This window comes from Methylomonas subterranea (genome assembly GCF_024505185.1).
GTDB classification, from domain to species: Bacteria; Pseudomonadota; Gammaproteobacteria; order Methylococcales; family Methylomonadaceae; genus Methylomonas; species Methylomonas subterranea.
The window spans coordinates 1-57,671 of the sequence record NZ_JANIBJ010000003.1; the positions used below are offsets into that span (position 1 = coordinate 1).

General features: G+C 54.8%; 45 protein-coding genes and 1 riboswitch (1 of these 46 running past the window's edge). Of the genes, 15 read left to right on the top strand and 30 right to left on the bottom strand.

Going from position 1 to position 57,671, the window contains the following annotated elements; all coding sequences use genetic code 11:
- Nucleotides 1-213: 213 nt before the first annotated feature.
- The 4 genes from NP590_RS02115 to NP590_RS02130 all read right to left on the bottom strand — a co-directional run bounded on the left by NP590_RS02115 (nucleotide 214) and on the right by NP590_RS02130 (nucleotide 3,651).
- Entirely contained in the window at nucleotides 214-897 is a 684-nt protein-coding gene (locus NP590_RS02115; protein ID WP_256600515.1) for a TSCPD domain-containing protein, read from the bottom strand.
- Nucleotides 898-958: 61 nt separating this feature from the next.
- Nucleotides 959-1,207 carry a DUF2442 domain-containing protein gene (locus NP590_RS02120; protein ID WP_256600516.1) on the bottom strand — a complete coding sequence of 83 codons (249 nt, stop codon included), beginning with the start codon at nucleotides 1,205-1,207 and terminating at the stop codon, nucleotides 959-961.
- A 3-nt stretch (nucleotides 1,208-1,210) separates the two neighbouring features.
- Nucleotides 1,211-1,480 (bottom strand): DUF4160 domain-containing protein, encoded by a 270-nt coding sequence (locus NP590_RS02125; RefSeq protein WP_256600517.1) that lies wholly within the window; start codon nucleotides 1,478-1,480, stop codon nucleotides 1,211-1,213.
- 20 nt (nucleotides 1,481-1,500) lie between these two features.
- Nucleotides 1,501-3,651, bottom strand: coding sequence for an adenosylcobalamin-dependent ribonucleoside-diphosphate reductase (locus NP590_RS02130; RefSeq protein ID WP_256600518.1), 2,151 nt, complete (start codon nucleotides 3,649-3,651; stop codon nucleotides 1,501-1,503).
- Between the two features lie 420 nt (nucleotides 3,652-4,071).
- On the opposite strand from NP590_RS02130, the gene NP590_RS02135 reads away from it, so the two are divergent.
- Nucleotides 4,072-4,401, top strand: a complete 330-nt coding sequence (locus NP590_RS02135) for a hypothetical protein (protein ID WP_256600519.1) — start codon at nucleotides 4,072-4,074, stop codon at nucleotides 4,399-4,401.
- Between the two features lie 251 nt (nucleotides 4,402-4,652).
- On the opposite strand, the gene NP590_RS02140 is transcribed toward NP590_RS02135, so the two are convergent.
- From NP590_RS02140 to NP590_RS02155, 4 genes are all read right to left on the bottom strand, one after another.
- Nucleotides 4,653-8,873: a DEAD/DEAH box helicase gene (locus NP590_RS02140; RefSeq protein WP_256600520.1), complete on the bottom strand. Its 4,221-nt coding sequence runs from the start codon at nucleotides 8,871-8,873 to the stop codon at nucleotides 4,653-4,655.
- Between the two features lie 137 nt (nucleotides 8,874-9,010).
- On the bottom strand, nucleotides 9,011-9,898 hold the full coding sequence (gene sucD, locus NP590_RS02145) for a succinate--CoA ligase subunit alpha (protein WP_256600521.1): 888 nt from the start codon (nucleotides 9,896-9,898) through the stop codon (nucleotides 9,011-9,013).
- Between the two features lie 9 nt (nucleotides 9,899-9,907).
- Entirely contained in the window at nucleotides 9,908-11,092 is a 1,185-nt protein-coding gene (locus NP590_RS02150; RefSeq protein WP_256600522.1) for a malate--CoA ligase subunit beta, read from the bottom strand.
- Nucleotides 11,093-11,217: 125 nt separating this feature from the next.
- Nucleotides 11,218-12,171, bottom strand: a complete 954-nt coding sequence (locus NP590_RS02155) for an HpcH/HpaI aldolase/citrate lyase family protein (protein ID WP_256600523.1) — start codon at nucleotides 12,169-12,171, stop codon at nucleotides 11,218-11,220.
- 224 nt (nucleotides 12,172-12,395) lie between these two features.
- Here NP590_RS02155 and NP590_RS02160 point away from each other — a divergent pair, with 224 nt between their 5' ends.
- A complete protein-coding gene (locus NP590_RS02160) occupies nucleotides 12,396-13,562 on the top strand; it encodes an aminotransferase class V-fold PLP-dependent enzyme (RefSeq protein ID WP_256600525.1) in 1,167 nt (388 codons plus the stop codon).
- A 58-nt stretch (nucleotides 13,563-13,620) separates the two neighbouring features.
- Here the strand turns inward: NP590_RS02160 and NP590_RS20665 are convergent, their stop codons facing one another.
- Together NP590_RS20665 and NP590_RS02165 are read right to left on the bottom strand one after the other, a co-directional pair.
- On the bottom strand, nucleotides 13,621-13,740 hold the full coding sequence (locus tag NP590_RS20665; RefSeq protein WP_443192663.1) for an MFS transporter small subunit: 120 nt from the start codon (nucleotides 13,738-13,740) through the stop codon (nucleotides 13,621-13,623).
- Nucleotides 13,741-13,750: 10 nt separating this feature from the next.
- Nucleotides 13,751-15,139, bottom strand: coding sequence for an L-lactate MFS transporter (locus NP590_RS02165; protein WP_256600526.1), 1,389 nt, complete (start codon nucleotides 15,137-15,139; stop codon nucleotides 13,751-13,753).
- A gap of 411 nt (nucleotides 15,140-15,550) precedes the next feature.
- A riboswitch (cyclic di-GMP riboswitch) is annotated at nucleotides 15,551-15,625 on the top strand.
- Between the two features lie 147 nt (nucleotides 15,626-15,772).
- Between NP590_RS02165 and NP590_RS02170 the strand changes: the two genes are divergently transcribed.
- The 3 genes from NP590_RS02170 to NP590_RS02180 all read left to right on the top strand — a co-directional run bounded on the left by NP590_RS02170 (nucleotide 15,773) and on the right by NP590_RS02180 (nucleotide 20,078).
- Nucleotides 15,773-16,582 carry a hypothetical protein gene (locus tag NP590_RS02170; RefSeq protein ID WP_256600527.1) on the top strand — a complete coding sequence of 270 codons (810 nt, stop codon included), beginning with the start codon at nucleotides 15,773-15,775 and terminating at the stop codon, nucleotides 16,580-16,582.
- 185 nt (nucleotides 16,583-16,767) lie between these two features.
- Complete coding sequence (locus tag NP590_RS02175; protein WP_256600528.1) at nucleotides 16,768-18,960, top strand: cytochrome-c peroxidase; 2,193 nt, start codon at nucleotides 16,768-16,770, stop codon at nucleotides 18,958-18,960.
- Nucleotides 18,961-19,109: 149 nt separating this feature from the next.
- The gene (locus tag NP590_RS02180) at nucleotides 19,110-20,078 is read left to right on the top strand and encodes a 2-hydroxyacid dehydrogenase (RefSeq protein ID WP_256600529.1); all 969 of its coding nucleotides are present in this window, start codon (nucleotides 19,110-19,112) and stop codon (nucleotides 20,076-20,078) included.
- A gap of 329 nt (nucleotides 20,079-20,407) precedes the next feature.
- On the opposite strand, the gene NP590_RS02185 is transcribed toward NP590_RS02180, so the two are convergent.
- The 5 genes from NP590_RS02185 to gcvH form a co-directional block, all read right to left on the bottom strand.
- Nucleotides 20,408-20,812 (bottom strand): hypothetical protein, encoded by a 405-nt coding sequence (locus tag NP590_RS02185; RefSeq protein ID WP_256600530.1) that lies wholly within the window; start codon nucleotides 20,810-20,812, stop codon nucleotides 20,408-20,410.
- The gene (gene mazG / locus NP590_RS02190; protein WP_256600531.1) at nucleotides 20,809-21,627 is read right to left on the bottom strand and encodes a nucleoside triphosphate pyrophosphohydrolase; all 819 of its coding nucleotides are present in this window, start codon (nucleotides 21,625-21,627) and stop codon (nucleotides 20,809-20,811) included. The genes NP590_RS02185 and mazG overlap by 4 nt, the downstream gene beginning before the upstream one ends.
- Nucleotides 21,624-22,556: a carbohydrate kinase family protein gene (locus tag NP590_RS02195; RefSeq protein ID WP_256600532.1), complete on the bottom strand. Its 933-nt coding sequence runs from the start codon at nucleotides 22,554-22,556 to the stop codon at nucleotides 21,624-21,626. Before NP590_RS02195 ends, mazG begins: the two co-directional genes overlap by 4 nt.
- 101 nt (nucleotides 22,557-22,657) lie before the next feature.
- Complete coding sequence (locus NP590_RS02200) at nucleotides 22,658-23,017, bottom strand: diacylglycerol kinase (protein ID WP_256600533.1); 360 nt, start codon at nucleotides 23,015-23,017, stop codon at nucleotides 22,658-22,660.
- A 9-nt stretch (nucleotides 23,018-23,026) separates the two neighbouring features.
- Nucleotides 23,027-23,410 (bottom strand): glycine cleavage system protein GcvH, encoded by a 384-nt coding sequence (gene gcvH / locus NP590_RS02205; RefSeq protein WP_256600534.1) that lies wholly within the window; start codon nucleotides 23,408-23,410, stop codon nucleotides 23,027-23,029.
- Between the two features lie 135 nt (nucleotides 23,411-23,545).
- Here gcvH and NP590_RS02210 point away from each other — a divergent pair, with 135 nt between their 5' ends.
- Nucleotides 23,546-24,526 carry an efflux RND transporter periplasmic adaptor subunit gene (locus NP590_RS02210; RefSeq protein ID WP_256600535.1) on the top strand — a complete coding sequence of 327 codons (981 nt, stop codon included), beginning with the start codon at nucleotides 23,546-23,548 and terminating at the stop codon, nucleotides 24,524-24,526.
- Between the two features lie 230 nt (nucleotides 24,527-24,756).
- Here NP590_RS02210 and NP590_RS02215 read toward each other — a convergent pair whose 3' ends face one another.
- Together NP590_RS02215 and NP590_RS02220 are read right to left on the bottom strand one after the other, a co-directional pair.
- A complete protein-coding gene (locus NP590_RS02215; RefSeq protein WP_256600537.1) occupies nucleotides 24,757-25,836 on the bottom strand; it encodes an MJ1255/VC2487 family glycosyltransferase in 1,080 nt (359 codons plus the stop codon).
- The gene (locus NP590_RS02220; protein ID WP_256600538.1) at nucleotides 25,837-26,358 is read right to left on the bottom strand and encodes a phosphatase PAP2 family protein; all 522 of its coding nucleotides are present in this window, start codon (nucleotides 26,356-26,358) and stop codon (nucleotides 25,837-25,839) included.
- A 237-nt stretch (nucleotides 26,359-26,595) separates the two neighbouring features.
- On the opposite strand from NP590_RS02220, the gene NP590_RS02225 reads away from it, so the two are divergent.
- The 5 genes from NP590_RS02225 to NP590_RS02245 all read left to right on the top strand — a co-directional run bounded on the left by NP590_RS02225 (nucleotide 26,596) and on the right by NP590_RS02245 (nucleotide 35,529).
- Nucleotides 26,596-28,053 carry a TrkH family potassium uptake protein gene (locus tag NP590_RS02225; RefSeq protein WP_256600539.1) on the top strand — a complete coding sequence of 486 codons (1,458 nt, stop codon included), beginning with the start codon at nucleotides 26,596-26,598 and terminating at the stop codon, nucleotides 28,051-28,053.
- 84 nt (nucleotides 28,054-28,137) lie between these two features.
- Nucleotides 28,138-29,067 (top strand): protein translocase subunit SecF, encoded by a 930-nt coding sequence (secF, locus tag NP590_RS02230; RefSeq protein ID WP_256600540.1) that lies wholly within the window; start codon nucleotides 28,138-28,140, stop codon nucleotides 29,065-29,067.
- 48 nt (nucleotides 29,068-29,115) lie between these two features.
- Nucleotides 29,116-32,790 carry a pyridine nucleotide-disulfide oxidoreductase gene (locus NP590_RS02235; RefSeq protein ID WP_256600541.1) on the top strand — a complete coding sequence of 1,225 codons (3,675 nt, stop codon included), beginning with the start codon at nucleotides 29,116-29,118 and terminating at the stop codon, nucleotides 32,788-32,790.
- A 146-nt stretch (nucleotides 32,791-32,936) separates the two neighbouring features.
- Nucleotides 32,937-35,024: a cation:proton antiporter gene (locus tag NP590_RS02240; RefSeq protein ID WP_256600542.1), complete on the top strand. Its 2,088-nt coding sequence runs from the start codon at nucleotides 32,937-32,939 to the stop codon at nucleotides 35,022-35,024.
- Nucleotides 35,025-35,319: 295 nt separating this feature from the next.
- Complete coding sequence (locus NP590_RS02245; RefSeq protein ID WP_013818493.1) at nucleotides 35,320-35,529, top strand: cold-shock protein; 210 nt, start codon at nucleotides 35,320-35,322, stop codon at nucleotides 35,527-35,529.
- A gap of 79 nt (nucleotides 35,530-35,608) precedes the next feature.
- Here the strand turns inward: NP590_RS02245 and rimO are convergent, their stop codons facing one another.
- From rimO to NP590_RS02265, 4 genes are read right to left on the bottom strand one after another with little or no spacing between them, the layout of a single operon-like run.
- A complete protein-coding gene (gene rimO / locus NP590_RS02250) occupies nucleotides 35,609-36,919 on the bottom strand; it encodes a 30S ribosomal protein S12 methylthiotransferase RimO (RefSeq protein WP_256600545.1) in 1,311 nt (436 codons plus the stop codon).
- Between the two features lie 28 nt (nucleotides 36,920-36,947).
- Nucleotides 36,948-37,280, bottom strand: a complete 333-nt coding sequence (locus tag NP590_RS02255) for a TusE/DsrC/DsvC family sulfur relay protein (protein WP_256600547.1) — start codon at nucleotides 37,278-37,280, stop codon at nucleotides 36,948-36,950.
- On the bottom strand, nucleotides 37,271-37,564 hold the full coding sequence (locus NP590_RS02260) for a DsrH/TusB family sulfur metabolism protein (protein ID WP_256600548.1): 294 nt from the start codon (nucleotides 37,562-37,564) through the stop codon (nucleotides 37,271-37,273). Before NP590_RS02260 ends, NP590_RS02255 begins: the two co-directional genes overlap by 10 nt.
- Nucleotides 37,564-37,884 carry a DMT family transporter gene (locus tag NP590_RS02265; RefSeq protein WP_256600550.1) on the bottom strand — a complete coding sequence of 107 codons (321 nt, stop codon included), beginning with the start codon at nucleotides 37,882-37,884 and terminating at the stop codon, nucleotides 37,564-37,566. The genes NP590_RS02260 and NP590_RS02265 overlap by 1 nt, the downstream gene beginning before the upstream one ends.
- Before the next feature lie 82 nt (nucleotides 37,885-37,966).
- On the opposite strand from NP590_RS02265, the gene NP590_RS02270 reads away from it, so the two are divergent.
- Nucleotides 37,967-38,704, top strand: coding sequence for a flagellar brake protein (locus NP590_RS02270; protein ID WP_256600551.1), 738 nt, complete (start codon nucleotides 37,967-37,969; stop codon nucleotides 38,702-38,704).
- Nucleotides 38,705-38,805: 101 nt separating this feature from the next.
- A complete protein-coding gene (gene mfd, locus NP590_RS02275) occupies nucleotides 38,806-42,261 on the top strand; it encodes a transcription-repair coupling factor (protein WP_256600552.1) in 3,456 nt (1,151 codons plus the stop codon).
- Nucleotides 42,262-42,481: 220 nt separating this feature from the next.
- On the opposite strand, the gene NP590_RS02280 is transcribed toward mfd, so the two are convergent.
- The 3 genes from NP590_RS02280 to NP590_RS02290 all read right to left on the bottom strand — a co-directional run bounded on the left by NP590_RS02280 (nucleotide 42,482) and on the right by NP590_RS02290 (nucleotide 45,760).
- Nucleotides 42,482-43,174, bottom strand: a complete 693-nt coding sequence (locus NP590_RS02280; protein ID WP_256600553.1) for a hypothetical protein — start codon at nucleotides 43,172-43,174, stop codon at nucleotides 42,482-42,484.
- A gap of 8 nt (nucleotides 43,175-43,182) precedes the next feature.
- Nucleotides 43,183-44,358: a murein transglycosylase A gene (mltA, locus tag NP590_RS02285; RefSeq protein WP_256600555.1), complete on the bottom strand. Its 1,176-nt coding sequence runs from the start codon at nucleotides 44,356-44,358 to the stop codon at nucleotides 43,183-43,185.
- A 196-nt stretch (nucleotides 44,359-44,554) separates the two neighbouring features.
- A complete protein-coding gene (locus NP590_RS02290; protein WP_256600556.1) occupies nucleotides 44,555-45,760 on the bottom strand; it encodes a cyclic di-GMP phosphodiesterase in 1,206 nt (401 codons plus the stop codon).
- A gap of 399 nt (nucleotides 45,761-46,159) precedes the next feature.
- Here NP590_RS02290 and lexA point away from each other — a divergent pair, with 399 nt between their 5' ends.
- Nucleotides 46,160-46,789 (top strand): transcriptional repressor LexA, encoded by a 630-nt coding sequence (gene lexA / locus NP590_RS02295; RefSeq protein WP_256600557.1) that lies wholly within the window; start codon nucleotides 46,160-46,162, stop codon nucleotides 46,787-46,789.
- Nucleotides 46,790-47,502: 713 nt separating this feature from the next.
- Complete coding sequence (locus NP590_RS02300; protein ID WP_256600558.1) at nucleotides 47,503-47,913, top strand: very short patch repair endonuclease; 411 nt, start codon at nucleotides 47,503-47,505, stop codon at nucleotides 47,911-47,913.
- A gap of 9 nt (nucleotides 47,914-47,922) precedes the next feature.
- On the opposite strand, the gene NP590_RS02305 is transcribed toward NP590_RS02300, so the two are convergent.
- From NP590_RS02305 to NP590_RS02330, 6 genes are all read right to left on the bottom strand, one after another.
- A complete protein-coding gene (locus tag NP590_RS02305) occupies nucleotides 47,923-49,596 on the bottom strand; it encodes a response regulator receiver domain (RefSeq protein WP_256600560.1) in 1,674 nt (557 codons plus the stop codon).
- Nucleotides 49,597-49,619: 23 nt separating this feature from the next.
- Nucleotides 49,620-52,568 (bottom strand): ATP-binding protein, encoded by a 2,949-nt coding sequence (locus tag NP590_RS02310; protein ID WP_256600562.1) that lies wholly within the window; start codon nucleotides 52,566-52,568, stop codon nucleotides 49,620-49,622.
- Nucleotides 52,569-52,571: 3 nt separating this feature from the next.
- Nucleotides 52,572-53,624, bottom strand: coding sequence for a DNA cytosine methyltransferase (locus tag NP590_RS02315; RefSeq protein WP_256600564.1), 1,053 nt, complete (start codon nucleotides 53,622-53,624; stop codon nucleotides 52,572-52,574).
- 432 nt (nucleotides 53,625-54,056) lie between these two features.
- Nucleotides 54,057-54,872 carry a hypothetical protein gene (locus NP590_RS02320; protein ID WP_256600566.1) on the bottom strand — a complete coding sequence of 272 codons (816 nt, stop codon included), beginning with the start codon at nucleotides 54,870-54,872 and terminating at the stop codon, nucleotides 54,057-54,059.
- Between the two features lie 379 nt (nucleotides 54,873-55,251).
- The gene (locus NP590_RS02325; RefSeq protein WP_256600567.1) at nucleotides 55,252-56,439 is read right to left on the bottom strand and encodes a BaiN/RdsA family NAD(P)/FAD-dependent oxidoreductase; all 1,188 of its coding nucleotides are present in this window, start codon (nucleotides 56,437-56,439) and stop codon (nucleotides 55,252-55,254) included.
- 32 nt (nucleotides 56,440-56,471) lie between these two features.
- A protein-coding gene (locus NP590_RS02330; RefSeq protein ID WP_256600569.1) for an ATP-binding protein crosses the window boundary here: on the bottom strand, nucleotides 56,472-57,671 show its 3' portion. It continues 393 nt past the right edge of the window; 1,200 of the gene's 1,593 nt are visible here — the last part of the coding sequence; the start codon falls outside the window, past its right edge; the stop codon is at nucleotides 56,472-56,474.

Here is a 57,671-nt window from a genome sequence, read left to right on the forward strand (position 1 = left end):
TTATTTCCTTCCAATGTAACAGTTTCTGTACCAGAAACATTTCCATAATCATCAATATTTAAAATGCATGATTTAGAAATAATTGGTGGATTATAGTTAATAGTTGCAGTCCACTTTCCTCTAAAATCAGAAATAGTTTTATTTTCCATATTAAATCCTAGTTAAAAATTTAAAATGTGTGAATTAATTTTGACTGAAATCTTATTTAAATAATCATCCACACTTACTCTCCCCACAATTCAAACAAGTCATACACCCATCCATCAACACCATGGCCTTGGTGGAACACTTGTTACACAATACCGCCTGCTCCGGAAACGCCGAAGCGTCCGATTCGCCGTGCATGGCTTCGAATTCGGCGCGTTTTTCGGCTAGAAACTGTTTTTGGTGGTCGGTCATTTTTTCCGGCTTGATCATGCCGATGTGCTTCATGTGCGACTCGATCGCCGAACCGATTTCCGCCACCAAGGACGGCATGAACACGCCGCCTTTTTTGAAGTAGCCACCGCGCGGGTCGAACACCGCTTTCATTTCCTCCACCAAAAAGGTGGCGTCGCCGCCCTTGCGGAACACGGCCGAGATCACCCGGGTCAAGGCCAGTACCCACTGGAAATGCTCCATGTTTTTGGAGTTGATGAAGATTTCGTAGGGCCGGCGTTCTTCGTGAGCGGTGCCCTGGTTCAGGATCATGTCGTTGATGGTGATGTACAAGGCGTGCTCGGACTGCGGGGTTTTGATTTTGTAAGTCGAGCCCAGCAACACTTCCGGCCGCTCGACGTTTTCATGCATCGACTCCAGCGAGGGTTTTTCCGCTTCCGCTTGTTGCACCGCTTCAGCGCTGTCTTTGCTCAGCACTTTGTAGCCGACGATTTTTTTGTTGATTTTGTGTAGGGTCATGTCGTTTACCTAAAAAGGTTGTCGACTCGCCTGTGTAACGAGCCGTGTATGTTCTTGAAAATTAGGAGGCGTTTGCCCGTTTTACCGAATCGAGGTAGAGCGTATCCGGGCAAATATCCTGCCCGTGCGGCCAGACCACCGTGCCGTCGACCACTGCGACGCGTTTGAAATACTGCCTGTCTCTCAATTCCTTGAATACGCCGAAACCCAACAAGGGTGTGCAGTCGTAAACGCCCTGGCTACCGTCGGTGAACTCCAGCATTAACGAGTAGTCGTCGCTGGCTTGTACCGATTTGACTCTCGGATTCATGGCTTACCTCAACGGTTCGATTTTATAGGGTTGCTCGCCGGTAACAGCCAGTTGCCAGTCGGCAATCAGTTCGTCCTTATGCAACTCGATCCAAGCTTGCAGCAATTTCATTTGGGCTTTGGGTATCTCGCCTTCCAAAACTTCGCCTTCGGGAATCGCGACTACGACTTCGCAGTCGTGGTATTTGGCATGGATATGCGGCAGTTTGTGCTGCTTGTTATCCAGAAAATACATGTAGACGATGATGCCGTAAAACATTGAAATCGCTGGCATGGCAATTCTCCCAAGACGAATCAAAATTTGCCGTAATAGCCTTCCTTCAAGGCATCGAACAAATTGGCCGCGGTATGGGTTTCGCCGTCGTATTCCACTTCCTCGTTACCCTTGAATTCCACCACGTGGCCATCTTCCAGCGTGAATTGGTAGGTGGTGTTTTCCAGATCGGACTCCTTGACCAGCACGCCCTGGAACACTTCCGGGTTGAAGCGGAAAGTGGTGCAGCCTTTCAGACCTTGTTCGTAGGCGTATTCGTAGATCGACTTGAAGTCTTCGTAGGGGTAGTCGGTCGGCACGTTGGCGGTTTTCGAGATCGACGAGTCGATCCAGCGTTGGGCGGCGGCCTGGATGTCGACGTGTTGTTTCGGGCTGATATCGTCGGCAGCGATGAAATAGTCCGGCAGTTTTTGCTTGGGATCGTCGCTGTACGGCATCGCTTCCGGATTGACCAGATGGCGGTAGGCCAGCAACTCGAACGAGAACACGTCGATTTTTTCCTTGGACTTTTTACCCTCGCGGATCACGTTGCGCGAATAGTGGTGGGCGAAGCTGGGTTCGATGCCGTTGCTGGCGTTGTTGGCCAGCGACAACGAGATGGTGCCGGTCGGCGCGATCGAGCTGTGGTGGGTAAAACGGCAGCCGACTTCGGCCAGTTCCGCCACCAGTTCCGGTTCTTCCCGGGCGACTTTCTGCATGTAGCGGCTGTACTTGGCGTGCAAAACGCGGCCCGGCACCTGGTCGCCCAGTTTGTAGCCGTCGGCTTTCATTTCCGGGCGTTTGTGCAGCATTTCACCCGTGACTTCGAACATCTGCTCCATGATCGGCGCCGGGCCTTTTTCCTTGGCCAGTTCCAGGCCGGTGCGCCAGCCTTCCAAAGCCAATTCCTTGGTGACTTGTTCGGTAAAGGCCAGCGAATCGGCATCGCCGTATTTCATGCCCAGCATGGTGATGGTCGAACCCAGGCCCAGATAACCCATGCCGTGGCGGCGTTTGCCGATGATTTCGTCGCGCTGTTTTTCCAGCGGCAGGCCGTTGATTTCGACCACGTTGTCCAGCATGCGGGTGAAGATGCGGATGGTCTTGCGGTAATCGTCCCAATCGAACGACGCCTCCTTGCCGAACGGTTGCTGGACGAAACGGGTCAGATTGATCGAACCGAGCAGGCAGGAGCCGTAAGGCGGCAGCGGCTGCTCGCCGCAGGGGTTGGTGGCGCGAATGTGCTCGCAGAACCAGTTGTTGTTCATCTCGTTGACCTTGTCGATCAGGATGAAACCGGGTTCGGCGTAATCGTAAGTGGAGGACATGATGATGTCCCACAGGCGGCGGGCCGGCATGACCTTGCTGATGCGGCAGGCCACCAGACCGTCTTGGTTGACGACGTAGCCTTTTTTGTTGGGCAAGTCGCGCCAGATCACTTTGCTGGTGTCGGTCAAGTCCAGTTGGTCGGCCTTGGCTTCCCGCTCGGTGATCGGGAACGACAACGGCCATTGGCCGTTGTTTTTCACCGCCTCGACGAATTCGCTGGTAATCAGTAGCGACAGGTTGAACTGGCGCAAGCGGCCGTCTTCGCGCTTGGCGCGGATGAAGTCGACCACGTCTGGGTGGGCCACGTCGAAGGTGGCCATTTGCGCGCCGCGACGGCCGCCGGCGGACGAGACGGTAAAGCACATCTTGTCGTAAATATCCATGAACGACAGCGGGCCGGAGGTGTAGGCGCCGGCGCCGGAGACGTAGGCGTCGCGCGGACGCAAGGTGGAAAACTCGTAGCCGATGCCGCAGCCGGCTTTCAGGGTCAGACCGGCTTCGTGCACTTTGCGCAGAATGTCGTCCATCGAGTCTTCGATGATGCCGGACACGGTGCAATTGATGGTAGACGTGGCCGGCTTATGCTCCAGGGCTCCGGCGTTGGAGGTGATGCGGCCGGCCGGAATCACGCCCTTGCGCAGCGCCCACAGGAATTCCTTGTAATGCGTTTCCCGCAAAGCCTTGGTTTTTTCGACTTCGGACAAGGCTTTGGCCACCCTTTTGTAGGTGTCGTCTATCGTGGCGTCGATGGCAATACCGTCCTTGGTCTTCAAGCGGTACTTGCTGTCCCAGATGTCCAGAGAGGCGCTCTGCAACGGAATTTCGGAATTGTTCTGAGTCACGACTTGAAGTTTTGCGGTCATTTATGGGTCCCTTTATCTGCTGTATGGTACGGTTCGATTGCGGCATCCGTTAACAAAAACGGCTAACATCTTGATGTGCAATTGGTTTGAAGCGGAAGACACTTTAACAGGCCAAATACTGTATATAGTGTTTATGGAGAAATATTAGCACAATATATTGTGTTGTCGAGCGTGATTTTTTCACAAGCGCGTCAAACGGCCGGCTTGTTTTGTCAACTCAAGGAGTTAGCGGCGAGATTTAATTTCCGGCATTCATGCAAGGTCCGTCGGCGGGATTTCCGCTTGTCCGGCCAAGCTTGGCCGGCATTATCATGCTTAAGGGACGGCTAAGATTACAGGGTAAAATTTAACCATGCCGCCCGCCCGGATTCCCCCCGGCCCGGCGGGTTGGCGAACGACTATTTCATTGCGGAGGTAAACATGCATCGAAACCCTAAAACCCTGCTGGCCGGCGGCCTGTTGCTGGGCTTGGCACTATCCCGGACCGGTCTGGCCGGCGCCGACACGCCGCGTGTCGACCACAGGCGGAACAATCAGCAAACACGCATCGAACAGGGCCTGGATTCGGGCGCATTGACCCGTCGCGAAGCCAACCGCCTGGAACATCAACAGAGCCGTATCGAACATCTGGAAACAGCCGTCAAAGCCGACGGGACCGTGAACAACGCGGAGCGCGCCCGCTTGACCCATCAGCAAAACAAGGCCAGCCGCAACATCGCGCGCAAAAACAACAATACCAGGCAGCCGTGAGCGCCGGCGAAGGAATCCGCCCGCAATAATTTCCGCATTCCGTTTCCTCTTACCGCCGAGGCTGTCGTAAACGCCTATCGATCCCTTATCCCTCGGGGAGAGGGCTAGGAGTCGTTATAAAACAATGACTTATTAGTTACCCCCCCCTCACCCCAACCCTCTCCCGCAAGGAGAGAGGGCTTTTTCGACAGTCGCCGGGAGAAGATTCGGATAAGGACTATAAAGAAAGGGAGTTTATTGGGAACGGAATCCTAACCGCCCTTCATCAAACTCAACAAATCGTCCGGCGACATTTTGCCGCTGATGTCGGCACCATCGAGCAAGCTGTCGGCCAAATCGCGTTTGTGGCTGTGCAAGGCGACGATTTTTTCCTCGATGGTATTTTTGGCGATCATCCGGTAAATGGTCACCGGACGCTGCTGTCCCATGCGATGAGCACGGTCAGATGCCTGATCTTCCACGGCCGGATTCCACCAGGGATCCATGTGTATCACGTAATCGGCGGCGGTCAGGTTCAGCCCCACCCCGCCGGCCTTCAGGCTGATCAGAAACAATTCACCCTCGCCGCGCTGGAAGGCATCCACCCGTTTTTGCCTTTCCCTGGCCGGCGTGCCGCCGTCCAGGTATTGATAGGCGATGCCGCGCTGCTCGATGTACTGCTTGATCAACTGTAGATGGTCGACGAACTGACTGAACACCAGCGCCTTGTGCCGGTTGTCCAGCAATTCGTCGACAATTTCGCCGAAGGCCGCCAACTTGCTGCTGGGCAGTTCGAGCTCGGCGTTTACCAGCTTGGTATTACAGCAGCCTCGGCGCAATTTGGTAATGGCGGCCAGAATTTGCAACTGTCTTTGCCCGGGCGGCCCGTCGCTGTTGCTCAAGGCGGCCAGACTGTCCCGCCGCAAGGCTTCGTAAAACACAATTTCTTCCTGACTGAGCTCGACGTAAATCGGAATTTCGGTGCGCGGCGGCAATTCCTGCAACACCTGGGTCTTGGTGCGGCGCAGCATAAAGGGCTGAATCAGGGTTTTCAGTTGCTGCCTGGCCCGCGCGTTACGGTCCCGCTCTATGGGGCCGGCGAAGCGCTGGTTGTATTGCTCCAGGGAACCCAGCAAACCGGGATTGATGAAACGGAACAGGTTCCATAATTCGCCCAGATGGTTTTCCAGCGGCGTGCCGGTCATGATGACTTTAAAATCCGCCTGTAGATTCATCGCGCCTTGCGATCGGCGGGTGGCGACATTCTTGATCCATTGCGCTTCGTCGAGTATCGCGGTCTGGAACGCAATAGCGGCCAACATATCGGCCAACTGCTCCTGCTGCAGCAAACCGTAACTGCAGATCAACAGGTCGAAGGGCCGCAGATTTTCCAGCACGCGTTGGCGGTCGCCGACCCCCAGCACCATGGGATTCAAGGTGGGCGCAAAACGGCGGGCTTCGTTTTCCCAATTGGCACACACCGAAGTCGGCGCCACGATCAAACTGGGGCCGCCCGGCGCCCGCTCGACCAATAAAGCCAAGCCCTGCACGGTTTTACCCAAGCCCATGTCGTCGGCCAGACAGGCGCCGACGCCCCATTGCGCCAATCTGCTCAGCCAGCGATAACCGTCCATCTGGTAATCGCGCAATTCTGCCTGAAAGGTGGACGGCACTTTGGGCTGATAATCCCTGGCCTGTTGCAAGCGCTGAATATGGTTTTGCCAGTGCTTGTCGGCCTTGAAACCGGCGTCGTCCCGCCAGTCTTCCAGCGTCAGGGCCGCCAGCGGATTCAGGCGCACTTTTTTGCCGCTGAGGTCCGCGTATGCCTTCAAGTCTTCCAGGCGGCGGCGGAATTCGTCGGTCAAGGCGATGAACTGGCCGTCTTTCAACTGCAGAAACCGGCCTTGCCTATGGTCCAGCAAGCCCAGCAACTGCTGCATGTCGACCACCGTTTCGTCGTTGATCTTCAGCTCGCCCTGCAGGGCAAACCAGTCGTTGTCGCGCTTGATCCGCATGCTGAAGCCGCTGCCGCCGCTCTGTCCCAGCACCTTGAAACGCACGCCTTCCGGCCACTCCAACAAGGCCTCGCTTTCCGGCAGGGCCTGGGCCTGCAACAAAAACTCCAGGCAGGTCTCCGGGTGATCGAACAACCAGTCGCCCGCCGCATCCCTTTCGGCATCGCGTAAAACCGGGCAGGCCTCGATCACGGCGGCGGCCAGACCTTGTTCCCGTTGCAAATCGCGGCGGGTCTGCAAGGCTTTGCCGTCGATTTCCGCCAATACGCTTTCGCCGCCCTGTCCGGGCTGAAAATAGCCGCCGCCGCTGGCGAACGGCCGTACCAGCAAGGCCACCCGCAGGCCTTCGCCGTGCGGCAAAAGGTGAATGCGCGGCGTGGCGTCGGCATCGACCTGCTCGGCGGTACTGGAACTGCCGCCGATATCCGAGTGTACCGTCAACAGGCCGGAGATGCTGGTCAGCGTCCGCAGCACCTTGTCTTGCGCGGAGGCCGGCACTTCCAGCCCCTTGGCGCCCAACACGCCATAGACTTTGTGATGGTCGGCGCTGAACTCCACCACCCGCAAACGGGTCGGAGTTTCCTTGCTGATATGGAATTTTTGTTCGTAACCGGGCGCCGGTTCCAGGCTTATCTTGATCTTGTCGGTTTGATCCAGCTTTTTGACCCGCAATTCTGCTTCGCCCTTCGCCACCTCGACCCGCACTTCAGCGGCATCCGCCCAAAACAGCAGGGGATGGCCGATCAGCGCTTGCGGCATGCTGCCGTCGAATTGAAAATACGTGCCGCCGCCGTACCAGCCGCTATCGCGATATTCCTTGATATGGGCGCAGAGTTTATGGTCCTGCTCCGACAGATAATCGAACTTGTCCCGTTCGTGCGCCAAACGCTTCAAGGCCACCGCCCTGCCCTTGCTCCAGCCGCCCTTGGCTTGCTGTTTTTGTTCGCGCGGCTCGATATCGACCCGGTGGTCGCGTTCGACGTAAGTCAACAGCCACGCCAAGCGGGTGGGCTTTTCGGCCTGAGCCGAGGTTTCGGGCTTTTTGCCGCCCACCGGCAAATTCAGCAACGCGTCCAATGCCACTTCCCAATCGGCCCGGCTGACAAACAGATCGGCCAAGGCCGAGCGGCCTTGATTGAAAAAGTTCTGGTCCCATTGGCTGGACTTGGCCGGTTCGATATGACTGAATACTTTTGCCAGTTCCGCGGCCAGCCAGCGGAAACCGTTGGCCGCCAAATGGCCGTATAGCTGTTGGTCGACCGCGTCTATCCGGCTGACAAAATCGGCTTTGAGCCAGAATTTGATCAGTAAAAGCATCACGGGTTGCAACAGCGGCGCATGCGAAACCGTTTCTGGATTGCCGCTTTCCCGAAAGCCGCAATTGACCCGATAGGACAACACCATATGCAACAGTTGGTCGCGAACGCGCAAATCACCTTGCTGGAACTGTAAAAACATCGATAAATAGCCGTACAGTCCGCTCCAATAGCCGCCGGCCTTGGCGGCCTGATTCAGCAAGGTCGGCAGCTTGGCGCGCAGTTTGCCGTCGTTGCCTTTCAGTATCGCCAAGGGATAAAACAGGCCGGCCAAGCCGTAAAAATAGTCGTTGCGCTGACCGCTCAGCTTTCTGGACGACGACAGGGCTTTCTCATATAGCGCAGCCGCGTCGGCATAATCGCCGCGCAAAAACGCCAGCATGGCGGCAATTGCCCGCACTTCCGGCTCATCGGTGCCCTTCGTCAGTTCGGCCACTTCTTCCCACTCGCCACGCAGTAATTTCAGTTCCAGATACATGCGGAGGAAAACAGGCTGATTTTTACCGCCCATGTCGACCAGTTGTTGCTGAAAAAACGCCTCCAGCGAGGGATATCGGTATAAATAAATCAACTGGTGCAGACAGGCGTATTCGGCCATTTCCGGCAATACCGGCGAATGGTGTTGTTGAAACCAAGCCACGTCCAGCGGATTTAAAAACCAGGACAGGTACAAATCGATATCGCTGGGCAGATTGCCCGGATAGCGCCGGCCAATCTGCAGGCAGCCTTGCATCTGTTGATAATCGCCGCGATGAAAATGAATGCGGGCTTCGCGTATGCAGTCCTCCGCGCTGTTGTAGCGGTAATAACCCCGGCTGGGCGGGTTAAGGGCGAACACCTCGAGCGCGTATTTTTCGAACTCATTTGCGGCGACCAATTGCCGGGTAATGCTCTCCGCCAGTCCGCGGGCGCAACGGGTGCCGCCGGGGCGGGCGTTTTCCTCCAGCAAGCCTTCGGCGATCAAGGGCCGCAAACGAGCCTTGACCGTTTCCGATTTCAATACCCTGCTGCCCTCCTTGATGCCCAAGCCGGCCAGACATTTGGCGATATTGGTCAAAGAGCAATAACCGTAATAAACCGCCAATAGATTGACCAGCGTTTTCAAATCGGCCGGTAAATTACGGTAGGTTTGCAACAGTTTGGCGGGATTGTTTGAATGCATGCTTTGGCGGATGGTAACTAAAACAGTGTAGGGTGGATAAGCCAGCCCAGGTTTGTTTTACGCAGTTTTGACTGAATAACTACAACAAATCAATAAAAAAGCCCGCTATCGCGGGCTTTTGACTAGGCCGGGCCGGCTTAGAGCTTGGCCAGCACCTTGGCGACGGTTTCGCCCATCGCCGCCGGCGTCGGCGCGATGGTGACGCCCAGTTCCTTCAGCATTTCGACTTTCTCCGCCGCCGATTCGCCGGACGAAGAAATAATCGCCCCGGCGTGGCCCATGCGGCGGCCTTTCGGCGCGGTCAGGCCGGCAATGTAAGCCACCACCGGCTTGCTCATGTGTTGCTTGGCGAACATGCCGGCTTCCACTTCCTGCGGGCCGCCGATTTCGCCTATCATCATCACCACCTTGGTTTCCGGATCCTGCTCGAATTTTTCCAGAATGTCGCGGTGCGAGCTGCCGTTGATCGGGTCGCCGCCGATACCGACCGAGGTCGACACCCCTATGCCCAGGCGTTTCATCTGGTCGGCGGCTTCGTAGCCCAGTGTGCCGGAACGGCCGACGATGCCGACGTTGCCCGGCATGTAAATGTGGCCCGGCATGATGCCCAACATCGATTTACCCGGACTGATGGTGCCGGCGCAGTTGGGGCCGGTCAGCACCATGCGTTTATCCTTGGGGAATTTGCTCAGGAAGATTTTCACCTTCATCATGTCCTGGGTCGGAATACCGTCGGTAATGGACACACAGTATTTGATGCCGGCTTCGGCCGCTTCCATGATGGAATCAGCCGCATAGGCGGGCGGCACGAAGACGATGCTGGCCTCGGCGCCAGCCTGTTCCACCGCTTCCTTGACGGTGTTGAACACCGGCCGCTCCAAATGGGTTTGGCCGCCCTTGCCGGGCGTAATGCCGCCGACCACGTTGGAGCCGTAATCTATCATTTCCTGGGCGTGAAAGGTGCCGATCTTGCCGGTGAAACCTTGCACGATGATGCGAGTGTCTTTATCGATAAAAATTGCCATGTCGTTTCCTTAACCTTGCGCCTGAGCGACCACTTCGTTACGTGCCTGCACCGCTTTCTCGGCCGCTTCCGCCAGCGTGTCCGCCGTGATGATGGGCAAACCGCTGTCTTCGATGATCTTGCGGCCTTCCTCGACATTGGTACCGGACAAACGCACGATCAAGGGTACTTTCATGTCGATTTTTTGCACGGCCTGCACCACGCCTTCGGCGATCCAGTCGCAGCGGTTGATGCCGGCGAAAATATTCACCAGCATGGCCTTGACGTTTTTGTCCGCCAATACCATGCGGAAAGCTTTTTCGGTACGCTCGGCCGAAGCGCCGCCGCCGACGTCCAAAAAGTTGGCCGGCTCGCCGCCCGCCAATTTGATCATGTCCATGGTCGCCATCGCCAAGCCGGCGCCGTTGATCATGCAGCCGATGTCGCCGTCAAGGCCGACATAGCTCAAGCCGCGGTCGGCCGCCGCCATTTCGCGCGGGTCTTCCTGAGTCTTGTCGCGTAGTTCGGAGATTTTTTGCCGACGGAACAGCGCGTTGTCGTCGAAACCCATTTTGGCGTCCAGCGCGATCAGTTCGTCGTGGCCGGTGATGACCAGCGGGTTGATCTCGACCATATTGGCGTCCAAATCCCGCATGGCCCGGTAGCAGCCTTGAATCAGCTTAACAGCTTGCGGTACCAGGTCGGCGTTCAATCCCAGGGCAAAAGCCATTTCGCGGGCTTGAAAATCCTGTAGCCCTACTGCTGGTTCGATGTAGATTTTTTTGATGGCTTCCGGATTGTTTTCCGCCAGTTCCTCGATCTCCATGCCGCCCTGGGCCGAACCAACCATGACGATGCGTTCCTGGGCGCGGTCTATCAACAGGCTGAAATACAATTCCTTGGCGATATCGGTGCCGGCTTCCACGTATAACCGCAGGCATTGCTTGCCGGCCGGGCCGGTTTGATGGGTAACCAGACGCTTGCCCAGCAAGGCCTCGGCGGCTTCGCTGATTTCGTCGTGGGTTTTGCACACCTTGATGCCGCCGGCCTTGCCGCGGGCGCCGGAATGAATCTGGGCCTTGACCACCCAAACGTGGCCGCCGATTTCGCGCGAACGCTGCACGGCATCTTCCGGACTATAGGCCAGTCCGCCGGCGGCGATTTTTACCCCGTATTCGGACAGCAACTGTTTTGCTTGGTACTCATGAATGTCCATGAATCTCTCTCGTGATATTAAAAAATGTAGGTCGGATTAGCGCAGCGTAATCCGACACGAAGGCTTTCAATCCCGGGTTACGCTACGCTTTTATGCCCGTAGGGTGAACTCAGGCTACGTTTTGTTTATTTACTTTTCGCGGCAATCGCTTCGGCGGCGCGAACGATATTGTTCGCCATGCGCTCGGAGGCGGCGTCTATCAGGCGGCCGTCCAGCGCGGCGGCACCCTTGCCTTGCGCCGCCGCTTCCCGCAGGGCTTCCAGGATGCGTTTGGCTTTTTCGACTTCGGCGGCCGGAGGGGTGAAGACTTCGTTGGCCAGGGCGATTTGCGACGGATGAATCGCCCACTTGCCTTCGCAACCCAAGGCGGCGGCGCGGCGGGCACCGGCTTTGTAACCTTCCGGGTCCTTAATGTCACCGAATGGGCCGTCGATGGGACGCAAACCGTAAGCGCGGCAGGCCACGGTCATCCGGCTGATGGCCGCGTGCCATTGGTCGCCCGGATAGTCTGGATTCAAACCGCCGATGTTGACGGTGCGGGCGCGGTTGCTGGCGGCATAATCCGCCACGCCGAAATGCAGGGCTTCCACCCGGCCGCCGATGGCGCCTTGTTTGGCGATGTCTTCCACATTGGCCATGCCCAGGGCGGTTTCAATCAGGCATTCGATGCCGATTTTGTTTTTCAGGCCTTCCTGCATTTCCAGTTGGGACAGCATCGCATCCACCATATAAACGTCGCCGTAAACGCCGACCTTGGGAATCAAAACCGTGTCGATTTTGGCGCCGGCCTGCTCCACCAGATCCACCACGTCGCGCACCATGTATTGGGTATCCAGGCCGTTGATGCGCACCGACAGCGTGATGCCGTGACCCTGCCAGTCCAGGTCGTTGATGGCCTGAATGACGTTTTTGCGCGCTTGTAGTTTATCGTCCGGCGCCACTGCGTCTTCCAGATCGAGGAACACGAAATCCACACCGCTTTTTAGGGCTTTTTCGAACATTTCCGGGCTGGAACCGGGTACCGCCAATTCGCAGCGTTGGACGCGTTGGGCATTGGCTTCGTATAGTGTGTGGCTCATGTATGGTTTCCTACTGGGTTGATATCGACTGGAACAATTTCCAGCCCAGGCTATAAACAAATAGTCGGCCATTTTACTTTCCGACCGGTTAATGTCAATTGCCCCGGCCTCGCGCATTGACCGGATTTCGACCGCCGGCATCGGCAAACGACTTGCCGAAAGCCGCCAAATATGACACCATCCGGCGATTTCACGCTTCAATCAAATCCCAAAGGAGACACCAGATGGCGGGTCGCAATCACCTTTTTGTTCCAGGTCCTACCAACACCCCACATGAAATTCTCAGCGCGATGCACGTACCGATGGAAGATCACCGCTCGCCGATCTTCCCCAAGCTGTTGTCGCCGATTCTGGAAGATCTGAAAAAAGTGTTCCGCACCGAAAGCGGCCAGTGCTTCGTGTTCCCGGCCACCGGCACCGCCGGCTGGGAAGTGGCGATGACCAACTGCCTGAACCAGGGCGACAAGGTGTTGATTTACCGCTTCGGCCAATTCGGCCATTTGTGGGCGGAAGCCGCCAAAAAACTGGGTTTCGACGTGGAAATCCATCAGGTCGAATGGGGCAAGGGCATTCCTCTCGATCACCTGGAAGCTCGCCTGAAGGAAGACAAAAATCACGAAATCAAAGCCGTATTGGCCACCCATAACGAAACCTCGACCGGCGTCACCAGCGACATTCCCGGCGTGCGCAAGGCCCTGGACTCGTCCGGCCACCCTGCCCTGCTGTTCTCGGACGGCGTCAGCGCCATTGGCAGTATCGATTTCCGCCAGGACGAATGGGGCGTGGACGCATCTATCGCCGGTTCGCAAAAAGGCTTTATGTTGCCGGCCGGTCTGGCGATTTTGGGTTTCAGCCAAAAAGCCCTGGCCGCCATCGACAACAGCAACTTCCCGCGTTCGTTCTTTTCCTTGAAAGACATGGCGGCATCGAATAAAGACGGCTACACCCCCTACACCCCATCAACTCCAATGCTGTACGGCCTGCGCAAGGCGCTGGATTTGCTGCTGGAAGAAGGCATGGAAAACGTTTACGCCCGTCACTATCGCCTGGGCGAAGGCGTGCGCCGCGCCGTGGCGGCCTGGGGCTTACAAACGTGTGCCCAGGAAGGCTGGGCTTCCGACACCGTGACTGCGATTTTGGTACCTTCCGACAAAGACGCCCGCCATGTCATCGGCACTGCTTACAACAAATACAACATCTCGCTGGGCGCCGGCTTGAGCGAAGTGGCCGGCAAGGTTTTCCGCATCGGCCACGTCGGCGACATGAACGACGTCTCTCTGCTGGGGGCGATTGCCGGCGTGGAAATGGCCATGCTGGATAACGATATCGACATCAAAGCCGGCAGCGGCGTTGCCGCGGCGATTGAATATTACCGCTCGACAGCGAAATAACACCTGTCGTTAGGTTAATAAAAAGGCGCCTAAGGGCGCCTTTTCTCTTGCTAAAACATCAGTTAAACAGAGCCATCGCCTTCTTCAGCGTGGAAGCCACTCCCCACAGCAACGGCAGCGCTACATATAGCCAAAACACAATCAGCGTAAGCACGCCGGTTTTTGATTTTTGTTTCATCTCTTTTTCCTCAATGCCCGTCCGCCGGATAAATGCCATCCAGTTCGTCGAATTCATCGTGTTTCATATGGTGTTTTTCATGCACCGGCCGAATCAACAGATTACAGATAAAACCGAGCGCCAATATGCCGGCCATGATGTACATGGTGGCATTATAGGCGTCCGCCTTGGCCACACCCTGGCCTATCTGATATTCGCGAATATAATTCACCAGCACCGGACCCAACACGCCGGCCGTCGACCAGGCCGTCAACAAACGGCCGTGGATGCCGCCGACATAACGGGTGCCGAAAATATCCGCCAAATAGGCTGGAATGGTGGCGAAACCGCCGCCGTACATGCTCATGATCAGAGCGTAAAGCCCGACAAACATGGCCATATTGCCCTGCATGCCCATGCGCGGTATCAAAGCGTATAAGCCAGCCCCCACCACGAAGAAAATAAAGTAAGTGTTTTTGCGCCCCAGATAATCGGAAGCCGACGACCAAAAAAACCGCCCGCCCATGTTAAACAAACTCAGCAAGCCGACAAATCCGGCCGCCGCCGCCGGCGTCACACTACCCTTGAACATCTCCTGTATCATCACCGAGGCCTGCCCCAACACGCCGATGCCGGCAGTCACGTTCAGACACAACACCAGCCACAACAAATAAAACTGCGGGGTTTTCAGGGCCTGATCGATATGCACATGGTTTTGGCTGATCATTTTGTTTGCCACCGGCGGCGGCGTCCAACCCGGCGGCCGCCAATCGGCCGGCGGTATGCGGATGGTCATGGCGCCTATCAGCATCGAAACGAAATACAGGCAACCCATCAGCAAAAACGCTTCCATGACGCCGACGGACTGGGCCGATTTGAATGCATCCATCAACAGGACAGACAGCGGCGCGCCTATCATGGCCCCGCCGCCGAATCCCATGATGGCCATGCCGGTGGCCATGCCGCGCCGATCGGGAAACCATTTGATCAGGGTCGAAACCGGCGACACATAGCCCAGCCCCAGTCCTATGCCGCCTATCACGCCGTAACCCAGATACACCAGCCAGATTTGATGCAAGTAAACGCCCAGCGCAGCCACCCAGAAGCCGCCTCCGAAACAACAGGCCGCCACGAACATGGTCAGACGCGGACCGACCTTTTCCAGCCATTTACCGCCGAACGCCGCCGACAGCCCCAAAAACACGATGGCCAGACTGAAGATCCAGCCCAGCGTGGTCAGTTTCCAATCCTCGGCGGCTGGCGCCGAAATGCCTATCACCCGGGTCAAGGGGTCGTTAAACACACTAAAGGCATAGGCCTGGCCTATGCATAAATGCACCGACAAGGCGGCCGGCGGCACCAGCCAGCGGTTAAAACCCGGCCCGGCGGTAATGCGCGACTTACAGAAAAAGTCAGACATAAAAACTCCATTAGATTGCATCGTCCTTGCCGTATGAATGGAAGTCGAGTCGTATGAAAAACCCCGGCTATCCGCGACAAAGCCCCGCAAATAGGTTATCAGGGTACGGCATGAAAACAAATTGCGTGATATGCCGCATTAGCATGGCATATCCCTTATTTTTCTTCCGGAATCCCGCTTCAGCCGGCGCGGACACCGCGCCGAAAAGAGCACCCAGGCTTTAAACGCCAACCCGTAGGCAATCACCTACAAACGATAAGCTTTTGTAATCCTTAGCATTCCATGCAGCCTGACAACCTATTCGCCAATGCGGCCGGCCGGCTAAAAGCCTTGTTGGCACACACAATGCATTATTCGGTCAGTTGCCGATAAGCGCGATCCCGCTTGGGGGAGTGGCCCCGCTATCGTCGGCATCTACGTTGCCACACTCGCCGCAAGGCGGGGCCGGAAAGCCACGGATCTGCCGCAGATGGCCGGGTTGCTTTATACAGCCTCAGAATATTCATGAACAGCCTATGTCGCTGCGTCAACAGGGAAACGCGCGGCGACTTAGAACTGAGAATATTCGAGCGGGACAAACTTCAGCGGTCCATTCGCCCCCGTGCGCAGACCAAATCTTAGGAGATACAACGAATGAACTTTAAGCTTAAAACCACTATCCGTAGCGCGGTGATCGGCGCCGTCATCTCACTGGCCAGCAGCGGCGCCCATGCCGCCGGCGCGGTTAATGTTAACTCGATCGGCTGGACGAATGGCGACAACAGCTTGGCCGCCGGCGAAACCATCACTTCCGGCATCTTCAACATGGCGGACTCCGCCGGCGGCCGCGCGGGCTGGACCGGCAACCCCAATCTGAATTATTCCGGCTGGGGGCATGCGGTCAGATGGCTGACCTTTGAAGTCAGCGCCGCCAATCAAACCGTCAGCATTTCCGCCGAGGCATTAAGCGGCAGCCGCGATTTCGGCATGACCGTCTACGCCTCCAACGGCGCATTCGACGGCGGCACCGGCGCGGGTGACGGCACACCGCATAGTTATAACGCGGTCGGCCAACTGGGCGACGACGGTACTACTTGGATGAACGGCGCCAACGGCAACATGTTGCAAACCCTGGCTTATGTAAACGGCGGCGCGGCTTACGGCAGCAGCCAAACCGACTGGGGCGAAACCATCAACAGCGGTGTCAACCAAGTCGGCGATAACACCTATTTCTCCGCCGTATCCGGCAGTTTCGGCACCAGCATTGCCCAATTGGTATTCCAAAATCTGGCTCAGGGTTGGTACACCGTAGCCTTCGGCGGCGCCAACAACGCGCTGACCGGCTTGGCCAGTTCACAACTGACGGTTAAAGCCGTACCGCTGCCGGGCGCGGTTTATCTGTTCGGTTCCGCCCTGGCCGGCTTGCTGGTCGGCGGCCGCCGCAAACTGAAGGCAGCAGCCTAACAGGACAGGCTCCACCACGGAGCCCGCCCGCAATACCCGCTCGCGAATGAGTCGCCATCATGCGCTGAATAAACAACGCATGACAGTTCAAACAAGGAATTTTTAGCGTGTGCCTCTGCCTTTCAAGCGAACGGCAGAGGCATTTTCGTTTTAGCCATTTGCCATCAAACATTCCCGGAGCGCTCATGTCCCTCAATTTCAATCCGGCATCCCTGCTGCTGTCCTTCATTGCGGTTGCCTGCATGTCAAGCCCGGCCCATGCGGACGGTTTCGGCCCGCTGCCGATCAGCCTGAAAAACGCCCCCATTCCGGAAGTACCCGGCCTGCACGATGGGCCAGACCCCATCGTGATCGATAAAAAAGTCGCCATCCAGCTGGGCAAGGCGCTGTTCTGGGATACCAATGTCGGCAGCGACGGCATGGCCTGCGCCAGCTGTCACTTTCATGCCGGCGCCGACGCCCGGGTGAAAAATCAATTGGCCCCCGGCGGCGTATCGGCAAGCGCAACCGCCGCCAGCTTCGAGGCCACCGTCACCGACAGCCTGGGCGGGCCCAATTACACCTTAAAGAAAGCGGATTTCCCGTTTCTACAACGCGGCAACAAGTTCGACACCTCTTCGCCCATCAGCTTTCAAACCGACGACGTGGTGTCCTCATCCGGCACCTTCAGCGGTACGTTCGGCAAAACCCTGCCTAGCGACGGCAACGACGTTTGCGGCCGCAATGCGGACGCGGTGTTTCACGTCGGCCCGCTGGGTACCCGCAAAGTCTCGCCGCGTAACGCGCCCAGCGTGATAAACGCCATCTTCAACCACCGCAACTTCTGGGACGGCCGGGCCAACAACGTCTTTAACGGCAACAATCCCTGGGGCGACCGCGATCCGGAGGCCGGCGTCTGGGTCAGCAGCGGCAAAACCAATGTAAACAAACAACGCCTGCGCCTGATCAATTCGTCGCTGGCCTCGGTAGCAACCGCCCCACCCCTGAACGACAGCGAAATGAGTTGCCGTCAACGCAGCTTCGAGGAACTGGCGCGCAAACTGCTGGACCGTAAACCGCTGGCAAACCAAAAAGTCCATTACAACGACAGCGTTTTCAACGGCTTGACCTTCAGCAGCCCGGGCAATTTGCTGCCGGGCCTGGAAACCAGCTATCGCATGCTGATCATGGAGGCCTTTAACCGTAAATACTGGTCTTACAACAAGCGCGACAAATTCGGCCGCCCCAAGGACCCAAACCAGTTGGCCTATAGCCAGATCGAGGCCAATTTTCCATTGTTTTTCGGCCTGGCCATTCAATTATACGAATCGACCCTGGTCTCGGACGATTCGCCCTTCGACCGCAGCGCCCGCGACGCCAATGGCGTACCGGTCGATCTGTCCGAATCGGAACGGCGCGGCATGGAACAATTCCGCAACGACCACTGCGCCATGTGCCATGTCGGCCCGACATTTACCTCGGCGACCGTGGCGACCAACGCGCTGTTGGTCAAAACCCACCCCGAAGCCTTCGGCAACGCGGTCATCAGTCTGGCAACCTCCAACAACGTGGTCGGACGCCATCTAAGCCTTTCCGGCCGAACCCTGGTCGACACCGGCTTTACCTCCACCGGCGTCACGCCGCTGGACGGCGACATCGGCCTGGGCGGCGTCGACGCCTTCGGCAAACCCCTGTCCTTCAGCCGGCAATACCTGCAATTTTTGGCCGGCAACGATAGCGGCGTCCACGACGCGGAAGTCAGAAACGTCAGACCTTGCGATTTTCAGCAACAACTGGCCACCAATACCACGAAAATCAATCCGATAAACCGCTTTAACGCGCTGGATGGAGTCATGCCGCAAACTCAAGCCACCGACAACTGCATTCAACCCAGCTGGGCCTATCAACCCACGCCGGCCGCGATGCAGACCGAACTGGCCAAGCCGGACAGTCTCAAGGCCATGGCCGTCATGGAAGGCGCCTTCAAAATTCCCGGCTTGAGAAATATCGAATTGACCGGACCCTACATGCATAACGGCGGCATGGCCAGTCTGGAGCAAGTGGTCGAGTTCTATGCCAGGGGCGGCAATTTCGACACCCCGGGCAAGGATTTCGGCTTCGTCGGCGGTTCCGGCGATTTGATCAGTTCGGAGCAAGCACGCGCCGACCTGATCGCATTTCTGAAAACCCTGACCGACGACCGGGTGCGCTACGAAAAAGCCCCCTTCGATCATCCGGAAATCAAAATTCCTCACGGCCACGTCGGCGACAACATGCTGACAACCGACGGCAACCCCTTGTCGAACCAGCTGGCCCGCGACGAATATCTGCTGATCGAGGCGGTCGGAGCGGACGGCACGTTGGAACCGTTGCAACCCTTCGAAAACGCCCTGGAATAAGTCCGGCGCCATCCATCCCCGGCCCGCCGGCGCAACGCGGCGGGCCCATTCCATAAAACTCCCCGCCAACTCCGCGAGCTTGTGTTTGGGGCGGAATCCTGGTCTGATTTAGCCTTTTCCAACAAGACTCCCTAAACAAGGAAGCCAACATGAAATATCGCGTTCTGGTAACCCGGCGCTGGCCGGCGGCGGTGGAAGCCAAGTTACAACGGCAATATGACGTAACGCTAAACCACGACGACCACCCGTTTACCATCGAGGAAATCAAACAGGCCCTGCAGCAATACGACGCGGTTTGCCCCACGGTGTGCGACAGCCTGCCGGCCGAGGTGTTTGACCTGCCGCATATGCGCTGCAAGATTCTCGGCAACTTCGGTGTCGGCTATAACCATATCGACATCGCGGCGGCCAAACAGGCCGGCCTGATCGTCACCAACACTCCCGGCGTGTTGACCGAAAGCACCGCCGATATCGCCATGACCTTGCTGTTGATGTCCGCCCGGCGCGGCGCGGAAGGCGACCGGCTGGTGCGCGCCGGCCGCTGGACGGGCTGGTGCCCCACTCACATGATGAGCAGCGATGTCACCGGCGCCACATTGGGCCTGATCGGCTTCGGCCGGATTGCCCAAGCCATGGCCCGTAAGGCCCACCACGGTTTCGGCATGAAAATTCTGTATGTCAAACCCTCGCCGGCCGATCCGGCGTTGGTCGATGACCTGCAAGCCGTGCGCTGCGATACGGTGGAAGAACTGCTGCCGCTATGCGATTACGTCTCCCTGCACTGCCCCGGCGGCCACGAAACCCGCCATTTGATGAATGCCGCCAGACTGGCCCTGATGAAACCCACCGCGCATTTGATCAATACTGCCCGCGGCGACGTGGTGGACAGCAAAGCCCTGATTGCGGCCTTGCGGGACAAACGCATAGCCGGCGCCGGCCTGGATGTTTACGAAGGCGAACCCAACATCAACCCCGGCTTTCTGGATCTGGACAATGTATCGCTGCTGCCGCATCTGGGCAGCGCGACTATCGCCACACGCACCGCGATGGGCGAAAAGGTGTTGGCCAATTTGGCGGCCTATTTTGCCGGACAGGTTTTGCCGGACAGGGTGGTTTAAGATCGATCGGTTGGCTTGGCGTTTACTCCGAGCGTCATGGCGGAAGCCTTGCATGGCCGCGATTAGCAAGGCCATCATCGCGACTGCGCGTCGCTCCTACAGGACTGTCTTTCAGTCGCCGGGGCGATGCAACGGTTTCATGACTCCAATCGAACCGCCGGGCCGCGCTCGCTGGAAAAGCTGAAGGAATAAACGTTTGCTTGATGGCGGGACTGGTTATTTGTTGTCAAGCATGGCACAGATAGGATGCGGCAAAAATCGGACAAAATCCCTGGCCCGAATTCGTAAAGATCGGAGCCGCCGGCCGCCTTATACGCCGGGAACCAGTCTTATTTCTTTTTGACCGCAGTCTTTTTTGCCGCGTCTTTTTTTGCGGTTTTTTTAACGGCTTTTTGCTTGCCAACCGTGGCTTTTTTGGCTTGCTTGGGCTTGGGGGGCGGGGCGGCTTGTTCTAGCGGGGCGGTTTCTTCGGCCGTCTCCGGTTCTTCCATGTCGAGCGATGGCTCCGGTTGGCTCGGCGATTCGGCATCGTGAAACGGCTTTTCGCAATCCGGCAGGGCTTCGCCTTCCGGCGAGCAAATCACCCGGTATATGATGCGCCTGTCGTTATCGGCCGGCAGCGCCGGCTCGGCGACGACCGGGGCCGATTCGTCGGATATATGACCCAGCACCTCACCGGCTTGGGACGGTATTTGCCAAGCTATCAGACTCAACCACAGCAGGGACCGCTTCACGAGCCACCCGAATGCGCATTTTTTTGCACTTGCTTGGCCTCGTGCCACAGACTATCCAACTCCGCCAGTTCGCACTCCCGCAACTGTCGGCCCGTGGCCTGGATTTGCCTTTCGATGTAATTGAAGCGACGGGTAAATTTCTTGGTGGCTTCTTTCAGGGCGATTTCCGGATTCACTTTCAGGTGGCGGGCCAGATTGACCACCACCAGCAACAAGTCGCCGACTTCTTCCTGCACGTGGGCCTGATCACCGGATTGCCAAGCTTCATGGACTTCCCGCAGCTCTTCCTCGACCTTATCGAATACCGGTTCGGTATCCGGCCAATCGAAGCCGTGGCTGGCGGCGCGATTCTGAATTTTTTCGCAGGCCACCAGGGCCGGCAGACTTTTCGCCACCCCGGACAGCACGCTTTCCGGCTTGTTCTCGGTATTTTTTTGTTGCCTTTCCCGCGCCTTGGCATCTTCCCAGGCTTGCTGGCGTTGTTGGTCGGTTTCGAACTTGACGCCGGCGAATACATGCGGATGCCGGCTAACCAGTTTTTCGGAAATGCCCGCCGCCACCTGTTCGAAATCGAACAAACCGCGCTCTTCGGCAATCCGGGAATGGAACACTACCTGCAGCAGCAAGTCGCCCAATTCGGCCCGCAAGTCCTGGAAGTCGTTGCGTTCTATGGCATCCGCCACTTCGTAGGCTTCTTCTATGGTATAGGGAATCAGGCTATAAAAATCCTGTTTGACATCCCAGGCGCAACCCGTTTCCGGGTCGCGCAAGCGGGCCATCAGTTCCAGCAATCCCCGGGTATTGACCAAACTCAAAATGAGGAACCGAAACTTTCTTGATAACGTTGTTTGAATTCGGCCATGCTGAAAACGTGGTTTTGGGTCCCGTTGTGTTCAATTTTGATGGCGCCCAACAGCGAAGCGATGCGGCCGGTCACATCCCAGTCGTAATCGTTCATCAGGCCGTACAGCAAGCCGGCCCGGTAGGCATCGCCGCAGCCGGTGGGGTCCAGCACCTGCTTGGGCGCGGCCGGCGGGATATCCAGGCATTGGCCCTGGGTATAAATTTTTGATCCCTTGCCGCCCAGGGTGATGATCAAGGCATCGACTTTTTCGGCAATTTGCTCCAGCGTCAAACCGGTGCGCTGCTGCATCAGTTCGGACTCGTAATCGTTAAAGGTGGCGTAATTGGCCAACTCCAGGAATTGCAGCAACTCGTCGCCGTCGAACATCGGCATGCCTTGGCCGGGATCGAAAATAAACGGAATCCCCAGTTCGGCGAATTGCGCCGCGTGCTGTTGCATGCCTTGCTTGCCGTCCGGCGAAACGATACCGATCGTGATTTCCGCCGCGGCGGGCACGTCGTTCAGATGCGAAAAATTCATCGCGCCAGGATGGAAGGCGGTGATTTGGTTGTCGTCTTCGTCGGTGGTGATATAGGCTTGGCCGGTATAATGGTCGTCCAAGGTTTTAATGTAACGGGCACTGATACCGCATTGGCTCAACCATTGCGCATAGGGCTCAAAATCATGCCCCACCGTGGCCATGATCAAGGGCTCTTCTTTCAACAATTGCAGGTTATAGGCGATGTTGCCGGCGCAGCCGCCGTATTCGCGGCGCATCACCGGCACCAGAAACGACACGTTCAGGATGTGCACCTTTTCCGGCAGAATATGGTGTTTGAATTTATCGTGAAACACCATGATGGTGTCATAGGCCATGGACCCGCAAATTAACGCACTCATTGTTTTCCTTTTGTTAACACATTCAGCGGGCGCTAAAGTAACGGATGTTGGGTTGCGGCACAAGGTAAAAGTTGCACTGTGCGGGCTTTACCGTGGCGGATTTATAACAAAATCAAACCCCAGGTAGCGGCGGCCCAGGCCAGCGACAACATCACGGCCGCCGAGCCGATATCCTTGGCGCGGCCGGATAATTCGTGATGCTCGAAGCCGACCCTGTCCACCACGGCTTCGACGGCCGAATTCAGCAGTTCAACCAGCAACACCAACACCACGCTGCCGATCAGCAACACGATTTCGATGGCGCTGTTACCCAACCACAGCGCCAGCGGCGTGCTGACCACGAACAACATGACTTCCTGCCGAAAGGCTTCTTCGTGCCGCCAAGTGGCCTTGAAGCCGGCCACCGAGAAAAAACAGGCATTGATCAGCCGTTTCAAGCCTTTTGCATTTTGATTGGCCATAAATTTCCGTCACTCATCTATCATGGCCTGATAGGCCTCGGCACTCATCAGTTGTTCCAGTTCGGTTGTATCGTCGGCCTTGATACAAAACAACCAGGTGGCGAAGGCGTCGTCGTTGACCTGTTCGGGCGCATCCACCAACGTTTCGTTGATCTCCACCACGGTGCCGCTGACCGGGCTATATAAATCGGAGGCGGTTTTCACCGATTCGACCACCGCCAATTGCTCGCGGGCGGTCACGCTCCGACCCACTTCGGGGAAGCCGATGAAAACGATATCGCCCAATTCCGATTGGGCAAAATCGGTGATACCCACCCGCACCAGTTGGCCGTCTTCCAGAGCCGCCCATTCGTGAGTGCTTGCGTATTTCAGATTTTCTGGATTTTTTTTCATTGGAAATTCCTGTTTTTAGCCGTAACGTTAACCTGGAAAGCATAACCGGCTATTTTTTTTACACAACAAATAATTTAGAAATCCCGCCCCGGCAAATCCTATAATCACGGGCCAAATCAACCTTGAATTCGAAAAATGCATCCTCTGATTCCGTTGGCCGGCCTGATTTTTTTGCTTTACGGCAGCCTCCCCCAAGCCACCGTGGACGATGACGACATAAGCCCGCCGGCGCCCGCTCAAGCCCTGCGGCAAAGCGCCGGCATCGTCACCCAAACCCTGCAAGCCAACGCCCGGCAGCCGGAATTCAGCGCCCACGGCAGCGTGATCGATCTGCAACCCCTGCTGGCCCTGCGCCAGCAATTTCTGGCCGCCCAGGCCTTGCGCGACAGTGCCCAGGCCCGTTACCAGGAAGCCGATGCCAATTTGTCCCGCACCCGGCATCTGCACCAACAGGACATCGTCTCCACCCGCCGCCTGCAGGAACAGCAGGCGCAATGGCGCAACGATAAGGCCAACCTGTCCACTAGCGCTTATCAGCAGCAAACCATCCTTGCCGGCGGCCGCCTGCAATGGGGTGAAGTGTTGACCGACTGGTTTACCCGGGCCGACAACCCGCAAGCGGAGCAATTTTTGCATCACCGCGCGCAATTGCTGCAAATCAGTCTGCCGGCCAATAGCCGCCTGCCCGCCTCCACCCGTGTCATTGCGGTGGATGAGCATGGTCGGCGCGAACGGGCCGTCGGCGCCACGCTGGTTTCGCCCGCCCCGCAAGTCGACCCCATCACCCAGGGCGAGCGCTATTTCTTCCGGACCGACGCCCGCCGCCTGCCCTTCGGCGCCCGGATCAGTGCCTGGATCGCCGACGACTCGCCCGGCACCGACGGTGTGATAATTCCCGAGCGGGCGGTGGTTTGGCATTTGGGACAGGCGTTTGTCTACATCAAGGCAGGGGACGGTGAATTCACGCGCCGGCCCTTGGCCGAAAGCCCGCTGGTCGACGGCGGCTATTTTGCGGCGGAAGGTTTTAAGGCCGGCGAAGAAATAGTCACCACCGGCGCCCAGACTTTGCTCTCGCAAGAACTGAAAAACCTGATCCCCAGCGAGGACGACGACTAAGATTTCCGTCCCGAATAATTTCCCCTAACCCCAGCCCGCCCGCAAGAGACTGTCGTAAAAACTCCCTCTCCTTGCGGGAGAGGGTTGGGGAGAGGGGAAATAACAAGGCAATGCGTTGATTTTTTATACCCTCACCCTGCCCTCTCCCGGGGGGAGAGGGTTCTTTATGGCTTTTACGACGGCGCCCGAAGGGCGAGGGAATGCCTTGTAAAGTGAGTTCGCGCGCGTTCCTAAGCCGCCGACGTCCGCGCGGCGGGAGCAAGCATTTCTCCGTGTCTGACCTGCAACACTTCCACGCTGTCCCAGACATTTTCCACGAACTCGCTATCCATTTTCGGCATGCCGTGCCGCAACCAGTCGACTATCACCTTGGCTACATTGGGATAGGTGACCCGCACAGCATGCGGATTATGCAGCCAGTCTTCGATAACCTGGGCATCCAGATCGAACATGGTGTGGCCGTAACCCAATTGTTCCAACGCGGCCGCGTTGGAGATCTGCTCCATTTGCGCATGCAGCGGTTTGGCCAGAATTTTTTTGCCCATCTGCAGGGATTCGCTAGCCAACTCGAAGCCGGCGTTGCTGATGATGCCGGCGCAGTCGTACAAATCCCTTTGGAAGCCGTCCCGCGACAGCGGCTTGAAGGCGATATGCGGGTATTTCGACTCGATCGGCTCCGGCGCGTAAACGTGAAATTCGAAATTCTCGAACGGACACAATAGGCGCATGACCGTCTGCTGGTCTTCAAACGGCAGATAAACCACGATTTTATTGACCAGCACCTTCTCCGGAAACGCCGGGGTTTCGATGATGGGCGGCAGGATGGGCTGGCCGAAATGGTGCCAATGCAGCCCCACGCCCACATCGGCGGGGGCAAACAGTTTCATGACCTGTTCGGCCAGCGGATCGGAGCCCTTGCGCGGAATGGCGTGGCCGAAGGCATATTGATGGCCTATGCCTATCACCGGTTTTTTTTGCCTTCTGGCCGCCCAGGCCGTGACCGGCTCGAAATCGCTGATGACATAGTCGTAAGAGCTTAAATCCAGCGCCTTGATATCCTTTACAAAACGGATCGGGCTGGCTTGCAGGGCGGTTTTCAGGTAGGAGACCTGACCGTTGCGGGTATTGAAGGTCAGACCCTCGCGGGTTTGGTATCCGTTGAACACCTGCATATCGAAATATTTTTCCGCCGGCCGGCCGGTAAATTGGAAGCAGACCTCGAATCCGGCGGCATACAGTTCGCCGGCCATTACGCGGGCGCGGGTAATGTGGCCATTACCGGTGCCCTGCACACCATAAAAAATTTTCATCTATAAAATGTTGTTGAGACTAAACATGGCGGCGCCGACACCCAGCACCACCCCCATCAATGTATCGGTCGGAAAATGCACGCCCAGCACCAGCCTCGAAAAGCCCACCAGCACGGCCCAGGCGTACAAAAGCACGCTTAAGCCGGGGCAGAAATAACTCACCAGGGTGGCCACCAAAAAGGCGGCGGAGGTGTGTCCGGACGGAAAACTGAACTGATCGGAAGGCGTGATCACACTGCGAAAATTTTGTATCGCCTGCTGCGGACGATTGCGCTTGAAGGCGTTTTTCAATACGAAATACACCGGCCGTTCCAGCGCGAAACCCAACAAGAGGGTCTGCAATAGAGGATTGGCGGAACCCTCGGCCCAATACAAGCCGCCGGCCAGGGCAACATACAAAATGCCGTCGCCGCTCCACGACAACAAGCGGCAAAGCCGGACCAGACTGGCATGGATGGCGCTGTTGTTCAGGCGGCTGAACATCAACACATCGTATTGGTGAATCGAATAGATCAGTTTCATCACACTCTCCGCTTGGTGCCGCAACCCTTTGCGGCATTGGAAAACCCATTCTTCCGTTGATTTTCGGCGCTCTTTGAATACGGCTCCAGCTTAAGGCGGCTTTGTTACAGTCGCGTGAAGAGTTGTTTAAGATTATGTGACAAGCTGAATCCGGCGGAATGTTTGTTACAATTTGCGGCCCGCGCCGGATATAAGTCCCATTCAAACTGTCGACCCACTTCGCCAAACAGGCCCACTATGCAACGCTTTTGTACCCTCTCCTTCGTACTCGGCCTGATATTGATGATATTCGGACTGACCTACGCGCTGCCCATCGCCGCCTCGATTTATTTTGAAGACGGCATGACCGAACACTTTCTGCGCGGCATGTCGCTGAACATCGGGGTGGGGGGCTTGTTGGCCAGCCTGACCATGCAATTTCGCGGCGAATTAAAAACCCGCGACGGTTATTTGCTGGTGGCTTTTTTCTGGTTGCTGATGGCTTCGGCGGCCAGCCTGCCTCTTATATGGGGCATACCCGGATTGACCTTCACCGACGCCTTTTTCGAGAGCATGTCCGGTTTTACCACCACCGGCGCCACGGTACTGACCGGATTGGATACTCTGGCGCCGTCCTTGAATCTCTGGCGGCACGAATTGAACTGGATAGGCGGCCTGGGCATCATCGTACTGGCGGTGGCGATTCTGCCCTTATTGGGCGTTGGCGGCATGCAGTTGTATAAAGCCGAAATTCCCGGACCGGTCAAGGACAGCAAACTGACGCCGCGGATCACCGAAACCGCCCGTCTGTTGTGGATGGTATATGTGGCCTACACCCTGTTATGTATCGTTTCGCTCAAGCTCGCCGGCATGAGCTGGTTCGACGCCATCTGCCATGCCTTCTCCACCTTGTCGCTGGGCGGTTTTTCCACCCACGACGCCAGCATAGGCTACTTCGATTCGCCGGCCATCGAGTTGGTCATTACCGTCTTCATGTTGGTGGGCGCAACCAACTTTGCCACCCATTACACCGCCTTGCACAATAAGCGCATCGGCTCTTACGCCCGAGATCCGGAATTCATGCCCATGCTGGGCTTGCTATCCTTCAGCATTCTGTTGTGCGCGTTTTACATTTGGCATGCCGCCCTATATCCGGACTTTTTAACCGGGCTGCGCTATATCAGTTTCAACCTGATATCGATCGCCACCGACGCCGGTTTTGCCAATACAGATTTCGACCAATGGCCGCCGTTCATACCCTGGTGGATGCTTTATCTCAGTTGCATCACGATTTGTACCGGCTCAACCGGCGGCGGCATCAAAATGTTCCGTGCCCTGCTGCTATGGAAACAGGCTGGCCGCGAAATGTTCAGCATTCTGCACCCCCGCGCCGTCAACCCGATCCGCATCGGCAACACGCCGATTGCCAACAAGGTGATTTTTGCGGTGTTGGCCTTTATTTTTCTGTACTTTATTTCCGTGGTCAGCATGACCTTTGCGCTCATATTCACCGGTCTGGACCCGATATCCGCGCTCAGCGGCATCATTGCCTGTATAAACAACGCCGGCCCCGGCCTGAACCAACTGGGCCCCGCCACCAACTACGCCAATCTGAACGATTTTCAAACCTGGATATGCGCCATCACCATGCTGCTGGGACGGCTGGAAGTATTTACCCTGGTTGTGCTTTTTACGCCTACTTTCTGGAGAAAATAGTACAATTCGCTGCTTTTGACGCCCATAGCCCCGGAAACGGGGTCGACAGCCTCTCTTCCACCCATTTATATTCAGGATTTGTGCATGAAACCCCTACGGCAACTTGATTTTCTCGGCAAAAGCAAACTGGCATTTATGTTCTCCGGTCTTTTGCTTGTAATCTCGGTGATATCGTTTTTCGTAAACGGTTTGTCGTTCGGCATCGATTTCACCGGCGGCAGCGTCTACGAAATCCACTTCGAGCAATCCGTGGATTTGGACAAAATGCGTTCAACCCTGGCGGAACGCGGCTTTGCCGACGCCAACGCACAGCATTTCGGCAGCTCGCAGGAAGTCTTGCTGCGGCTGAAACCCATGGAAAACATCAAACAGGATCAACTCAGCCAACAAGTCCTGGAAGCCGCCAACGCCAGCCAGTCCGCGCCCGGCGAAATGCGCCGGGTCGAATTTGTCGGTCCGCAAGTAGGCAACGACCTAATCGACGATGGCGGCCTGGCGTTGCTATTCGCCTTCATCGGCGTCATGGTTTATGTCAGCATCCGCTACGAGTGGAAATTCTCGGTCGGCGCGGTTTTGGCCTTGATCCACGACTCCGTCATCACGCTGGGTTTTTTCTCGGTGTTTGGTTGGGAATTCGACATGACGGTATTGTCGGCAATCCTGGCCATCATCGGTTATTCCATCAACGACACCATCGTGGTTTACGACCGCATCCGCGAAACCTTTCGCAGCACGCGCCTGACCACCTCAATCGAGGAAATCACCAATAACGCCCTCAACGAAACCCTGGGCCGTACCATTCTGACCTCGTTCACGGTGTTTTTAACCGTCTTGGCGCTGGTATTTCTGGGCGGCAAAACCATACACGGCTTCGCGATCGCCATGCTGATAGGCGTGGTTGTCGGCACTTACTCATCGATTTACGTAGCCAGCGCGATTGCGCTGGCCTTGGGGCTAAATAAGGAAGACCTTTTGGTCACGCAAAAAGAAAGCGTTCTTGACGATTTACCCTAACCGGCCATTTTCAAAACTCTCACAAGCGACTACTAACGGAACAACTTGATGACCCAAATGCTTAATACCAGCCAATTTACGCAACTGACTCTCGGCATCCCCGGCTTTGAATACCGGGATCTGTACGACGCCAAACGCTTGGCCGACTTATTGGATGTTTTCGACCAATCCGTGCAACAACACGACGCGAATTTATTTGCGGAAATCAGTGCTTACCGCGCCTGCGCCGGCGAAGGCATGAAACCGGAAGACATTTCCGAGCTGCTGGTCAGAATGGCGCCCTTGGTCGGTACTTTTGTCGCCCGCTTGTTCAACGTCACCGATGTCCGCGAGCAGCAAATCGGCCAGATACGCGGCGAATTCGACGCGGTGTTCGTATACCGTACGGAAATCGTCGGTAAACTGGCCAGCCGTTTTAAGGGACAAACCACGGAAGGCTGGGACATAGCGCAACTGCAGGCCGAGCTGGATGCCTTGCTGGCCGCAACCGGCAAACAATTATTGTTCGCCGAGGATCCGGAATTGGCCGTCAGCCAATTGGGTGCGGAACTGTGGCGCATGTCGCAGCAAACCGATTTGAGCGACGCCGATGTCGCCATCTTGAAAAGCCAGATCAGCGAGCAACCGGTATTGGTGCTGGGCTGCGATTCGGCAACCGGATTGATCGCCTGCTTATTGGATATCGTTTACCGCTGGAGCTTTGCCGCCAGACAAATGCCGGAACTGCAAGCCGTGGTCGCCAAATGGCTGAGCTTTAAAGTGCCGGAAAAAACCAATCTGGACAATTTGGTCGAGCACGTATCGGTTGAACAAACGGGTTACGACGCATGGGCCTGCGACGAACACCATCACCGCCGCCGCGACGGTTTTGCGCTGACCGACAAACGTTTCAACCAGCGGCAAGCCTTATACGAAGTTGACCATTGCATCTATTGCCACGACCGCGATAACGACTCCTGCTCCAAGGGCATCAAGAACAAGAAAGACGCGACCTTTAAAACCAACCATCTCGGCGCCTTGATGACCGGTTGCCCGCTGGAAGAAAAAATTTCCGAGATGCACGTGGTCAAACGCCAGGGCGACAATATCGGCGCATTGGCGATGATTATCATCGACAACCCGATGTGCCCGGGTACCGGCCACCGGATCTGCAACGATTGCATGCGCGGCTGTATTTACCAAAAAACCGAATCGGTCAATATCCCGCAAATCGAAACCAATGTCCTGACCGACGTGTTATTCATGCCATGGGGTTTCGAAATCTACAGCCTGCTGACCCGCTGGAACCCGCTTAACGTCAAACGCTCCACCGCCCTGCCCTACAACGGCAAAAACGTGCTGGTGGCGGGCATGGGCCCGGCCGGCTACACGCTGGCGCACTATCTGTTGAACGAAGGCTTCGGCGTGGTCGGCATCGATGCGCTGAAAATCGAGCCGCTACCGCTGCATTTGACCGGCGATCGCAATAATCCGCCCTTGCCCATCATAGACTTCAAGGACTTGTACGAAGATTTGGACAAGCGGGTCATGCTGGGTTTCGGCGGCGTGGCGGAATACGGCATCACCGTGCGTTGGGATAAAAACTTCTTGAAAGTGATTTACCTGACCCTGTTGCGCCGCGCGGCTTTCAAATGTTACGGCGGCATACGCTTCGGCGGCACCGTCACTATCGACGAAGCCTGGGAGTTGGGCTTCGACCATATCGCCATCGCCAGCGGCGCCGGCAAACCGACCATCATCGACCTGAAAAACAACCTGATCCGCGGTATCCGCAAAGCATCGGACTTCCTGATGGGTTTGCAGCTGACCGGCGCGGCCAAGGAATCATCCCTTGCCAATCTGCAGGTACGTTTGCCGGCCGGCGTGATCGGCGGCGGTTTGACCGCTATCGATACCGCGACCGAATTGTTGGCGTATTATCCCGGCCAGGTCAGCAAAATCGTCAACCGTTACGATAAACTGGTCGCCCAGTACGGCGAACAAGCGGTACGGGGCCGTTACGATGCCGAAGAACTGGAAATTCTGGAAGAATTTTTGGCGCACGGCCGCATCATCGAGCAGGAACGCGAGCGCGCCGCTGCCGCCGGCGAAACGCCGAACTTTCTGCCGTTCCTGAAACAATGGGGCGGCGTCACGCTGTTCTACCGCAAAGGCATCAAGGATTCGCCGGCTTACCGGCAAAACCACGAGGAGATACACGAAGCCCTGTCGGAAGGCATCTATCTTGCCGAGGGCATGAGTCCGCTGGAAGCACTTGAAGACCAATACGGCCACCTGCGGGCTGTGCGTTTCGAAAAACTCGCGGAACAAGAAGGCAAATGGCGCAAAACCGATGAAGTGGAAGTAGCGCTACGCGGCTTGTTTATCGCCGCCGGCACCGCACCCAACACGATTTACCAGTCGGAGCATCCGCGTACTTTCGCGATGGAAGGCAAGTTCTACAAACGGCACGAGCCGGACTGGCTGCAAGGCCAAGCGGAATTGATGCCGATGGCCGACGATGCGCAAGTCAAGGTCGGCAAACCGGCACCGTTTACATCCTATAGCAGTAACGGCCGCTACATTACCTTCTATGGCGACAACCATCCGGTGTATGCCGGTAACGTGGTAAAAGCCATGGCTAGCGCCAAGGACGGTTACCCCTACATCGTCAAGTTGTTCGCCGACGAGTTGGCCGCGCTGGATCCGTCGCAACAAGCTGTTCGCGACCAGCAACTGCTGGATTTACAGCAGTGCCTGGATGCCACCTTCCTGGCCCACGTGGTGGAAGTCAACCGCCTGACGCCGACGATTATCGAGGTGGTAATCAAAGCGCCGGCGGCGGCGAAAAATTTCGAACCGGGCCAGTTCTACCGGGTACAAAACTACGAATCGCTGGCCCCGGTCGTGGAAGGCACCACACTGGCGGCGGAAGGCTTGGCTCTAACCGGCGCCTGGGTCGACAAGGAAAAAGGCTTGGTATCGCTGATTGCCCTGGAAATGGGCAGCTCCAGCCGCCTGTGCGCCACCTGGAAAGCCGGCGATCCGTTGGTATTGATGGGCATCACCGGCGCGCCGACCGAAATTCCGCAAAACCAGACCGTGCTGCTATTGGGTGGCGGCTTGGGCAACGCGGTGTTGTTCTCCATCGGCAAGGCCATGCGCGCCGCCGGCAACAAGGTGTTGTATTTCGCCGGCTACCGTAACCGCGAAGATTTGTTCAAGGTGCCGGAGATCGAAGAAGCTTCCGACGTCATCGTCTGGGCGGTGGACGATCGCCCCGGCAACGAGGCGATTCCGGTCACCCGTCCGCAAGATAAAACCTTTGTCGGCAATATCGTCGAAGCCATGGTTGCCTATGCCACCGGCCAGCTCGGCGACACCGCGCTGAGCTTGCGGGATGTCGATCATTTGATCGTGATAGGCTCCGACCGCATGATGGCGGCGGTAAAGGCGGCGCGCTTCGCGGCCTTGAAACCTTATCTGAAGGAAGGCCACGAAGCCATAGGCTCGATCAACTCGCCCATGCAGTGCATGATGAAGGGTGTCTGCGCCCAATGCCTGTGCAAGCATGTCGATCCGGAAAGCGGCGAGGAAAGTTTTATGTATTCCTGCTACAACCAGGATCAAGCGCTGGATTATGTTGACTTTCCGAACCTGCAGGCACGGTTGCGGCAAAATACCGTACAGGAGAAACTTTCTTCCCTGTGGTTGACGTATTTGTTGGAAAAAGCCCAGGTCTGAGCTTGCTTTTTGGCGCCGGGGACGGCGCCGTCAAAACCAAAGCAAACCCCAATGTTCCGGGTTTAACAGTTGCCTGAAGCGGTTGCACTAGCTTACGCGACCGCTTCAGCGCTTTGATGCTGCAACATAGATTTTGGAGAATCGCCATGAATCTCGAAGTGTTTCTGTCTCTTTTCAGCCTGATGCTGATTTCCCTGGCAGTGTTCCTACTGTCGAAAAAACTCAAACTGCCCTACACGGTATTGCTGGTAATCGTCGGCTCCTTGCTGGTACCGCTATCGCATATCGAGTTTTTTTCGTTCATTTCCAGTTTCCAACTGACACCGGAATTGTTGTTTTTCGTGTTTCTGCCGATTCTGATTTTCGAATCCGCCTACAACATGAATATCCGCCATGTGACCGAAAACATTTATTCGATAGGCCTATTGGCCGTGGTGGGTTTGCTAATCTCGGTATTGTTTATCGGCATTGGCGGTTCCTACATTTTCGAAATTGCCGGCTTCCCGGTTCCCATCCTGGCATTATTGCTGTTCGGCGCCATCATCTCCTCGACCGACCCGGTGGCCGTACTGGCGCTGTTCAAGGAATACGGAGCGCCGCACCGTTTGACCCTGATTTTTGAAGGCGAAAGCTTGTTCAACGACTCGACCAGCTTCGCGGCCTTTTTGGTGGCGCTGGATTTGATGACCAAGGGCTATCATGGCAGCGAATCGGCCGTCGGCGCCTTGATTTCGTTTCTGACCATGTTGGGCGGCGGCATCATTTTCGGCTTGATCATGGGCTTCCTGTTCGCCAAACTGATCGAAAAAGTACACGGCAACGAGCATCTGGAAATCACCCTGACCCTGCTGGTGGCGCATTTCACTTTTATTCTGACCGAGGTGATCTCGGAACATCTGGTGATCGGCGGCCACGAGATTCGACTGTCTTCCATTATCGCCACCTTGATCGCATCCATGGTGATCGGCAATTTCGGCCGTTACAAAATGTCGCCGGATGTCGAGGAATACATGGAAAAATTCTGGGGCTATTTTGCCTTCGTCACCAACTCCCTGGTTTTCATATTAATGGGACTGTTGTTCGCCAACTTGGCCATCGACCTGAATGTAGCCATTTGGCCGATATTATTGGCCATCGCCACCGTGGTGGTGGGACGCGCGTTGTCCGTTTATCCCATTCTATGGCTGTTGAATATGACCGGCAAGGAGCGCCCCATCCCGCGCAACTGGATGCATTTGTTGGCTTGGGGCAGTTTGCGCGGCTCGCTGGCGATCGTGATGGTGTTGTTGATTCCCGACGACCTCGCCATCGAGGGCTGGACTTTAAGTTTCAGCGTCAAGCAGTTCATCGCCGCCGTCACCATAGGCAGCATTTATTTCACCCTGCTGATCAAGGCCACCACCATAGGCAAGGTCATGCATGTATTGGGCATAGACGCCTTGACCGAAATGGAGCAAGTCGGCTATTACAAAAGCAAGGCGCAAATTTACGACAAGTCGCTGCAAAAGTTGGATCAGCTGCTGGCAAACCAGCAACTAACCGAAGAGCAACACGATTCGCTGAAAAAGCGTTATCAAAGTCTTTATCAATTGGCCTGCCTGGATTGCAAGGCCGCCATCGGCGACTCCGGTAGCCTGACCGAAAACATGCTGCGTACCTATGCCTTGGGCGTGGAAAAAGAGGAACTGAAGGATATTTTTCTGCGCGGCGAAATCGAGGAAAAAATCTACAAGAAAATTTCCAATATGCTGAGCATCCAAACCGAACGCATCAAGCGCGGTCAGCAGCAGGTCACGTCGGTTGACGAACATTTTCCCATCGACAGCCTGGAACGCTTTGTACTATTGATCAGCCGGATAGCATTCTGGCGCGACCATGGCGTGAATGCCGAAGAGTTATACCGCTACTACCGAGCCTTGAATAAAATCAGCGGCAAGGTCGTGAAGGAATTGAATGCGGTGGAAAACTCCAGTCTCAGCGAAGTGTTCGACGACAAAACCGCCCTCCAGAAATTGCTCGCTTTGTATAAAAACATTCAAGCGAACACCGGAGACAAAATGTTGAGCGTGATTCAACATAACCAGGAACTGCTGACCCGCCTGAACGAAGCAACCGCGTCGCAATCGTTGACCGTCGTGCAAGCCGAAACATTGGATAAGTTGCATAAAAACGAGGTTATCACCAACAAGCTTTACATCATGTTGCGGCATGAACTGGAGCAAAAAAATTATTAGCCGGCAGCGGTGGGCCGCGTTGGCACGCGCCGCGCGGCCCGGAAAACCTTTATCCAACAAAGGTTTAATTAAGGGCGCTAACTAATCCATCCCCGTCCGGGCCGCCGAATGGCCGAATTCACAAAACCTTAACAGACAGAATCCATCTTTTTGCTTGGCGTAAAGTGATAGCTATGTATAATGTTCCCCGATTTAGCTAGGTAATCGTTGTCGCTTTACACGTCTTCCACTACCCGCTTTATTCACCACCCGTAACACAAACGCCGGTTTCGGCACTTTTTAGAAAGAGAGATTTATGTCAGCACAAGTAGAAGGCAAAGTAAAATGGTTCAACGATGAAAAAGGCTTCGGTTTCATCGAACAAGACGGCGGCAAGGATGTATTCGTGCATTTCAGCGCCATTGTCGGCAGCGGCCGCAAAACCCTGAAAGAAGGCCAAAAAGTCACCATGGAAGTGACCAACGGTCAAAAAGGCCCGCAAGCTGAAAACGTAAACCCTTTATAAGCCAAGGCTTATAAATGCAAAACCCGCCAATGCCCAGCAGCGGCGGGTTTTTTTATTTGCGCGGCCTGAAGGCGGACTGTTACACCAGCCGGCCCCAGACATCGTATTCGTCGGCTTCCTCGATTTCGACATCGACGAAATCGCCGACTTCAAGATGAACGGCACCATCGATAAAGACCTGACCGTCGATTTCCGGCGCATCGCTTTTGCCGCGCGCCACGGCGCCTTCCTCGACCACTTCGTCAACCAATACGGTTTCGATTCGCCCCACCCGCCGCCGCAGGCGCTCGGCGCTGATCGTGGCCTGATGCTCCATAAAGCGGGCCAGACGCTCCTGTTTGACATCCTCCGGCACCGAATCCGGCAACTCGTTGGCGGCGGCCCCTTTTACCGGCGAATAAGCAAAACAACCAACCCGGTCCATTTGCGCCTCGCTTAAAAATTGCAGCAATTCCTGAAATTCCTGCTCGGTTTCGCCGGGGAAGCCGACGATGAAGGTACTGCGTATCGTCAAGTCCGGGCAAATATTGCGCCAAGCCTTGATGCGCTCCAGATTGTTTTCCGCCGCCGCCGGCCGTTTCATCAGCTTTAAGATACGGCTATTGGCGTGCTGAAACGGAATATCCAGGTATGGCAATATCCTGCCCTCCGCCATCAACGGCACCACTTCGTCCACATGCGGGTAGGGATAGACGTAATGCATCCGCACCCAGATTCCCAATTCGCCCAACGCGGCCGCCAAATCGTAAAAGCGGGTTTGCAGGTCTTGGCCGCGCCAGCGCCGATGCTGATATTTCAAATCCAAGCCGTAGGCGCTGGTATCTTGCGAAACGATCAATAGCTCCTTGACGCCGGCATCGGCCAGGCGCTCGGCCTCCTGCATCACATCGTCGATGGGCCGGCTGGCTAAGTCGCCGCGCATGGACGGAATGATGCAAAAGGTGCAACGGTGGTTGCAACCTTCGGAGATTTTAAGATAGGCATAATGTTGCGGGGTCAGTTTGATGCCCTGCGGCGGCAGCAAATCCATAAACGGATTATGCGCCGGCGGCAAATGCTCATGCACCGCGCTCACCACCTCATCGGTGGCGTGCGCGCCGGTGATCTTCAATACTTGCGGATGGCGGGCCAGAATTTCGTCCTGGCGCGCACCCAGACAACCGGTAACAATGACCCGGCCGTTTTCCGCCAGCGCCTCGCCTATGCTGTCCAACGACTCTTCCACGGCGGCATCGATGAAACCACAGGTGTTGACGATCACCAGATCGGAATCCTTGTAATTCGGCGAAACCTGATAGCCCTCGACGCGCAGACGGGTCAAAATCTGCTCGCTGTCGACCAGGGCCTTCGGGCAGCCCAAACTGATAAAACCAACGCGGGGATTACTCATGTATTTTTCTCAAAAGGTAAAAATCGAATTACAAACAGGTGGGCGGCTTGGGCAGGCCCGCCAGCTTACAGGCGTATTTCAAAGGCCCGTCGGGGAACAGTTTTTGCAGATAACGGCTACTGGCCTTATCTTCGCCCAACGTTTTGCGAATGGCGGCGGCGAACATGCGCGCGTTGGGCAAATGCTGATATTGCCGGTAATACTCGCGGATAAAAAACAGGATCTCCCAATGCGCGGCGCTGAGTTGAATACCGTTTTGGCCGGCCAGTTCTTCGGCTACCCGTTCGTTCCATAGCGCGGCATTACGCAGAAAACCATCGTCGGTGATTTCCAGCTCCAGCCCGTCTACCGTCAGCACCACGTATGAATCACCGGATTTTTCACCGTCAATTCAACCAGCCCCGCGTAATCGACCGGCAAAACCCCCGTCAACAATTGCCCGTACTCTATACCGCTCATGGACAGCATATCGCTTAAGGCATAGACCCGGCAGCCCTTCGCCAGCAATCCGCTCAACTTGGCGTTGTCCCTGTGTCCCGCATAGGCGGCCCAAACCGCGCCGGCTTGCAATACCACATCGTCACCGCCGGCGATACGCTCCGGCAATGCCGAAGACAGCGTGGATTCGGCAATCAGATGCAACATCAATCCACGTGGGTCAGTTTCAAGCCGGCAATGCCGATCACTATCATCATGATGGAGGTCAAACGTATCCAGTCGGAGGATTCCTTAAACAAAAAGATGCCGATTATCGCCACCCCGACGGCGCCCATACCGGTCCAGACGGCGTATGCGGTGCCCAACGGCAGGGTTTTCAAGGACCACATCAACAAGCCGAAACTGCCGGCGCCGGATACGCAGGTCACCACGCTGGGCCATAATTTGCTAAAACCTTCATTGTACTTTAGGCTTAGGGCGAAAATGATCTCCGAACAACCCGCTGCGAACAACAACAACCATCCCATTAACTTAGCCTTTTATATGCATAAAAATCCCGGCTATTTTACAATAGACGCTTTGTTTAAACTGCAACATTTAAACTTTTAGATGGCAACGCAATCCGACTACATCGTTAAAAACGCCAAAATGGTGCTTAACCACTTCCATGAACTGGTTAGCAAAAAATGCCTGATTTCAGCGCATTTCGGCGACAGGAACACATCCTTTCTGACCACGATAGTCGAACTGGATCCCAAAAAAAAGCTGCTGCAATTGGATTGCGGTCCTTCCGAAACGGTCGACAACCAACTGCTGGCCGCCGATAAAGTGCTGTTTCGCACTGAATACAACGGCATCAAGGTGTCGTTTAGCGCCAAAAACATCCAGAAAATCCAGGCCGGCGGCGAATCGGTGTTGTCCATGCCCATCCCAGACAGCATATTCTGGATGCAACGGCGCCAATATTACCGGGTTAAAATTCCATTCTCCCATGGCGGTAGCTACTGTCAGCTGAATTTCAAATCAGAAGCCGACGACAGCCAAGAAACCGTCAGGTTTCAGTTATACGATCTCAGCATGACCGGTGTTGCCTTTTTAAATCCCGATCCCAAATGGGCCGAACGGCTGCAACCCGATTGCCAGTTCGTCGATTGCAGCCTGCATCTAAACAACGGCAATCATGCGGTGGTGGCCTTTGTGATCAAAAACAATGTCAAGGTCCGCGGCGGCACGCTGACCCCGCAAGACAAGATAGGTTGCCTGTTTCAAGGCATGCCGACCAACTTTGAAACCAGTATCCAGCGTTACATGCAGGAAATCGAGCTACAGCAAAAGAATGCGGGCTAAGCCCGCGCGAAACGGCCAAACCTCGACAAAGCGCCGGCTTCCCGCCGCATGAGCCGTCATCGCGTTTATAATCAAATCCGTTTCCGCTTAATCCCATTGCAATGTCGTCTTCAGTCTTAACCCCCGCCGCACTTCCCACCACTGCCGCCCAGCCGATTTATTGGAGCGGACTCCAGGGCTGCGGCGACTCCCTGGCATTGGCCGAGGCTATCGGCCGGGAAAATCGCCTGCTGGTCATCGTCACTCAGGACACCCAGACCGCCCTGCGCCTGGAGCACGAGTTAGGCTTCTTCCTGCACAACAGCCTGCCCATTTTGCATTTCCCGGATTGGGAAACCCTGCCCTACGATGTATTCTCGCCACTGCCGGAAATCATCTCCGAACGTCTGCGAACCCTGGCCCTGCTGCCGGACACCCGCCGCGGAGCGTTGATTGTATCGGTCGCCACGCTGATGCATCGTCTGGCGCCGCGCGAACACGTGCTGGCGCGCAGCTTTGCCATGGAAGTCGGCGGCAGCCTGAACCTGGAACTCACCCGCGCCAAGTTGGAAGCGGTCGGTTATCAATGCGTGTCGCAAGTTTATCAACACGGCGAATTCGCCGTGCGCGGCTCGATCCTGGATTTATATCCCATGGGCAGCAAACAGCCCTACCGCATCGAATTATTCGACGACGATGTGGATTCGATCCGCAGTTTCGACCCGGACACGCAAATGTCGCGGGAGAAAATGCACAAGATCGAGCTGTTTCCGGCCCGCGAGTTTCCGTTTACCGACGAGGCGATCAGGCATTTTCGGCAGGCTTTCCGCGAGCAGTTTCCGGAGTCGTCGCCGAAGAACACCTTGTACGTGGATATTTCCAAACAAATCGCTCCGGCCGGTATCGAGTATTATCTGCCGCTGTTCGTCGACCGCACCGAATCCTTGTTCGCCTATCTGCCCGATACGGCCTTGTTTGTATTACCGGCCGACTTTGCCGAGCATGCCCAGCGCTTTTACCACGAAGCCGAAGAGCGTTATCAGCAACGCAAATACGATATCGAACGCCCGCTGTTGCCGCCGGCCGAACTGTTTCTGAGCGCCGAGGAAATCCAACGGCACAGCGCCGGTTTCAGCCGCATCGTGCTTGACAACACTGCGGAACAGGCCCATGCCTTCAATTTTCAAGCCCTGCCCGAGCTGGCTATCGACAGCCGCCTGAAGGAGCCGGCCCAACACCTGCGCCAATTCATCGAGGGCTTTGCCGGCAAAATCCTGTTCGTGGCCGAGACCGCCGGCCATCGGGAAGGACTGATAGACAAACTGAAAAGCGTCAAGCTGAGCGTCAAACCGCTGCAAAGCTGGGCGGAATTTTTGCAGAGCGACGAGTCAAGCTGCATTGCGGTTGCCCCCATGGATCAAGGCCTGTACCTGGGCGACCGATCGATAGCCATCATCACGGAAAGCCAGCTCAGTGGCGCCAAGGCCCAACAACGCCGGCGACGCCGGCAATCGGCCGCCCGCGAGCTGGAAAACATCTTCAACAACCTCAACGAACTGAGCATAGGTTCGCCGGTGGTGCATCAGGAACACGGCGTCGGCCGCTATCTGGGTCTGCAGACCTTGACAGTGGGCGATATCGAAGCCGAATTTCTGATGCTGGAATACGCCAACAATGACAAGCTGTATGTGCCGGTGTCCTCGCTGCATTTGATAGGCCGATACAGCGGCATCTCGGCCGACAACGCTCCGCTGCATAAACTCGGCGGCGAACAGTGGAGCAAGGCCAAGAAAAAGGCCATGGAGCGGGCACGGGACGTGGCGGCCGAGTTACTGGACATTCACGCCAAGCGCGCCGCCCGCCAGGGCTTTGCCTTCGACATCGACAACAGCGACTACAACGCCTTCGCCGCCGCCTTCCCTTTCGAGGAAACCCCGGACCAAATCAGCGCCATCGACGCCATTCTGCACGACATGGCCGCCAGCCAACCCATGGACCGGGTGGTCTGCGGCGATGTCGGTTTCGGTAAAACCGAAGTAGCCATGCGCGCCGCTTTCGTTGCCGTGCAAAGCGGCAAACAGGTGGCGGTACTGGTGCCGACCACCCTGCTGGCCCAGCAGCATTATCAAAACTTCCGCGACCGTTTCGCCGACTGGCCGGTGCGTATCGAAGTGATGTCCCGCTTCGTCACCGCCAAACAACAAAAAACCGTGACCGACGAACTGGCCGAGGGCAAAGTCGATATCATCATCGGCACCCATAAACTGCTGTCCAAGGACATGAAATACCAGGCGCTGGGTTTGGTCATCATCGACGAGGAACACCGTTTCGGCGTCACGCAGAAGGAACATTTTAAAAAACTGCGCTATGAGCTGGACATGCTGACGCTGACCGCCACGCCGATTCCGCGCACCCTCAACATGGCCATGGCCGGCCTGCGCGATATTTCCATCATCGCCACCCCGCCGCCGAATCGGCACGCCATCAAAACCTTCGTCACCGAATGGATAGACTCGCAGGTGCAGGAAGCCTGCCAGCGGGAAATCAAACGCGGCGGCCAGGTGTTCTTTCTGCACAACGACGTCAAAACCATGGACAAAATGGCCCGCGAATTGGAAACGCTGGTGCCGGAAGCGCGCATTCAGGTCGCCCACGGCCAAATGGCCGAACGCGAGCTGGAGCAAATCATGCTGGATTTTTACCACCAGCGTTTCAATCTGTTGATCGCCAGCACCATTATCGAAAGCGGCATCGACATCCCCAGCGCCAATACCATCGTCATCAACCGCGCCGACAAACTGGGTTTGGCGCAATTGCATCAGTTGCGCGGACGAGTCGGCCGTTCTCACCACCGTGCCTACGCCTATTGCATCGTGCCGCCCAAGTCCTTGATGACCAAGGACGCCATCAAACGCCTGGAAGCCTTCGAAACCTCGGGCGAACTGGGCGCCGGCTTCATGCTGTCCTCGCACGACATGGAGATACGCGGGGCCGGCGAGTTGCTGGGTGACGAACAAAGCGGCCAAATTCAGGAAATCGGCTTCAGCCTGTATACCGAATTGCTGGAGCGGGCCGTCAACGCGCTGAAATCCGGCAAACAACCCGAACTCGACGCCCCCCTGGATCTGGGCCCGGAAGTCGACCTGCAAACCGCCGCCCTGATTCCGGAAGATTATCTGCCGGATATTCACGCCAGGCTGGTGCTGTATAAACGCATCGCCAGCGCCGACAACCAGGAAGATTTGCGCAAATTGAAGGTGGAAATGATAGACCGCTTCGGTTTGCTGCCGGATCAGGTCAAGGCCTTGTTTGCCATCACCGAACTGAAACAGCAATCCGCGCCCTTGGGCATCAAGAAAATCGAAGCCCACGCGACCGGCGGCCGCATCGTATTCGGCGCCACGCCGCGCATCGACACCGCCGAACTGATCAACATGATACAAAGCCAATCGCGGGTGTATAAATTCGACGGCGCGGATAAATTGCGCTTTACCCACACCTTCAAGGACATGGAAGACAAGGTGGCGTTTTTGGAGAAGTTACTAGCCAGGCTGGGGACGAAAGCTAGCTCCGATTAGCGCTAGGGTAATCGGAGGGACTATTAAACGACCTCATGCGTACGATTACGCTTCGCAAATCGTACCTACGTGGGCTAGCCAGATACGAATGTAGGCCGGAATAAGCAATAGCGTTTCCGACGGGACTCCATCGTCGCATTGACTTGCCCCGACCGACAAGGCCCAAAACCGCCTCCCAACCATCCAAGGGCTTTGGCGGGGAGGTTATCCTTATCTGCTTTCAAAACTGCTCATCCGCCGCACTATACAAGGGCAGCCAGGTCGAGTCGCTCAGTTGTTCGTCCATGGCCTTGCCGGGAGCGCATTGGTCGGAAAAGTATTGCGCGCTCATCCAGCCGTCGCCACTCCGACCCATATAGCTGTTGAAATAAAAATCCAGCGCCTGTTTGCGCGCCAAGGCCTCCGGTACGCCCAACAACATGGCCGCGCGAGTGTCGCGCTGAATGGCTTGGCATTCGGTGCGGGCTTCGTTGGTTTCGCCGCGCACGTGCATGCTTTCGTGGGTGAACATGTGCAGCGCGAAAAAGTCTTCCGGGCTGGCGCTGGCCGGCTTGTTGACGTAATCCATCAGCGTGGCGCACCAGCCGTGTTGAAACACGATTTGGCCGGTTTCTATATTGGCATGACCAGCGGCGAACTGTTCGCTGTCGAACAGAGTATCGGCCACGCTGTTACAGTGCACCCGCGCCGGCCGGCCGTCGGCCAGCTGGGTAGCCTTGGCCGACAGCAAACGCTCGAAGCGCCAATATTTCAGGGGCTGCCAGGCGAAGCCCGCCGACAGGGCCATGCAGGCGATCAGATAGGGTTTGAAGACGGGCCGGGGTTGCGCATAGCCGCGTCGCGGTACCCTGGCAGCCCGGACTTCCCGAAACGCCAGCCAGGCAAAAACCGCGGCGGCAATGATCCATAACATCTTTGCAATTAGCCGACGGTTACGTGCTTGGGCACCAATAAAAAGTAACGGCCGCGCGATTTCATGACACCAGCCAATTCCCCGGCCTGTTCGCCCGCTCCCCAGTAAACGTCGCCCCTTATCACGCCCTTGATGGCGCCGCCGGTGTCCTGCGCCATGACCAAACGCCGCAGCCGCTGTTGGCCCGCCGGATGTTCGGCATCCAGCCACAACGGCACGCCGAGCGGCAGATAGTTCTTATCCACCGCAAGGCTGTAGCCGGCCGTCAACGGCACATTCATCGAACCGATCGGGCCTTCGGCCGTGCGGGCATCGCCGAATTTGAAAAACACATAGGATTGATTTTGCAGCATCAATTCCCGCCCTTCTTTCGGATGATGCATGATCCAGTCGCGGATACTCTGCATCGAAATGGCTTCGCGGGCGATTTCGCCGCGATCCACCAGGGATTTGCCGATGGCGTAATAGGCGCGGCCGTTTTTGCCGGCGTAGCTCAAGGAGCGAACCGAGCCGTCTTCCATCAACACCTGGCCCGAACCCTGAATTTCCATAAAAAAGGCGTCGATGTCGCTATCGACCCACAATAATTCCAGCCCCTTGCCGGCCAGGGCGCCGGCATTGATTTCCGCCCGCTCGTAATATGGCACAAAGTGTCCGTTGACCCAGCGACCGCTTTGACCGTTGCTTTTAACCAGATCCCTGGGCATGCCGTAAATCGGCACCCAATAACGCGGGCCGGGCCGCGTGGACCCGCGCAGTTGCGGCACGAAATAACCGGTGAACAGACCGTCGAAATTGCCGCTGTTGGCGACGGCGTATGGCTTGAACCAACGTTCAAAAAACTGTTTTTCCTGTCCCCGCTCTACTTGAATGCCGCACAACTTTTTCCAATCGCCTATCCGCCCCAATCCGAAAACCCCGCTCAACGGCCTGTCGTCGGGTTGGGCCCGCCAAGCGGCGCAGGAGCGTTGAAACGATTGAAATGCCGCGCCGTGGTTATCCTGATGCCAGCCCGGCAGTTCGTTGAACTCGGTCGGAAAAATTTGCACCGACGGATCGTTTTTCATCGCCAGCGGCGGACCCAGCCGGGGTTGACGTTCCAAGGCCGAAGGTTGCCGAGGTATCGGCGCGGGCGCATGGCTGCGCTCCGGCGTAGCGCCGCAGGCCGCCAAAACGGCCGCCATTGCGATGAGGGATAAGCGGGACGAAGTTTTCAATAGACGTTCAAGCATAAGACGAAACATAAGTGCAGCCAACGGCTGCCATTGTAACGCTCATGCGGGCCCGGCATCACCGGCAAATAAAAGCCAATCTCGCAAGAGCGACGCGTAATCGCGATGATGGCCTTGCAAAGCGCGACTACGCATCGAACACAGCCGGCTAAAGATAGCGCCCCGGATCGATCCCCCAGCGCGACGGCACTTCAAACGAGACGATGCGATCATGGCAGCCGGGTTTGGACAGATCGAAATCGCGCGGCGGCGCGAACGCGCGGGACTCGGCGTTGAAAACCGCCCTGACCTTGGGATGCAGTAAATTCTCATGATGCTGCTCGAGGACGACGGCCAGATAGCCGCTTTCCAGCCGCACCAGCGTGCCGACCGGGTAAATGCCTATGCAGCGGATGAATTGGTGCACCAAGGTCAGATTGAAATGGTGGTCGCTCCACTCCAGCAATTTTCTCAATACCTCCGTGGGCTCCCTGCCCGCATGATAGATACGTGTCGAGGTCAGCGCGTCGTAAACATCCACCACCGACGCCATCTGCCCGTAGCGGCTGATCCGGTCGCCCTTCAGCCCCAGCGGATAGCCGCTGCCGTCGTAACATTCGTGATGTTCGGCAGCGACGCTCAGCGCAATCGGCGAAATGCCCGCTGTCTGCCGCAACACCGCGCTGCCGTAACGGACATGCTGCTTCATGATCTCGAATTCGGCTTCCGTGAGTTTGCCGGGCTTGTTCAGGATGCTGTTCGGCACCTGCATTTTGCCGATATCGTGCATCAAGCCGCCCAGGCCGACCAGTTCGATGGTTTTGCGGTCGATATCCAGTGCCCTGCAAAAACCGATCAACAAGGTGCCCACCGCCACCGAATGCTGAAAGGTATATTGGTCGGCCTGCTTGATTCGAAGCAGACTGACGATGGCATCCGGGTTGCGAAAAATGGAATCGGCGATGCCGGAGACCACCGGCTCGACCAGTTCCAGTTCCACCTGCTTGCCCAAGCGGCAATCCTGCAACACGTTATGCACGATGCGGTGGGCTTCGCGGCAAAGATGGCGGGCTTTTAGCCTTTCCTTCTCCACGCTGACCGGATGCGGCTCGCGGCGCGGAATTTGCCCCAGGGCTTGCATGCGATCGTCGAGCTGCCTATGCACTTCCTCGGCACTAGGTGCGTCCGGCATATCCGAACCGAGCTCTGTATCGATATAGACCTGGCGAATGCCGTACTCCGCAATTCGCTCTATATCGCGCCCGGAACGGACTAGAAAACGATTACGCAAAAACGGATGATCCAACCAGGGGCAATTGATGTCATGGATAAACATCTTGGGTTTAAGGTCGGTGACATCGATTTTTTTAATCATCGCTCGGTTTGGCCGCTGGGAATATCGCCGCGATCACTCGCGCCGCTTAATTTACAGTAGCTTTGGCGCTATAGGCAAAGCTTTTACTCTGAAAGTCACGCGGCAACCGCCCAAAATACTAACGACATAACGCCGTTGACTTTCATCTGCCGGGGTGATTGCAAGGCCTTCATGAGCGTTACTCTGAAAGTCATGGTGGGAGCGGCGCATAGTCGCGATTGGCAAGGTCATCATCGCGACTATGCGTCGCTCCTACTAGACTGCCTTTCATTTGCCGGAGCGACTCGCCGGTTTCATAATCGTTAGGCAAATCGATAGCCCTACAAAATTGTTCTGTCGTTGTTCTAAATTGTAACTTATGCTACCGTAACAAGAACAATTCAAAAACAATAGAGCCGGATGGAAGCACTTACCCGCAAGCAACACGAGATCATAGATTTCCTTTTAAACAATCAACAAGAGTTCAGCCAGCCGCTGTCGCTGGATAAACTATGCGCGGCCCTGGGCTTGAAGTCTCGCGGCTCCCTGCACCGCATCGTGCAGGACCTGATAGAGATCGGCTTGATAGAACCCATGGATAGAAAGCAGCGCGGCGTGCGCCTGACCGAAAAAGCCAGACAAATCAACCAAACCGCCGGCAGCCAAGGTTCTTCCTTGCGCTACGTCGGTGTAATCGCCGCCGGCAAGCCCATAGAAGCCATTGAAACTCAGGAATACATGACGGTTCCCGACCAGATCAGAACCGATAACCCTTGCTACGTGCTCAGGGTAAAGGGCGATTCCATGGTGGAAGAAGGCATTCACGACGGCGACTGGGTCATCATAGAACAGCGTTGCCATGCCCGTAACGGCGAAATCGTGGTGGCATTGGTGGATAAAACCGAAGCTACCCTGAAGTTCATCGAACAATACCCGCACGAAACCTTGCTGGTGCCCGCCAATTCCGGCATGCAAACCATGCATTACCAGCCGGCGCGGGTGGAAATTCAGGGTGTATTGGTCGGACAAATGCGCAGTTACCGGCGCTAGAGCCTGCCCGATAACTCGACAATCAAAATTTTCATCGCAACAAGCCGTGCTTGGCTTTCATGTGTAGGATTACGCCCGCAATAACCGATACAAATCCAGCCAGATTTTAAAGGGCTTAGAACCGCCAATTGCCGACGACTGAGTTTTTACCAGCAGATGTGTAGGGTACGCATCGCGTACCATTAGATGAGCATCATGTTCGCGAAGACCGGAAGGTACGCGGTGCGTACCCTACGGCGATCCTGAGGTTGCATATTGCCTTACCAAGATGTAGGCCGGAAAAGCGATAGCGTTTCCGGCAGCATGTGACAAATTGCAAAAGCTTTGCCGGAAACGCCTACCGGTTTATTCCGGCCTTGTATGCAATCCTTCGCCGCTGACCGTCGGCGGTCGGCCACTTTGCGACATTCATGGATCGTCAGCGTATGACAGCAGGACAACCTAGAGCTGACGTTTAGTAAATAAGCTCAACGGGCAGCCCATTGATCAAGTTCGTCATGGAAGCTGAGATAGTGTCAAGGTAAAAAGGCGTGCGAAAATTCGCATTAGTAGCTACACTCATGTGATTTTTTCCATCTTATTGCTTTTTAAAGAAATAGAAAAATTACGCAGTTTAGGGATTAGAACCCCGTTTTCTGGCATTTTTAGGCGGGATTTGACTGGCCACTACAGGAGGCGGCGAAAGACTTGCACGAGGTGAAGAGTGAAAATAGGTGGATATTTATACAAAAGAAAAACGTAGCGAGGTAATGTCAAAAGTTCGGTCAAAAAATACAAATCCCGAACTAATAGTACGACAATTAATTTACGGTATGGGCTACCGATATCGATTGCATGTCGCTAGTTTGCCGGGAAAGCCCGATATCGTGATGAGTAAACGGCGAAAAATCATCGAAGTTCGCGGATGTTTTTGGCACGCACACGAAGGGTGTAAACATGCCACGCTACCAAAGACGAGGGCGGATTTTTGGGCTACTAAGATTGCATGCAATCGGGAACGAGATAAAAAAAACTTGGATTGCCTAAATGAAAGTGGATGGGATGTCCTGATTGTTTGGCAATGCGAACTAAAAAACCTCGATATTTTAAAAAGTAAATTAAAAAAATTTATAGATTCTGAGTAAAGAGATTCGTTACTTTCGATACCATTCCGATTCTATGGTGGCGATTCTGGAAATGTCTTGTGCTAACTGGTGAATAACGTTTTGTATATAAAGGCTTTTTAATGCGCCTAACCATTTGTATTCGCGTCCGTCTGAGCCGGAAAAAAACCATCCAATATTACCTTTTTTGCAAGCCTTTATTACATCGTTAGCTTGAGAAGGTCTAAAAAGAATTTTTTGTATCTCGTAACCTTTTGTGGAAATTTGCCATTCATGCCATTCGTTATCCAGTTTTAAGAACACATCGCCTTTGTTGATTTTGTCACTGGATACCGGCTTGGCCGGAAGAAAAATAAACGCCTTCCCGCTCGATGGAACTCGGCGGCAATCGCATCCTTGTTGAACGCAAATTAGATATTCTTGTTTTCCTCCCCGCATTGTTTGAATAATAGTGCCCGGTTGGAGGAAGGGTGCCGGCTCTCCGTAATGATGGCGTATCAACGCGCGTTTTGCCCACAATCGATTGGATTCGACTTCATCATGCTTAGTGTCATTAATGAATTGGGACGTCATATTTAAAAGGCGTTGTGTCTTTTTCTTTTTATTTTTACCTGCAAAGTTAACTGCTCTAACGTTTAAGTCGGTTGGGGTATTATCATCGAACTCAGGTAACCCTGACTTTAACAGAAATTGTAGAGTTTCTTCCGCTTCCAGAAACGTAGTTTCGAAGAAGTCGTTTTTTAGGGCGTTTCTCTTGTGTAGATCTTGAGCCCAAGAAAACATGGTGTCGGCATCCAGCTTGTAGGAGATATCGGCACTTTCCAAAATCTCTTGCAAATCGGAAACGATGACGTGGCGGAAGTGTTCTTCGGCTTCATCCGGGGTAGGGAGGCCTATCCGGTGAGCTACGAATGCCGCATCCATTTGGTTGGAAAACAGATTCAACAGTTGGAAGGTGTTTTTTCGGATGGCCGATACAGCGGCAACGGCAGCATTCGTTAACAAACCGTTATGCTGATTGGCCAATATGTCTAAGATACGATCGGGCAGGCCGGATTCGGAACTGCTATTATCCTGATTGTTTCCGTTTTTTCTAATGATCGCTATCGTCATCGGGCCGACATGCATAACGTTGCCATTTTTATCAATCGGATGCGTGGATGATGCTGTTCCGTTAATGCCGGTTTCAATTTTATTCAGCAATTCATCGTCCGATTTGGTTTCCGCCGTGTACACTGCAATCATTCTGATGCGGCCGGATTTCAGATCGTTTTCCGCTAACTGTTTGATTATGTTTACTGCGTGATCGCCGGCATTGTCAGCCGTTTCGTTTATTTCTGTTTCCGTATCCTCAACCTTTAGGTTCCAATCCAAAATTACGATATCGGCATTCGAGGCCGCTTTTACAACTTGATTTGTCCAGCCACCCTTGTTTTCGGGACGAAAAACACCGCAAATAATGCCTTTATCTGCAAATGCTTCAATGATCTCTCCACAAAACAATTTGTGAGTTCTGCTGGCGAAGTCTTCAGCGCTCTCATTTTCTTCCTTTTCGACAGTACCAGCTCCTCGAGTCGGCTTATTTGTTGTTTTAGGAGTGGTCTTGCTTTCAGGATAAGAGGCCTCTTCGTCAACGACCAGTGCTGAGTTCAAGAAATCGAGAAAATTTTGTTTGGTCCGTGTTTGAAAGTCGGTGGTCGTCATTATTCATTCATACCGGTTGTAGTTTATTCCATGCGGATAGAGAATGTTGTATTCCATTCTCCTTCCGGTTTAAGCAATTCGAGTCGGAATCCGACCTTTTTTAAGGTTTCGTGCGAAATGTACAAACCCAGTCCGCGGCCACCCGGTTTGCGGGTAAATCCGGATTCGAAAACATCTACTCTGTCTCGTTCGGGTATCCCGGGCCCTGTATCTCGGACTAGCATTTCATCGTTTCGATAGTCGAAATGGATTCTACGGGCACCGTTCCGATCGGATAGCCAAAACACGGCGTTATCTACCAAGTTGACGAAAACGGGATAAAAAGAGGACGGAAAACTCTTAAACGAGTGTCTTAGAAAGGCGTTTGTTGCCGTGAATTCGACACTATGCCGCTCGAATCTTGCGGCAAATAAATCCCGAACGAATTTAAAGACTTCATCGCCGGCGATGTCCACTTTTTCGCGACGTAATCGACGATCCAATGGCTTGAATAGAGTTAAATAGCCGTCCAAATGTTCGAAGTTTGCCCGAATATTTCTATAAAGTCCCCTTAGGTCTTCATTTACGTCGGCCCAAGCCTTCAATTCGCGTAGGTTGTCGCGGATAGACTTAACGTTCCCGTTAAATTCGTGGTCGATAATTTGTACCGCCATGCCCAATTGAGTCAGTTGTAGGTCCAAATCAGCCTGTTCTTCCAACGCCAAATTGCTTTGTTCCAGCGCTTCAATTTGATCGAGCCTGTCATTGGATTTAACGTCGACAGACTCCAGTTGTGCACGGACATACTGAAAAAAGTCCTTTTCTTTCTCTTGAACTTCCAAAATGCGCTTTTCGAGGCTAATACGCGTTTCTACAATCGCCTCGTCGTGCATGGAAGTGACATCGAGCTTGCCGAAATCTCTTATCACTTCGCTGACGACTCTTTCCACGTTAGCGATACTTTTGCCCGTAGCTTCATGAACTTCGATACCGACCTTTTCCAGCGTCTTGCGCGTAGCGGTATTCTCGCTTCTGGTAATTTTTCGCGAGCTGTTAGCCAGGTCTTCAAGGGCTGCTTCAATTCGTAAACGTCGGTCAAGTTCGATTCTTGCGCGTTCGGCTTCCCGGCCGACTAGTTCGCCTATTTGGTGTTCCAACGGCGAAAAAACCTGATTATTTAACTGCTCGATGGATGCGGAATATTTAGCCCAGTCCCGTTCTGCGCTTTTATTCAAGCCGACGCCGCGGGGACGCGTAATTTTGTACGATTCTTTCAAATCGGAAATTCGTTTGCGGGCTTTCGACTCAAGGCCGATAAATTCTTTCGCCGCTATTTTGGGGTCTCGAATCGCTTTGGCGACTCGAATGGATTCCTCTATGTCGGTGATAATTTCAGCAGCTTGTTCTGCCGGTTTGTTGGCGTCCAATTTGACGAAAAAATCGTCCAAACTTTGTTGCAACTTTTTGCGTTTTTCTCCGACTTGCATTTCTCTCTTTTCACGCGCGTCGGCGAGCCGTTCCAATTCTTTGCGTGTGGTAATGAAATGATCCGATTGTAATGCGTTTTCCCGGAAAAAGTCGGCAGCCAATTGCAGAAAGAAATTTTTCAAAATCGCTCTAAGATCCCGATAGGCCTTATTTTGTGAAAATCCTTCTCTGCCGGCTTTCTCCTTTAAGCCAGCGTTATCCGAACTATTAACGGAGACGACTCCGAACAAACGTCGATACGAAAAAAAGTAATATGCGGCGCTCTTGTTTCGCCTTAATTCGAAATCGAGCCAATCGACGTCGGGGCCACCATAAGGCAATATGCGAATACCGTTTCGATAAATATACACTCCGCCTATACTCATCAATTTTGAGTTTAACAGTGCTCTTGTTTGAGGGTCGGAGTAGCTTTGTTTTTCCATTCCCGGTACGACTGCGACGTCGATGGAAAATTTTCCGCATTTCGTTTTTTCACCCCTCGCTTCCCGCCAAGGTATGACATGCTGGGGAAATTCTTTTCCGTAAATCCATACCGAACCGACGAATTGGCCGTATTCATCAAACGACCCGGCGATACGATGATCGGCAGATAGAAAATCTTGCGGAGTGAAAAATTCTACCTCCGAAATCATGTCATAGGCGCGGACATCGCTTTTCCAGTCTCGAAATGCGGGTTTAATTACCGGAGGCGGATGATCCGGGGTCATCGTATTGGTAAAGCCTAACAACACCTTCTTGAGCGGTGGGGCAATACCTTTTTCTTTTTCTATTTCTTCTTCGAGGTCGAGACTAAGCAATTCGGACGCCGGAAAAATAATAAAGTGGGTACCGAATCCGTCGTTTTTTAGCGACAGATTTTTAGACGGCAAATAGCCGTCGATTTCGACGGGATCGACAATAAAACTGTCCAGCTCGGCTTCTATGCGTTCTTTGAGTTCCGGCGGAAACTTTCGGACATTTTTGTCGATATTGGAACGAAATACTTCTACCATCTCGCGTACGTCGCCGGCATCCGGTAATTTTCCGAATTCGAATTCCCGGACCGGAATATCAATTTCGTCCAAATTTAGACCGGGACACTCGAATACGCTCCAATGAATAAATGCGGCAACCAGGGAGTGAGAAGAATCGCCACGTTTGGCTCGAGTCAGTATTAAGACCTGATTGCCGATAGCAGCAATTGCCAATCGGCCGATGCCTTTTTCGCCCAGCATCGTCCTCGGTTCTTTTCCGGCGGGTACAAACGGCAAAGAAAGCGCGTCCGAGCCCAGCTTACTTTCTGTGCCTAGAGTAAGCCAACGGGTTTCGAATTCTTCGCGCGTCATGCCAACGCCGTCGTCTCGCAATACGAACAAGCGGTCGTTCCGGAAAAAATCGACTTCTACGCTATCGGCATACGCATCGTGAGCGTTTTTGAATAGTTCGCTGATTGCGGTGGGTATCCCGGCAATTTGTTGTCGACCGAGCATGTCGACCGCGCGTGCTCGTGTTTTGAAACTGGCCATTCCTTAGGTTCTACTGTCCGATTTATTCCAATTTTCCAATATGTGTTCGCCGAATCTTTGGGCCAGCAATACCGGTACCGCATTGCCGACTTGTCGCGCCATTGAATTCAAGCTCCCGTAAAGGTGGAAATTACGGGGGAAAGTCTGTATGCAAGCGGCTTCGCGTACGCTAATAGCGCGATTCTGCTCCGGGTGGCCGAATCGGCCGTTAGATAGGCTAATGCAACGGGTTGTCAATCCGCTTGCAGGCGACTCCCATTTCATTCTTCCGTACACGTCGGTGTGTCCGTTATAACCGTGGCTATGACAATCTAAGCCTAAAGTTTTCGGCCAGTCGGAGCGACTGCCTTCCCGTGGAGTCCGTTTTATTCTTTCCAAATTCAATTCGGACAAATTTGCTGCGCGATGAACCGGATCGTTTGCGTCGGTTTCTCCCGCCTTTAATTCGGGCAATCCGGCAATCCAGTCTTTTACGGACGAATATTTCGGATTGGCGGTTTTCGGGCCGTGAGTAGGCTTCGGAAAATCGATTTCCCCGTGACGGCTTGCCAACAATACTAGGCGTTTTCGGCGTTGCGGGACGCCGTAATTCCATGCGGGAACGATCTCGAAGCGATAGTTGTAGCCAACTTTTTCGAGTAGTGCGATGAACGATGCTAAAGGACTGTCTTCAGCAGAAAGCTTTTGCAAGCCGGGTACGTTCTCTACAAAGATATATTCCGGCCGAAAATGTTCGACGAAACGGCCAAACTCTATAAGCAAGTTTCGCCTTGGGTCGGCGCTTTTTTTCGACGTTTTTTGTTTGGTGAACGGCTGGCAGGGCGCGCATCCGCAGAATAACAGCGGACCGTCGTGTTTAGCCACAATATCTTCGATATCCGTAGGAGAAACTAACGAAATATCGGAGCGAATAAATTCGGAGCCAGGATGATTGGCTTTAAATGAAATCTCGGCGTCGGCATCGCAGTCCAAGCCCATTAAAATGTTCATCCCGGCTTGGCGGAAACCGGTGCTACTTCCCCCGCATCCGGAAAAAAAATCGCAGACTCCAATCATTTTTTTTCAAATTTCGTTGGTTTTTGTAAGCGCACCTTATTTACTCCGGTCTTTCTCACGGGCATGTATTATGGGCATTAACTAGTCTTGCCTGCCGGCGTATTCGACGTAATTATAGACCTACCACTTAAACGATCTATTGTTAATGTACCAAATAAGATGGAAGTATCAGGCTAATTTGATAGGAAAGCGATCCTAGTAGGAAACCTTATAAACCTTACTTTGATACTTTGTTTGAAGAACTAACGTCCCAGGTCAAGAATTTTAACATTTTTAGGGATTTCCCCTCTCAGAATTACTCAGAGTCGGACATTACAATAAACAGTGTGCCGTGGCGACTATCAATTCCACCAGATGAATTGTTTCGATTTGGAGACGTTGTTTAGGGCATTCGTCCCCACGTTCTTGCGCTTTGCGTTGGAGCGATACCGCTTATTGACCGTTGTTAAGGCGACGAAGCAAGGCCCGACCAGTAATAAGGGCTAGATGCAGTCGGAACGTACTGTGATCTTCGTCCGAGAGACCGGGATGCGATCCATCGGTATGCAGCATCTTGAACAAGCCGTTCAGGTAGTTCTTTCCGTCGCCAGTCCATTCATTCCTGCTGCTCGACAGGAACCCGCGCTCCGCGAGCCAGGCTCGGCGGTTCTCGCTCGACGGCAACTCGTTAGCTTGTGGATCAATGTGCGATGCGATGTCACTGAGCAAGCCTTCCAAGAAGGTTCGTATCTGACTGTTCGCCGCCGCCCAGTCACCTCGTGTATGCGCGTCGATTGCTTGGTCCAAGTGCCCCAAAGCCACGGTGAAACCGAACTGCTTCAGCAATTGATGAACTTCGTCATCGGCCTCAGGAAGTTCCACTTCACCAGGCAATGCCGCACGCAGTAATGGAGTTCGCGTGTCCTCATCCCAGGACACAACATAGCCATCGAGGGCCAATCCTCTCAGAAAACGTTCCTGCTCGGCCTTATTGTATCGCGGAACGGTCGCACCAACGGCCTCGCGAACCGCGGCTTCGGCTAGTGTCATCGCTCTGCTCAACGTGCTGATCACTTGAGTCGCGCGTTGGGTAACAATGCGTGCTAACAAGGCACTCTTCGCGGTCACGCTTTTTGCTGCCCCCAAAGGAATTTCGTCATCCAGCCCCAGCCGTATCACGAGCAGATCGAAATTTGCTTGCGTGAACTTTTCCCCGAGGAATTCAATCGCTGAGACAACAGTGGGACGGGTAAACGGATGGGGCTTCATGCTATCGGCTTTCTTTATTTGTCGTTATAGTGCTGTCAAGCGCTTCCATCGCTGTTGTCACACCTTTTTTTCAGCTATGTCTACACCTGGGATGCCTTTGCGCGAGGCCAAAGAGCATCTACGTCATGGCAATGCAGCGCCCTCTTGGCTACGCGGTTGTTAGCTTGCCATCGTTCAACACTTCTGTATATCATCGGTGATAAGTAACTATGGCTGGTAATGATTAAATCGCTGCCATTGAATCAGATTGACTGAAAGACCGCAACGGGTCGATTGCAACAATTCGCCATGTTCAAAAGCCATCATTTGCTACCGGCATCATCGCGTTCATAAAGGGGGGCGATTTGGCGCGAATAGGCCGGAGTGTTCCGGATTGCGGTCAGGCGTATTGCCCGGCGCACCAGCCGGAAGACCAGGCCCATTGGAAGTTGTAACCGCCCAACCAACCGGTCACATCCACCACTTCGCCGATAAAAAACAAACCCGGCACCCGCAAGGACTCCATGGTTTTGGACGACAAGGCGTCGCAATCGACGCCCCCCAAGGTTACTTCGGCGGTGCGATAACCCTCGCTGCCGTTCGGTTTGATATGCCAAGCCTGCAGATGATCGGCCACCCGCTGCAATTGCTTATCCGAACAATCGACCAGACTGGATTCTAGCAACGCTTCGGGCAATAAGGCCTGCAGCAGGCGCTTGGGTAAATACTCCGCCAGCCAGGTTTTGAGTTTCAACTTACCGCCCTGACCGCGCTGCTGTTTCAATAACGCAAGCAAGGCCATATCGGGCAAGCAATTGATCCGTAGCGCCTCGCCGGGCCGCCAATAGGAGGAAATCTGCAAAATGGCGGGACCGCTGAGGCCGCGATGGGTAAACAGCAGGTTTTCCCTGAATGAACGGTTTTGATAACTCACTTCGCACGGCACGGCGATACCGGTCAAGGCGGAAAACACGTCCTTATCGGCCGGTTGCAAGGTCAAGGGCACCAAGCCCGCGCGGGTCGGCCAGACTTTGATGTCGAATTGTTCCGCCAGTTGATAACCGAACGGCGTGGCGCCCATCTTGGGGATGGACAGTCCGCCGGTCGCCACCACCAGCGACCGGCAACGCATATCCCCTTGCGATGTCCGTAAATGAAACCCGCCGCCGCTGCCGCGAGCGACCTGCGCTATCGGGCAATTCAATACCAGTTCGACACCATGGCGCCGGCATTCGGCCAACAACATGTCCAATATGTCCCTGGCGCTGTTATCGCAGAACAACTGCCCGTGCAAACGTTCGTGGAAAGGGATTTGGTAACGCTGCACCAAGGCCAGGAAATCCCATTGGTTGAAACGCTTTAATGCCGATTTGCAAAAATGCGGGTTATGGGAAATATAGCGCTCCGGCTCCAGCGTGTAATTGGTAAAGTTACAGCGACCGCCGCCGGACATCAGAATTTTTTTACCGGGCCGGTTGGCATGATCCAACACTCGCACCTTGCGCCCGCGTTTTGCGGCTTCCATTGCGCACATCAGGCCCGATGCGCCGGCGCCTATTACCAACACATCTACTTTCATATCAGACATGCCGGCAACTACCTTGAAATGAATCCATATAATCAAATAAGCGGCTTGGTTTTAACGATGGGCCTATCTTGCAGTTCAATCACAAAATTGGCGCCGTCGGCGTCATTAAAGGCTTGCAATGAACCCATCATATTGTTTTCTATAATGATTTTCGACATATAAAGCCCGATGCCGGTACCTTTCCCTTGATCCTTGGTGGTGAAGTAGGGATCGTAAATTTTATCGAAAATAGCCTCGGGAATACCGCCCGCGTTATCCTTTACCACGATACGCGTGGTTTGGTCGCTTGTTTTATTCACGCCGATATCGATAGCCGGTCGCAGCGGCCGCCTTTCCAGCAAAATGTCCTTTGCGTTATTGATTAAATTTAAAATCACTTGAGAAAACTCCCCTTCCAAGCCGTTTATCATTAAGTCGTCCGGGCAATTTATCGTTAAAACAATATTATGCCGCTTCAATTGCGCATCCAATAATTCGGCAGTCGTCTGAATCACATGATAGGCATTAAACGGTTCGATATGTTTATTGGGTTTAAAAAAGTTTCTAAAGTCGTCTATGGTAGTCGACATTTTATGAATCAAGCGATCCGACTTTTCCATGCTGGATACCATGAAACTTTCGTCCAATTTACCCAATTTAAATCTTAACTGCAGATTCTGCTGCACCAAGCCCAGCGCATTCAAGGGTTGGCGCCATTGATGGGCGATGGCGCCTATCATTTCCCCCATGGCGGCGGAGCGCGATTGGTGAATCAGCAAGGCCTCCTGCGTTTTACTCTTGGCAACTTCTTCCTTGATCCTTTTATCCAGGTCGGCATTCAAATCGGCGAGTTCCCGCGTGCGGGTGCCGACTTCGCGTTCCAGTTCCTGGTTGTAATGCTCCAGGGCTTGATTGGACAGCATCAGCGAATCGACCATTTTGTTGAAGCTATCCGACAACACGCCGATTTCATCGTTGCGCGCTATGGTAGATCTAACGGTCAAATCGCCCGCCGCAACCTGAGTTGCCAGTTGACTGATGGTCGAAACCGGATCGGATATCCACCTGGCAAAAAAGAAACCCACCACCAGAATCATAACCAATGAGGCGCTGATGATATATATAATTTTATAATACATATCATGGATATATTTATCGTAGTCGGCGGTTGAAAAACCTATATGCAGCCAGCCCCAGTCTATACTGGAGAAGCGGATGGGATATACAAAATGATAAACATTTTTGTACTGTTC

Excerpts from the sequence above, each read along its gene's own strand:
- NP590_RS02215 (WP_256600537.1), bottom strand. The coding sequence starts at position 25,836 with ATGAAAATTTTTTATGGTGTGCAGGGCACCGGTAATGGCCACATTACC.
- NP590_RS02325 (WP_256600567.1), bottom strand. The coding sequence starts at position 56,439 with ATGTCTGATATGAAAGTAGATGTGTTGGTAATAGGCGCCGGCGCATCG.
- NP590_RS02195 (WP_256600532.1), bottom strand. The coding sequence starts at position 22,556 with ATGAGTGCGTTAATTTGCGGGTCCATGGCCTATGACACCATCATGGTG.
- sucD (WP_256600521.1), bottom strand. The coding sequence starts at position 9,898 with ATGGCAATTTTTATCGATAAAGACACTCGCATCATCGTGCAAGGTTTC.
- rimO (WP_256600545.1), bottom strand. The coding sequence starts at position 36,919 with ATGAGTAATCCCCGCGTTGGTTTTATCAGTTTGGGCTGCCCGAAGGCC.
- NP590_RS02155 (WP_256600523.1), bottom strand. The coding sequence starts at position 12,171 with ATGAGCCACACACTATACGAAGCCAATGCCCAACGCGTCCAACGCTGC.
- mfd (WP_256600552.1), top strand. The coding sequence starts at position 38,806 with ATGTCGTCTTCAGTCTTAACCCCCGCCGCACTTCCCACCACTGCCGCC.
- NP590_RS02135 (WP_256600519.1), top strand. The coding sequence starts at position 4,072 with ATGCATCGAAACCCTAAAACCCTGCTGGCCGGCGGCCTGTTGCTGGGC.
- NP590_RS02115 (WP_256600515.1), bottom strand. The coding sequence starts at position 897 with ATGACCCTACACAAAATCAACAAAAAAATCGTCGGCTACAAAGTGCTG.
- NP590_RS02320 (WP_256600566.1), bottom strand. The coding sequence starts at position 54,872 with ATGAAGCCCCATCCGTTTACCCGTCCCACTGTTGTCTCAGCGATTGAA.
- NP590_RS02165 (WP_256600526.1), bottom strand. The coding sequence starts at position 15,139 with ATGTCTGACTTTTTCTGTAAGTCGCGCATTACCGCCGGGCCGGGTTTT.
- gcvH (WP_256600534.1), bottom strand. The coding sequence starts at position 23,410 with ATGAAAAAAAATCCAGAAAATCTGAAATACGCAAGCACTCACGAATGG.
- NP590_RS02270 (WP_256600551.1), top strand. The coding sequence starts at position 37,967 with ATGGCAACGCAATCCGACTACATCGTTAAAAACGCCAAAATGGTGCTT.
- NP590_RS02200 (WP_256600533.1), bottom strand. The coding sequence starts at position 23,017 with ATGGCCAATCAAAATGCAAAAGGCTTGAAACGGCTGATCAATGCCTGT.
- NP590_RS02140 (WP_256600520.1), bottom strand. The coding sequence starts at position 8,873 with ATGCATTCAAACAATCCCGCCAAACTGTTGCAAACCTACCGTAATTTA.
- NP590_RS02265 (WP_256600550.1), bottom strand. The coding sequence starts at position 37,884 with ATGGGATGGTTGTTGTTGTTCGCAGCGGGTTGTTCGGAGATCATTTTC.
- NP590_RS02290 (WP_256600556.1), bottom strand. The coding sequence starts at position 45,760 with ATGATTAAAAAAATCGATGTCACCGACCTTAAACCCAAGATGTTTATC.
- mltA (WP_256600555.1), bottom strand. The coding sequence starts at position 44,358 with ATGGCGGCCGTTTTGGCGGCCTGCGGCGCTACGCCGGAGCGCAGCCAT.
- secF (WP_256600540.1), top strand. The coding sequence starts at position 28,138 with ATGAAACCCCTACGGCAACTTGATTTTCTCGGCAAAAGCAAACTGGCA.
- NP590_RS02220 (WP_256600538.1), bottom strand. The coding sequence starts at position 26,358 with ATGAAACTGATCTATTCGATTCACCAATACGATGTGTTGATGTTCAGC.
- NP590_RS02245 (WP_013818493.1), top strand. The coding sequence starts at position 35,320 with ATGTCAGCACAAGTAGAAGGCAAAGTAAAATGGTTCAACGATGAAAAA.
- NP590_RS02120 (WP_256600516.1), bottom strand. The coding sequence starts at position 1,207 with ATGAATCCGAGAGTCAAATCGGTACAAGCCAGCGACGACTACTCGTTA.
- NP590_RS02170 (WP_256600527.1), top strand. The coding sequence starts at position 15,773 with ATGAACTTTAAGCTTAAAACCACTATCCGTAGCGCGGTGATCGGCGCC.
- NP590_RS02180 (WP_256600529.1), top strand. The coding sequence starts at position 19,110 with ATGAAATATCGCGTTCTGGTAACCCGGCGCTGGCCGGCGGCGGTGGAA.
- NP590_RS20665 (WP_443192663.1), bottom strand. The coding sequence starts at position 13,740 with ATGAAACAAAAATCAAAAACCGGCGTGCTTACGCTGATTGTGTTTTGG.
- NP590_RS02305 (WP_256600560.1), bottom strand. The coding sequence starts at position 49,596 with ATGACGACCACCGACTTTCAAACACGGACCAAACAAAATTTTCTCGAT.
- NP590_RS02160 (WP_256600525.1), top strand. The coding sequence starts at position 12,396 with ATGGCGGGTCGCAATCACCTTTTTGTTCCAGGTCCTACCAACACCCCA.
- lexA (WP_256600557.1), top strand. The coding sequence starts at position 46,160 with ATGGAAGCACTTACCCGCAAGCAACACGAGATCATAGATTTCCTTTTA.
- NP590_RS02310 (WP_256600562.1), bottom strand. The coding sequence starts at position 52,568 with ATGGCCAGTTTCAAAACACGAGCACGCGCGGTCGACATGCTCGGTCGA.
- NP590_RS02260 (WP_256600548.1), bottom strand. The coding sequence starts at position 37,564 with ATGTTGCATCTGATTGCCGAATCCACGCTGTCTTCGGCATTGCCGGAG.
- NP590_RS02125 (WP_256600517.1), bottom strand. The coding sequence starts at position 1,480 with ATGCCAGCGATTTCAATGTTTTACGGCATCATCGTCTACATGTATTTT.
- NP590_RS02315 (WP_256600564.1), bottom strand. The coding sequence starts at position 53,624 with ATGATTGGAGTCTGCGATTTTTTTTCCGGATGCGGGGGAAGTAGCACC.
- NP590_RS02130 (WP_256600518.1), bottom strand. The coding sequence starts at position 3,651 with ATGACCGCAAAACTTCAAGTCGTGACTCAGAACAATTCCGAAATTCCG.
- NP590_RS02175 (WP_256600528.1), top strand. The coding sequence starts at position 16,768 with ATGTCCCTCAATTTCAATCCGGCATCCCTGCTGCTGTCCTTCATTGCG.
- NP590_RS02280 (WP_256600553.1), bottom strand. The coding sequence starts at position 43,174 with ATGTTATGGATCATTGCCGCCGCGGTTTTTGCCTGGCTGGCGTTTCGG.
- NP590_RS02150 (WP_256600522.1), bottom strand. The coding sequence starts at position 11,092 with ATGGACATTCATGAGTACCAAGCAAAACAGTTGCTGTCCGAATACGGG.
- NP590_RS02225 (WP_256600539.1), top strand. The coding sequence starts at position 26,596 with ATGCAACGCTTTTGTACCCTCTCCTTCGTACTCGGCCTGATATTGATG.
- NP590_RS02240 (WP_256600542.1), top strand. The coding sequence starts at position 32,937 with ATGAATCTCGAAGTGTTTCTGTCTCTTTTCAGCCTGATGCTGATTTCC.
- NP590_RS02235 (WP_256600541.1), top strand. The coding sequence starts at position 29,116 with ATGACCCAAATGCTTAATACCAGCCAATTTACGCAACTGACTCTCGGC.
- NP590_RS02210 (WP_256600535.1), top strand. The coding sequence starts at position 23,546 with ATGCATCCTCTGATTCCGTTGGCCGGCCTGATTTTTTTGCTTTACGGC.